Annotated in this window: 39 protein-coding genes, 1 tRNA gene, 2 rRNA genes, 1 pseudogene and 1 riboswitch (2 of these 44 running past the window's edge); of the genes and pseudogenes, 24 read left to right on the top strand and 19 right to left on the bottom strand. The window is 59.0% G+C overall.

Annotated elements, in window-relative coordinates:
- The 5 genes from I6L40_RS20870 to I6L40_RS20850 form a co-directional block, all read left to right on the top strand.
- Positions 1-809: ribosomal RNA gene (locus I6L40_RS20870) — 23S ribosomal RNA — on the top strand; it begins 2,081 nt to the left of the window's first position.
- Between the two features lie 81 nt (positions 810-890).
- A 5S ribosomal RNA gene (gene rrf, locus I6L40_RS20865) occupies positions 891-1,005 on the top strand.
- A 29-nt stretch (positions 1,006-1,034) separates the two neighbouring features.
- Positions 1,035-1,111, top strand: a tRNA-Asp gene (locus tag I6L40_RS20860).
- Positions 1,112-1,421: 310 nt separating this feature from the next.
- Complete coding sequence (tmaR, locus tag I6L40_RS20855; protein WP_033115541.1) at positions 1,422-1,739, top strand: PTS system regulator TmaR; 318 nt, start codon at positions 1,422-1,424, stop codon at positions 1,737-1,739.
- Between the two features lie 209 nt (positions 1,740-1,948).
- Positions 1,949-5,032: a transglycosylase domain-containing protein gene (locus tag I6L40_RS20850; RefSeq protein WP_071912448.1), complete on the top strand. Its 3,084-nt coding sequence runs from the start codon at positions 1,949-1,951 to the stop codon at positions 5,030-5,032.
- 81 nt (positions 5,033-5,113) lie between these two features.
- On the opposite strand, the gene yidA is transcribed toward I6L40_RS20850, so the two are convergent.
- The 4 genes from yidA to I6L40_RS20830 form a co-directional block, all read right to left on the bottom strand.
- The gene (yidA, locus tag I6L40_RS20845; RefSeq protein ID WP_071912449.1) at positions 5,114-5,923 is read right to left on the bottom strand and encodes a sugar-phosphatase; all 810 of its coding nucleotides are present in this window, start codon (positions 5,921-5,923) and stop codon (positions 5,114-5,116) included.
- 114 nt (positions 5,924-6,037) lie between these two features.
- Positions 6,038-7,705: a FapA family protein gene (locus tag I6L40_RS20840; RefSeq protein ID WP_083593462.1), complete on the bottom strand. Its 1,668-nt coding sequence runs from the start codon at positions 7,703-7,705 to the stop codon at positions 6,038-6,040.
- 257 nt (positions 7,706-7,962) lie between these two features.
- Positions 7,963-9,126, bottom strand: coding sequence for a molybdopterin-binding protein (locus I6L40_RS20835; RefSeq protein WP_071912453.1), 1,164 nt, complete (start codon positions 9,124-9,126; stop codon positions 7,963-7,965).
- 54 nt (positions 9,127-9,180) lie between these two features.
- Positions 9,181-10,425 carry an HD-GYP domain-containing protein gene (locus tag I6L40_RS20830; protein WP_071912456.1) on the bottom strand — a complete coding sequence of 415 codons (1,245 nt, stop codon included), beginning with the start codon at positions 10,423-10,425 and terminating at the stop codon, positions 9,181-9,183.
- A gap of 144 nt (positions 10,426-10,569) precedes the next feature.
- On the opposite strand from I6L40_RS20830, the gene metA reads away from it, so the two are divergent.
- Positions 10,570-11,517 carry a homoserine O-succinyltransferase gene (metA, locus tag I6L40_RS20825; protein WP_042032834.1) on the top strand — a complete coding sequence of 316 codons (948 nt, stop codon included), beginning with the start codon at positions 10,570-10,572 and terminating at the stop codon, positions 11,515-11,517.
- Here the strand turns inward: metA and I6L40_RS20820 are convergent.
- Positions 11,492-12,037 (bottom strand): tyrosine-protein phosphatase, encoded by a 546-nt coding sequence (locus I6L40_RS20820; RefSeq protein ID WP_071912458.1) that lies wholly within the window; start codon positions 12,035-12,037, stop codon positions 11,492-11,494. The two genes, metA and I6L40_RS20820, sit on opposite strands and share 26 nt — an antisense overlap.
- A gap of 143 nt (positions 12,038-12,180) precedes the next feature.
- Here I6L40_RS20820 and I6L40_RS20815 point away from each other — a divergent pair, with 143 nt between their 5' ends.
- Positions 12,181-12,651, top strand: a complete 471-nt coding sequence (locus tag I6L40_RS20815; RefSeq protein WP_033115549.1) for an Lrp/AsnC family transcriptional regulator — start codon at positions 12,181-12,183, stop codon at positions 12,649-12,651.
- A gap of 37 nt (positions 12,652-12,688) precedes the next feature.
- Here I6L40_RS20815 and I6L40_RS20810 read toward each other — a convergent pair whose 3' ends face one another.
- A complete protein-coding gene (locus I6L40_RS20810; RefSeq protein WP_216994807.1) occupies positions 12,689-14,683 on the bottom strand; it encodes an LTA synthase family protein in 1,995 nt (664 codons plus the stop codon).
- 259 nt (positions 14,684-14,942) lie between these two features.
- Here I6L40_RS20810 and I6L40_RS20805 point away from each other — a divergent pair, with 259 nt between their 5' ends.
- From I6L40_RS20805 to I6L40_RS20795, 3 genes are all read left to right on the top strand, one after another.
- Positions 14,943-15,200: a DUF2442 domain-containing protein gene (locus tag I6L40_RS20805; protein ID WP_071912462.1), complete on the top strand. Its 258-nt coding sequence runs from the start codon at positions 14,943-14,945 to the stop codon at positions 15,198-15,200.
- Positions 15,201-15,445: 245 nt separating this feature from the next.
- Positions 15,446-17,413, top strand: coding sequence for a TonB-dependent copper receptor (locus I6L40_RS20800; RefSeq protein WP_216994806.1), 1,968 nt, complete (start codon positions 15,446-15,448; stop codon positions 17,411-17,413).
- A 109-nt stretch (positions 17,414-17,522) separates the two neighbouring features.
- A complete protein-coding gene (locus I6L40_RS20795; protein WP_071912466.1) occupies positions 17,523-19,151 on the top strand; it encodes an alpha-amylase family protein in 1,629 nt (542 codons plus the stop codon).
- A 73-nt stretch (positions 19,152-19,224) separates the two neighbouring features.
- On the opposite strand, the gene I6L40_RS20790 is transcribed toward I6L40_RS20795, so the two are convergent.
- Together I6L40_RS20790 and I6L40_RS20785 are read right to left on the bottom strand one after the other, a co-directional pair.
- On the bottom strand, positions 19,225-19,764 hold the full coding sequence (locus tag I6L40_RS20790) for an MgtC/SapB family protein (RefSeq protein WP_042032827.1): 540 nt from the start codon (positions 19,762-19,764) through the stop codon (positions 19,225-19,227).
- A 27-nt stretch (positions 19,765-19,791) separates the two neighbouring features.
- The gene (locus I6L40_RS20785; protein WP_071912468.1) at positions 19,792-21,234 is read right to left on the bottom strand and encodes a RimK family protein; all 1,443 of its coding nucleotides are present in this window, start codon (positions 21,232-21,234) and stop codon (positions 19,792-19,794) included.
- A 186-nt stretch (positions 21,235-21,420) separates the two neighbouring features.
- Here I6L40_RS20785 and I6L40_RS20780 point away from each other — a divergent pair, with 186 nt between their 5' ends.
- The 3 genes from I6L40_RS20780 to I6L40_RS20770 are packed head-to-tail and all read left to right on the top strand — an operon-like array spanning position 21,421 to position 22,946.
- Entirely contained in the window at positions 21,421-21,900 is a 480-nt protein-coding gene (locus I6L40_RS20780; RefSeq protein ID WP_071912470.1) for a GNAT family N-acetyltransferase, read from the top strand.
- A complete protein-coding gene (locus tag I6L40_RS20775) occupies positions 21,897-22,142 on the top strand; it encodes a DUF3624 domain-containing protein (protein ID WP_071912472.1) in 246 nt (81 codons plus the stop codon). The genes I6L40_RS20780 and I6L40_RS20775 overlap by 4 nt, the downstream gene beginning before the upstream one ends.
- Before the next feature lie 57 nt (positions 22,143-22,199).
- On the top strand, positions 22,200-22,946 hold the full coding sequence (locus tag I6L40_RS20770) for an SDR family oxidoreductase (protein WP_071912474.1): 747 nt from the start codon (positions 22,200-22,202) through the stop codon (positions 22,944-22,946).
- A gap of 87 nt (positions 22,947-23,033) precedes the next feature.
- Here I6L40_RS20770 and I6L40_RS20765 read toward each other — a convergent pair whose 3' ends face one another.
- Positions 23,034-24,506: a C69 family dipeptidase gene (locus I6L40_RS20765; RefSeq protein ID WP_216994805.1), complete on the bottom strand. Its 1,473-nt coding sequence runs from the start codon at positions 24,504-24,506 to the stop codon at positions 23,034-23,036.
- Between the two features lie 472 nt (positions 24,507-24,978).
- Here I6L40_RS20765 and I6L40_RS20760 point away from each other — a divergent pair, with 472 nt between their 5' ends.
- Together I6L40_RS20760 and I6L40_RS20755 are read left to right on the top strand one after the other, a co-directional pair.
- Positions 24,979-25,434, top strand: coding sequence for a hypothetical protein (locus I6L40_RS20760; RefSeq protein WP_033115559.1), 456 nt, complete (start codon positions 24,979-24,981; stop codon positions 25,432-25,434).
- Positions 25,435-25,577: 143 nt separating this feature from the next.
- Positions 25,578-26,729 carry an iron-containing alcohol dehydrogenase gene (locus tag I6L40_RS20755; protein WP_043852191.1) on the top strand — a complete coding sequence of 384 codons (1,152 nt, stop codon included), beginning with the start codon at positions 25,578-25,580 and terminating at the stop codon, positions 26,727-26,729.
- A 260-nt stretch (positions 26,730-26,989) separates the two neighbouring features.
- On the opposite strand, the gene I6L40_RS20750 is transcribed toward I6L40_RS20755, so the two are convergent.
- The 3 genes from I6L40_RS20750 to I6L40_RS20740 form a co-directional block, all read right to left on the bottom strand.
- Complete coding sequence (locus I6L40_RS20750; RefSeq protein WP_033115561.1) at positions 26,990-27,448, bottom strand: methylglyoxal synthase; 459 nt, start codon at positions 27,446-27,448, stop codon at positions 26,990-26,992.
- 172 nt (positions 27,449-27,620) lie between these two features.
- Entirely contained in the window at positions 27,621-28,097 is a 477-nt protein-coding gene (bfr, locus tag I6L40_RS20745; RefSeq protein WP_033115562.1) for a bacterioferritin, read from the bottom strand.
- 83 nt (positions 28,098-28,180) lie between these two features.
- Positions 28,181-28,387 carry a bacterioferritin-associated ferredoxin gene (locus I6L40_RS20740; protein WP_071912481.1) on the bottom strand — a complete coding sequence of 69 codons (207 nt, stop codon included), beginning with the start codon at positions 28,385-28,387 and terminating at the stop codon, positions 28,181-28,183.
- 137 nt (positions 28,388-28,524) lie between these two features.
- Here I6L40_RS20740 and I6L40_RS20735 point away from each other — a divergent pair, with 137 nt between their 5' ends.
- Both I6L40_RS20735 and I6L40_RS20730 read left to right on the top strand, forming a co-directional pair.
- Entirely contained in the window at positions 28,525-28,836 is a 312-nt protein-coding gene (locus I6L40_RS20735) for an HlyU family transcriptional regulator (protein ID WP_033115564.1), read from the top strand.
- The gene (locus I6L40_RS20730; RefSeq protein WP_216994804.1) at positions 28,833-30,899 is read left to right on the top strand and encodes a tRNA(Met) cytidine acetyltransferase TmcA; all 2,067 of its coding nucleotides are present in this window, start codon (positions 28,833-28,835) and stop codon (positions 30,897-30,899) included. The genes I6L40_RS20735 and I6L40_RS20730 overlap by 4 nt, the downstream gene beginning before the upstream one ends.
- Here the strand turns inward: I6L40_RS20730 and I6L40_RS20725 are convergent.
- Entirely contained in the window at positions 30,886-31,605 is a 720-nt protein-coding gene (locus I6L40_RS20725; protein WP_216994803.1) for an SDR family NAD(P)-dependent oxidoreductase, read from the bottom strand. The genes I6L40_RS20730 and I6L40_RS20725 overlap by 14 nt on opposite strands.
- Before the next feature lie 183 nt (positions 31,606-31,788).
- On the opposite strand from I6L40_RS20725, the gene I6L40_RS20720 reads away from it, so the two are divergent.
- On the top strand, positions 31,789-32,805 hold the full coding sequence (locus I6L40_RS20720) for a chemotaxis protein (RefSeq protein ID WP_041209293.1): 1,017 nt from the start codon (positions 31,789-31,791) through the stop codon (positions 32,803-32,805).
- Between the two features lie 105 nt (positions 32,806-32,910).
- On the opposite strand, the pseudogene I6L40_RS20715 reads toward I6L40_RS20720, so the two are convergent.
- From I6L40_RS20715 to I6L40_RS20705, 3 genes and pseudogenes are all read right to left on the bottom strand, one after another.
- Positions 32,911-33,693, bottom strand: a pseudogene (locus I6L40_RS20715) (ElyC/SanA/YdcF family protein); the annotation flags it as partial.
- A gap of 176 nt (positions 33,694-33,869) precedes the next feature.
- The gene (locus tag I6L40_RS20710) at positions 33,870-36,617 is read right to left on the bottom strand and encodes a collagenase (RefSeq protein ID WP_216994802.1); all 2,748 of its coding nucleotides are present in this window, start codon (positions 36,615-36,617) and stop codon (positions 33,870-33,872) included.
- Between the two features lie 344 nt (positions 36,618-36,961).
- Positions 36,962-37,279 carry a type 1 fimbrial protein gene (locus I6L40_RS20705; RefSeq protein ID WP_071912489.1) on the bottom strand — a complete coding sequence of 106 codons (318 nt, stop codon included), beginning with the start codon at positions 37,277-37,279 and terminating at the stop codon, positions 36,962-36,964.
- A gap of 87 nt (positions 37,280-37,366) precedes the next feature.
- Positions 37,367-37,453, bottom strand: a riboswitch (cyclic di-GMP riboswitch).
- Between the two features lie 1,052 nt (positions 37,454-38,505).
- Between I6L40_RS20705 and I6L40_RS20700 the strand changes: the two genes are divergently transcribed.
- The 6 genes from I6L40_RS20700 (at position 38,506) to I6L40_RS20675 (ending at position 44,477) form a co-directional block, all read left to right on the top strand.
- Entirely contained in the window at positions 38,506-39,048 is a 543-nt protein-coding gene (locus I6L40_RS20700; RefSeq protein WP_043849572.1) for a fimbrial protein, read from the top strand.
- Positions 39,049-39,147: 99 nt separating this feature from the next.
- Positions 39,148-39,537 carry a hypothetical protein gene (locus I6L40_RS20695; RefSeq protein WP_071912491.1) on the top strand — a complete coding sequence of 130 codons (390 nt, stop codon included), beginning with the start codon at positions 39,148-39,150 and terminating at the stop codon, positions 39,535-39,537.
- Positions 39,538-39,604: 67 nt separating this feature from the next.
- Entirely contained in the window at positions 39,605-42,139 is a 2,535-nt protein-coding gene (locus tag I6L40_RS20690; protein WP_071912494.1) for a fimbria/pilus outer membrane usher protein, read from the top strand.
- A 10-nt stretch (positions 42,140-42,149) separates the two neighbouring features.
- Positions 42,150-42,881, top strand: coding sequence for a molecular chaperone (locus I6L40_RS20685; RefSeq protein ID WP_071912496.1), 732 nt, complete (start codon positions 42,150-42,152; stop codon positions 42,879-42,881).
- Positions 42,882-42,885: 4 nt separating this feature from the next.
- Complete coding sequence (locus tag I6L40_RS20680) at positions 42,886-43,914, top strand: fimbrial protein (protein WP_071912498.1); 1,029 nt, start codon at positions 42,886-42,888, stop codon at positions 43,912-43,914.
- An 11-nt stretch (positions 43,915-43,925) separates the two neighbouring features.
- Complete coding sequence (locus tag I6L40_RS20675) at positions 43,926-44,477, top strand: fimbrial protein (protein ID WP_071912500.1); 552 nt, start codon at positions 43,926-43,928, stop codon at positions 44,475-44,477.
- Between the two features lie 2 nt (positions 44,478-44,479).
- On the opposite strand, the gene I6L40_RS20670 is transcribed toward I6L40_RS20675, so the two are convergent.
- The 3 genes from I6L40_RS20670 to menC all read right to left on the bottom strand — a co-directional run.
- Positions 44,480-45,715, bottom strand: coding sequence for a winged helix-turn-helix domain-containing protein (locus I6L40_RS20670; protein ID WP_071912503.1), 1,236 nt, complete (start codon positions 45,713-45,715; stop codon positions 44,480-44,482).
- A gap of 301 nt (positions 45,716-46,016) precedes the next feature.
- A complete protein-coding gene (locus I6L40_RS20665) occupies positions 46,017-47,414 on the bottom strand; it encodes an AMP-binding protein (RefSeq protein ID WP_216994801.1) in 1,398 nt (465 codons plus the stop codon).
- Positions 47,407-47,780, bottom strand: partial view of an o-succinylbenzoate synthase gene (gene menC, locus I6L40_RS20660; RefSeq protein WP_041209283.1) — the 3' end only. 556 nt of this gene lie beyond the right edge of the window; only the last 374 of its 930 coding nucleotides appear in the window; the start codon falls outside the window, past its right edge — the gene reads right to left on this strand; the stop codon is at positions 47,407-47,409. Before menC ends, I6L40_RS20665 begins: the two co-directional genes overlap by 8 nt.

Below are 47,780 nucleotides of genomic sequence, written 5' to 3'. Positions count from 1 at the left end.
ATTGAACCTACATGTGTAGGATAGGTGGGAGGCTTTGAAGGCGTGACGCCAGTTGCGCTGGAGCCGTCCTTGAAATACCACCCTTGTATGTTTGATGTTCTAACGCAGGCCCATGAATCTGGGCCGCGGACAGTGCCTGGTGGGTAGTTTGACTGGGGCGGTCTCCTCCCAAAGAGTAACGGAGGAGCACGAAGGTTGGCTAATCCTGGTCGGACATCAGGAGGTTAGTGCAATGGCATAAGCCAGCTTAACTGCGAGACGGACAGGTCGAGCAGGTACGAAAGTAGGTCATAGTGATCCGGTGGTTCTGAATGGAAGGGCCATCGCTCAACGGATAAAAGGTACTCCGGGGATAACAGGCTGATACCGCCCAAGAGTTCATATCGACGGCGGTGTTTGGCACCTCGATGTCGGCTCATCACATCCTGGGGCTGAAGTCGGTCCCAAGGGTATGGCTGTTCGCCATTTAAAGTGGTACGCGAGCTGGGTTCAGAACGTCGTGAGACAGTTCGGTCCCTATCTGCCGTGGGCGTTGGATGATTGAAGGGAGTTGCTCCTAGTACGAGAGGACCGGAGTGAACGAACCTCTGGTGTTCGGGTTGTCACGCCAGTGGCACTGCCCGGTAGCTAAGTTCGGAATCGATAACCGCTGAAAGCATCTAAGCGGGAAGCGAGCCCTGAGATGAGTCATCCCTGACCCCTTGAGGGTCCTAAAGGGCCGTTGGAGACCACAACGTTGATAGGTGGGGTGTGTAAGCGCGGCGACGTGTTGAGCTAACCCATACTAATTACCCGTGAGGCTTAACCATACAACACCCAAGAAGTGTTCTAAGGCTTGTAGCAAATACGAACGAATTACTTACGTCAGCTTTCTCAGATTGAAGATTTTGCCTGGCGGCAATAGCGCCGTGGAACCACCTGATCCCATGCCGAACTCAGAAGTGAAACGCGGTAGCGCCGATGGTAGTGTGGCATTCGCCATGCGAGAGTAGGACACTGCCAGGCACCAAATTAGCAATAAGCTAGCCGAATGCGGAGCGGTAGTTCAGTCGGTTAGAATACCGGCCTGTCACGCCGGGGGTCGCGGGTTCGAGTCCCGTCCGCTCCGCCACTAAATAGAAGGCCTTCCCGATTGGGAAGGCCTTTTTGCTATGAGCGATTTGCCCGTGGGCCACAGCCGCGTCCACGCCAGAATAGACACCAAAGCCCGGTCTGATGACCGGGCTTTTTCGTATGGAAATCCACCCGGCTTGTTTATTTTTACTGGTCTGCTTTTGGCTTGTGGTGCGCGATTAGGGTTGTATCTCGCTTATAACTCGGTAGAGTAAGGGCATCTTGAGTTTGCCTGTCCCGCGCCGAGTTCGCCGGGTTCCAGGTGTAACTTGGCCAGTTTTTATCAACCTTAAGCTAGTGGTATCGATATGGAACAAGTAAACAAGTCCACCTTCAGCGATGTACTGGAATATGTGCGTATGTCCCGTCGCCAGAACAAACTCAAGCGTGAAATTGCGGATAACGAGAAGAAGATCCGTGACAACCAGAAGCGTGTACTGCTGCTCGATAACCTGAGCGACTATATCAAGCCGGGTATGAGCATCGATGAAGTGCAGGCCATCATCGCCAACATGCGTACCGACTATGAAGAGCGCGTGGATGACCACATCATCAAGAACGCCGAGCTCTCCAAAGAGCGCAAAGAGCTGAGCACCAAACTGAAGAGCATGAGCTCCCACAAGTAATGCTTCGCTTACCATGTTAAACAACACCGGCCATTGGCCGGTGTTTTGTTATCAGCTCTGATCTCTGCCACTCCTGCAACAATCGGCTCCCCTTTTCAGAGTTGCCCTGTTACCATCAATGCAAAGCGGTCAATAGTTTCAAGCCATTGACTTGAAACGACTAAGCTTGATTGAAACACAATAAATTGCGCAACCATGGTGGGGCTTTTATGGGCGCATCAGAACAGACGGATTTGACACAAGTGGCATCTCAAGATTCATCTGTCCAGACCACGGACGGGAACCCCAAGCGCAAGCGTCGTTCCTGGTGGCGCTGGCTGTTTTGTTTCCTCTTCCTCGCGTGTCTTGGGGCTGTGATCGCTCTGGTTGGCTACGAGATGAAAACCTCGAAGCTGCAATCTCAGGAGATCTCGCGCTATGCCGCCAAGCTTACCTATCAGGTTGAGCCCGGCCAGAGCAAGCAAATCGCTTTCCCTGAAGATGGGCCGTTCGACAAGCGACTTGGCTACGTACAACTGCCAATGATGCAGGAGCGGCTGCTGCAGCGCGGCTATCAGGTGAGCAAGCAGGTGCATTTCTCCGATGCGCTCTACGACTATGCCAAGCGTGGCTTCTTTGTCCCCTATACCGAGAAGGTACAGGCCGGGCTGTCGCTCTATGATTGCCGTGCCGAACCTTTTTACCAGTTCCGGTATCCGACCCATCACTATCCGGATTTTGCCTCGATCCCGCCGCTCATCATCCAGTCGCTGCTCTTTATCGAGAACCGCGACCTGCTGAGCAATGAGGAGCCGTTGGCCAACCCAGCTGTGGATTGGCCACGCTTTGCCAAAGCGGCTGTTTCTCAGGTAGGCAAAGCGCTGGATATGCAGGATCAATCTGCTGGCGGCAGTACGCTGGCGACCCAGGTGGAGAAGTATCGTCACTCTCCGGACGGCTTGACCATGTCCCCCACCGAGAAGATCCGCCAGATGGCATCTGCCAGTGTGCGAGCCTACCGACTTGGGCCAGAGACGCTGGAAGCGCGCAAACTGGTGGCTTGGGCCTATCTCAACTCGGTGCCCCTCTCGGCTGCTCCCGGCTACGGCGAGGTGCACGGGTTAGGTGATGGCCTCTGGGTCTGGTTTGGCGCCAATGTCGAGGATGTAAACCGTCTGCTGGATCCGGCTCGCAACCAGAATGCCTCACTGGCGGAGCAGGGGCTTGCGCTGCGTCAGGTGGTTTCTCTGATGATCGCCCACCGTCGTCCCTCCTACTATCTGGCTCAGGGGCGGAGTGCGCTGGCAACACTGACCGACAGCTATCTGCGTCTGTTTGTGCAGGAGGGGATGATCACGCCTCCGCTGATGGAAGCCGCCCTCAAGGCCAAGGTGACTTTCCGCGACTTTTTGCAATCTCCGGCGGTGACCAAGGTCAATAACAGCAAGGGGTTACAGGTAGCACGTACCCGTCTGAGCCGGCAGCTCGGGGTGCAGCTTTACGATCTCGACCGGATGGATCTGACAGCCGAGACCAGCCTCAATATGCCGTTGCAAAACGAGATTTCTCACTATCTGCAACAGCTGGCTGATCCCGCTTTTGCGGCACAGGTCGGCCTGTTTGGTGAGCGCCTGCTTTCGCCAGAGAAGACCGGTGATGTGCGTTACAGCTTCACCCTGTTCGAGAAGTCGCCGGAAGGGTTCAAGGTGCGGGTGCAGACCGACAACACCGATCAGCCGTTCGACATCAACGAAGGATCCAAGCTCGAGCTGGGCTCCACTGCCAAGCTGCGGGTGCTGACCACCTATCTGGAGATAGTGGCCGAGCTGCATGACAACTATGCCGACATGCCGGCAGCGAGCCTGCGCAAGCTGGCCGATGCCTCTCAGGATAACCTCAGCCGTTGGGCCATCTCCTATCTGATGACGGCGAAGGACAAGAGCCTGCCCCCGATGCTGGAAGCCGCGCTGGATCGCCAATACTCCGCAAGCCCCAGCGAAGGCTTCTTTACCGGTGGCGGTATGCACACCTTCAACAACTTCCGCAAAGAGGATAACGGCCGCATACCGGCGATTCGCGATGCGCTGCGCGAGTCCATCAACCTGCCGTTTGTCCGCCTGCTGCGTGACATTGTGCGTTACAGCCTCTACAAGGAGGGGAACCGCGCCCAGCTGCTCAAGGATGACAAGGATCCCCGTCGTCAGGAGTATCTGGCCAAGTTTGCCGACAAGGAGGGTCAGACCTATCTGCTGCGCTTCTGGCGCAAGTATCACGGCAAGAGTGCCGATGAGCAGCTCGATACCTTCCTGGATGGGTTGAAGCCGAGTGCGGTGCGTCTGGCGGCGGTTCACCGCTATCTGATGCCAGATGCTGACCTGGCGACCTTCTCAGCCTTCCTTGCCAAGCGTCTGCCGAATGAGAAGCTGAGTGCAAAACGGGTCGAGCAGCTCTATGTCAGTTACGGCCCCGGCAAGTATTCACTGCCGGATCAGGGCTATATCGCGCGGGTGCACCCGCTGGAGCTGTGGCTGCTCTCCTACCTCAAGGAGTTCGACAAGGCGACCTTTGCCGATGCTGTCGCGGCAAGCCGTGACGAGCGCCAGGAGGTTTACAGCTGGTTGTTCAAGACCCGTCACCGCAGTGCCCGTGACAGTCGTATCCGCACCATGCTGGAGGTTGAGGCCTTCCTCGATATCCATCAGCGCTGGGCGCGGCTGGGCTATCCATTCGACCATCTGGTGCCGTCGCTGGCGACTGCGTTGGGCAGCTCGGGCGATCGTCCGGCAGCCTTGGCCGAGTTGATGGGGATTATCCAGAATGGCGGTATCCGGGTACCGACGCTGCGCATCGAGCATCTCTCGTTTGCCAGAGGCACGCCTTTCGAGACCGAGTTCGATCCGACTCATACCGAAGGGACACGCGTCTTGCCGGCCGAGGTGGCAACAGCGCTGCGCAATGCACTCTCCAAGGTTGTCGAAGGGGGGACGGCGAAGCGAATTGCCGGCGCCTTTACCATGCCGGATGGCACTGTGCTGGCAATGGGCGGCAAGACGGGGACCGGTGACAACCGGATCGAGACGGTCGGGCGCTATGGCAATGTGACCAGCTCGCAGGCTCGCAACCGTACCGCTACTTTCGTCTTCTATCTGGGGGATGATCACTTCGGCACGCTGACGGCTTATGTGCCGGGCAGCCAATCGGACAAGTTCCGGTTCACCTCCGCGTTGCCGGTGCAGGTGCTCAAGGGGATGGCGCCGCTGCTGATCCCCTATCTGCTACCGGGTTCACATACCCAGTGTCTGGCCACTCAGTGAGTGGCAGACAGAGATAAAAACGGGGAGGCTGTGAAGCCTCCCCGTTTTTTTATTATTGAATACAGAGCTCTCGCTGACTCGTCAGGCGTTCAGAATGAACTGTTCAATCACCTGAGCCACGCCATCTTCATCGTTGCGAGCGGTTGTGTGCTGCGCCAGCGCCTTGATCTCATCGGTTGCGTTACCCATGGCGACACCCAGTCCTGCGTATTCGATCATATGGTGGTCATTGCCGGCATCGCCCACGCAGATCACCTGCTCTGCGGTTAGTCCGAGATGCTCGGCCAATGCGGCAACCCCGGTCCCCTTGTTGCTCTGCTTGTTCATGAATTCGAGGAAGAAGGGGGCACTCTGCACCACTGTGTAGCGCTCATAGAGCTCTGCAGGCAGACTCTCGATAGCGCGGGCGAGCTGGGGCGGTTCGTCGATCATCATCACCTTCATGATCTGCTCGTCGGCCGGCAGGGTGGCGAAGTCGATCAGATTGATGGGCATGCCGATAAGACGGGATTCATGCTCGGTGTAACGGCTGACGCGCGGGCTGATAAGCCCCTTGGTGACAGAAAAACCGTGTACGTTCACCTCAAGCTCGTCGGCCAGTTTGGCGACGGCGCTGGCATCGCTGCCGGTCAGCAGCTGGCTGCGGATGATGCGCTGATCGGCAACCTGCTGTACCAGAGCGCCGTTGTAGCAGATGACATAGTCATGCTCCCCGGTGAGGCCGAGCTCGACCAGATAACGGCTCATCCCCTCCAGCGGCCGGCCAGAGGCCAGTACCACGGTGACACCTTTGGCACGAGCAGCCGTGATGGCGGCGTGGGTGCGGGGAGTAATCTGGCCTTGCGGGTTGAGCAGGGTGCCATCCATATCCAATGCGATCAGCTTGTACATCATTCACTACCTGAGTCTGGGCGGCCCGCCCAATGGGGCCTGGGAAGTGGCGAGTGTAGCGAAAATCGGCGGCCGGATCACGGTCACTACTGATATGAATAGGGTCAGCCTGACCTATTTATGCGCCTCATAGGGGATCATCAGCAGCTGATCTTCCCGGATGCAGAAGTGGATGGGGCCGTGTTCAATATCGACCCGGTTGTGGTGATGGGCCATCTCTACCTCGATACCGGGGAAGAGATGCTGGGTGGCGATGATGTCCATCTCTGCCATCAGCTTTTGCAGCTCTTCGTGGTTGGCCGCAAGTTGCTCTTCCAGCTGGCGGAGCTCCTGCTGATGGCGCTCGCGGATTGGTTTGAGCTTGCGCAGGGTATCGGGATTGCGTTTTTCAGTGGGGAGTTGCACCAGCCGCATCACCAGCTCCTTGATCTTGTCGAGCTGCTCCTGACAGAGCTGTTGCTGTTGTTTGAGCTGATGCTCCTGCTCCTTGTGAGTAAAGTAGCCGCCAAGGATCTGCAGCTTGGTATGGTTGCCGGCCGATGCACCGAGTACAGGAGAGATGATGAGCCGGTTGGCGATGGCGAGCCCTCCCAGCAGGTTGCCTTTGCGCATCCCGCTGTCACCCACCTTGATATCCTGACCGCTGCGGCTATAGCAGTGGCTGAGCTGGGTCTGGATCTGGATATCACCGCCGGCCTCCAGCTGGGCATATTGGGCGTAGTTGGCGTGGATCTCCCCCTGCGCGTTGAGCTGGCAGAGGTACTCGCCCTGTTCATTGCGCCGACCTATGATGCCGTGACGCACCGTGATGGTGCCTCCCGCTTCAATCCAGCCTCCCTCGATAAAGCCGCCGACGACGATGTCACCGCTCACCGAGATCTTCATGCCCGGATTGACATCATCATTGACGATGAGTCCTCCCTCAAAGGTGATGTGACCGTGGCGGGCATCCACCCTCTTCACGCTCAGCACCTCATCCACTTTCATTCCCGCCTTCTCCTGACAGGGGAGACCGGCACGGCTTGCAATCAGCACGTCCGGGTCATCGGGCGAGAAGAAGGTGCCCTCTCCGGCGCTCATGGGACTGTCCTTGCCATGCTTGGCGGGGAGCTCCTGACCGGTCACGGTGAAGCCGGGGACGCCCTGAGTGGCCGGGTGACGGCGCATCAGCTGGGCACCTGCCTTGACGGTGACGATGGAGCCGAGATCCCTCAGATCGACCCGGCCATGATCCAGCTCCTGAGGTTTGAGAATACGTTCGGCAGGGGTCTCCACCAGCCGCTCGTAGCGGGTGTCCTGACCGTTGACTGCGGCTTGGCCGCGGGCGATGACCAGTTTCAGCATGCTGCCGGGGGCCGCTTCCTTGGCGGAGAGGATGGCGGTAGCAAGCAGAGCCTCGCTGACCCCCTGCTTCACCTCGCTGATGGAGATCGCCTCTTGCAACTGTTCGAGGGTCAGGTACTTGCCACCCCAGTCGGCGGTGATCTGGGCGCTGGCACTCATCCGGTCTTTCTCGACCACAATCATCACCTTGGCATCGTGCCGCTTGGCGATGGGGATGGGAGTCGTTGGAACAGAGGCGGCAGGGTTGCCTTGCAGCATGTTGAGCAGGGAGATCGACTGTTTGATCCCCTCCGTCAGGGGTTGGTAGCGGCGGCAGTTGGAAGCGAGCAGCAGGGTCTGCACATCCTGTTCGGTGACAGGTTTGGTGAGTCCCGGCGCGATGCGCAGGCAGACCTGATCCATGTCACTTGATAGCAGCAGCCACTCTTTGCTTAACACCGGCTCTCCTTGCTGGGTGGGAGAGGGAAGAGCCCCTCTACTGTCATTAAATCTCTCAATGATGGATAAAGCGAATCACTGAGCCGAAGAGTGTGCAGTATTTGGATATTTCTGCTGGAAGGTCAATGGATTGAGTGCAAATGGGTGACCGGATCGTAAGAAATGACAGTGCTGATTGGAGATGACCCGGCCCAATGCCGGATCATGAAAACGAGCCTGTGCGGCGCAGACGATTCAGGATTGGTTTTCAGCGTAGGTCAGTCGCCGAGCTGGGCCGTTCTGGTCAGGGTGAGGTAATCGGCCACTACCGGCAATCCCAGCAGATGGCGGCGCAGCATGTCGAGGGCGGCGAAGGCGAGGATCTTGCGGCGGCTCTCGGGATCCGGGTGGCTGACCTTGAGGGTCTGGCCGAACGAGATTTCATCGGCGCAGAGCAGCAGGGGCACGCCGTTCGGTCCCGCCCGGCCTATGGTCAGACTCATGCCATGGGGAGTGCCCGTCAGCTGGGCAAGTTCGCAGCTCAAGGCGCTGCTAAAGCTGGCCTCCAGCGCAGCGTGTTCATGGCACATGGCCAGCAAGGCCCCCCGGCTCTCACATTCATACAGAGTGAGTGGTTTCTCTCCCAGCAGAGTGAGGATCTGCTGCTCCGGTTCGAGATCCCCTCTGCCGACCAGCCAGGGCTCGATGGTGGCGAGCAGTCGCGCTTCGGCTGCATCCATGTCTGCCGTGCTGGCACCGTGGCCAATGAGCTTCAGCTCGATAAGCGGCATAGCGGATCGGTAACCGAGTTCGATCCCGCTGGGCCAGGGGGCCGCATCCAGCATATCGCTGAGGGCTGATTCCGAGACGCCAAACGTGTAGAAGCGGCGCAGCTCGGTGTCGGTCCGGGCACCGGCCAGCACCTTGAGGCGCGGCATGATCTGCTCGCGCACCATCTGTTTGAATTCGAAGGGGACGCCCGGGGTGAAGAAGAGCCGGCTCAGGCCGTGGCTGGCCGGGTGATTGACCATAAAGCCGCAAGCGGTACCGACCGGGTTGTCGAGGATCTCGCAATCCTGCGGCAGCCAGGCCTGCTTGGCATTGCTGGTGGGCATGGTTCGGCCGCGGCTGGCGTAACGCGCTTCAATGGTGGCGAGCCAGTCCGGAAACAGGGTGAGCGGCTGGCCGAAGGCCTCGGCCGCTGCCTGGGCGGTGAGATCGTCGGCAGTGGGGCCGAGCCCGCCACACACCAGCACCACCTCGGCGCGGCTGGCGCTCTCCTGCAGCACGTTTTTCAGGTCGGCGAGGTTGTCCCCCACCGTCAGGCGGCGGCGCACCTGCCACCCCTGTTCCAGCAGCAGGGCGCTGAGCCAGGCCGCATTGGTATCCACCACCAGTCCCGTCACTATCTCGTCTCCGGTGCTGATGATCTCGATACGCATGGCGGGCTCCTTGTGCTGAAACGGGGAAAAGATAGGGCTACTGGCCTGCGGGGATCAGGGCTTGTTGTGCTCGAAGTAGTAACTGATCCGGGTACGCGGGTTGAGGTACTCGAACACCGCAGGTGGCAACCGCTTGGGATGGATCACTTTGGCGATGGAGAGCTCGGCCTGCTGCAGGTCGATGATGGCCGCCTCCTGACGCGGGATACGCGGATCGTAGACCAGCACCGAGGGGTAGAGCAGGCGGGAGGCGTTGACCGACATCACCAGCCCGACCTGGCCGTTGGAGAGCTGCACCACGCTGCCGGGCGGGTAGATCCCCATCAGCCGGATCAGCATGCTGAGGTACTCCGGATTGAACTGGGCCTTGCGCTGCTTGTAGAGGCCGCTCAGGGCCGAGTAGGGCACCTTGGCCTGCATGTGGCAGAGGTTATCGTACTCGTTGATGAGGGAGACCATCTGGGTGAGCGGATCGAGCTGCCCCTTCTTGAGCCCTTCCGGCCCGCTGCCATCCAGATATTCGTGGTGGTGCAGCACAATGCCCTTCGCTTCGGCCGGGAAATCCTTGGCCAGATTGAGCAGATCCAGCCCGTAGCGCGGGTGCTGGGCCATCAGGTTCTGCTCCGGCTTGGTCAGCGGCTCGGTCTTGCGCAGGATCTGGCTCGGGATCTTCAATTTACCGATGTCGTGGAACAGGGCCCCCATGCCAACCTGGCGGATCTCGTCGGCCGTCATGCAGCACTCCTTGGCGAGCAGCATGCTGAGCACGCTCACATTGAGGGAGTGGAAGTAGAGGTTGTTGCCATCCTCGCCATCAGAGACCAGATGGAGCACCATCTCGTCTACCGAGAGCAACTGCTCGGTCATGGCGTTGACCAGCTCCTGCGCCTCGCCGATGGCATTGAGGGGGCGAGACTGGATCTTGCTCATCACGCTGCGCACCTGCGCCAGCGACTGCTGGAACTGCTTTTCGCACTGCTGCAGATTGCGGCGATAGAGTTGCAACTGCTCGATGCGGCGATCCTTCTCCTGCTGCATCTGGGCTTGCCGCAGGGCTGCATCGGCGTTTTCCGATGGCTGGGTGACGGCATGAGCCTGCTCGAGAGGCTTGGGCGGTACATCGCTCTTGTCGGGAATGATGGTCACCAGTTTGAGGCCCAGGCGACGGATCAGTTCGATCTCTTCTTCATTCTTGATTTTGAAGCTGGAAAACAGGAACGGGTGTTCGCGCCACCCCAGTGGCAGGGATACATAGTTGCCGACTTGCAGTCGATCTACGGAAATCTTGATACCGGTCATTATCTTGGATGCAGGGGAGATACTGAGCCGTATGCTAGTCAAAGGCGAGGGTGAATACAAAAGGTATCTGATGACAGGGTGAACGCTTTATTATAGGCTTCTGGATGTCCAGACATATTTACCGATGCAGTACAGGGAGTAAGCATGCCGATCAAGATCCCGGACCAGTTACCCGCCGCCGAAGTGCTGGGGCAGGAGAACATCTTCGTGATGACGGAATCACGGGCCGTCACCCAGAACATCCGCCCGCTGCGGGTGTTGATCCTCAATTTGATGCCCAAGAAGATTGAGACCGAGATCCAGTTGATGCGGATGCTCTCCAACTCGCCGCTACAGGTGGATGTGGATCTGCTGCGCATCGACGATCGGGAGTCGAAGAACACGCCGCAGGCGCATCTGGAGAACTTCTATCACGACTTCGAACAGGTGCGTGGCAACAACTACGACGGCATGATCATCACCGGGGCGCCGCTCGGGCTGGTGGAGTTCGAGGAGGTGGTTTACTGGCCGCGCATCGTCGAGATCATCGAGTGGTCACATCAGCATGTGACCTCTACCCTGTTCCTCTGCTGGGCAGTGCAGGCGGCGCTGAAAGCCCTTTATGGCATGGAGAAGCAGACCCGGGGCGAGAAGCTCTCCGGCGTCTATCACCACCACCGTCTCGACGAGCACGAGCCGCTGCTGCGCGGCTTTGATGACGAGTTTGTCGCGCCTCACTCCCGCTATGCGGCGTTCGACGGCGACCTGATCCGCGCTCACACCGATCTGCAGATTTTCGCGGAATCAGCAGAGGCGGGCGTCTATCTGGCAGCGACCAAAGATTGTCGTCAGGTCTTCGTGACCGGCCATCCCGAGTACGATGCGTTGACCCTGGATGGTGAATATCGCCGGGATCTGGCCGCGGGGCTCGACCCCATCATCCCGGTCAACTACTACCCGAACAACGACCCGAGCCAGACCCCGCGCGCCAGCTGGCGCAGCCACGGCCATCTGCTGTTCTCCAACTGGCTCAACTACTACGTCTATCAGCTCACCAGCTACCGGGTGGAGGATATCGGCAAGGTCTTTACCTACGACCAGAGCGGCAAGTAGTTAAGGCGTTGTTCTCCAGTCGATCGGCCTGCTGCTGCAGCCAGTGGCGGTGGGTATCCAGAGTGAATGCCTTGGGTCTGTGCGCCTTGACGGTGGCCATCGCCTCGTCAAGGGGCCGGCCAAGGGAGATCAGCAGAAGGGCGGCCAGCAGTCCGGTGCGACCGCTTCCCCCCTTGCAGTGGATGACCAGATGCTTGCCATCGCGCAGCAGCTCGGTCAGCCGGGGCAGAAGTTGCAGCCAGCTCTGCTCGAAACGGGAGTCGGGGGCTTGATCATCTTCGATGGGAAGGTGGAACCAGCGCATTCCCTCCCGTTCGACCTGCACGCCAAGATGGGCGAGGTCGAAGCGGGTCAGTTCGGCGTCAGTCATCAGGGTGATGACGGCGTGGGCACCGGCCAGTCGCAGCTGGTCGAGGGCGAGAGTCAGCGGCACCTGCTGGGTGCCCGGACAGGGGGTCAGCAGCAGCTGACCATCGACGCGGGGAAGCTCCAGGCTCCAGAAGGGATGAAACGGGTGCATGGCGGATCCTCGTGTGGCGGCCGGTTTACCGAGCCCGGCGAATGGCGCCAAGCATAGGCAGGGCGGGGGGGATGTCAATGGCCGTTGTGTTTGGCCCGGTTTACGGGCAGAGTCTAAAAAATTGAGCGGTTAGAGGAGTGAAGATGAGAAATCTGGATCAACTGGATTTGGATATCCTGGCCCATCTGTTTCGGGATGCAGGCATGACCAACAAGGATCTGGCCGCGCTGGTGGGGGTTGCTCCCTCCACCTGTCTGGAACGGGTACGCAAGCTGCAACAGGACGGGGTGCTCAAGGGGGCGCACTGCGAGGTCGATTATCAGGCCCTCGGTGGTCATATTCAGGCCATGGTCTCCCTGCAACTGGCCCGCCATAGCCGCCAGATCATCGATGATTTTCGCGATGCCATTCTGGTGCTGCCCGAGGTGATCAGCCTGTTCCACATGGGTGGCAAGGATGATTTCCTAGTGCACCTCTGCGTGGCCGATACCGAACACCTGCGCAACTTTGTCTTCGATCACTTCACCTCCCGCGAAGAGGTGGTGCATCTCGAGACCTCGCTGGTATTCGAGCACAGGTTCAGCCGCTCGCTGCCCTGTTTCCCCCAGCCATAACGCCAGTGTGAAAAAACCGCCTTTCGGCGGTTTTTTTCTATCGGGCGGCGCTGGTTGATGGCGCCTGTTCGGCAGCGGCGGTTCGCTCATCTTTAGCCGTCCGGTAGAGCCCCTTCTGATAAGCCAGGCTGCCCCAGAGCGCCAGCCCCAGCGTCGCCTCTTTCATGGCGGCTGGTTGTGCTACCGGCGTCAGCGTTTCGGTGGCATCGTCATAACGATACCCTTCAGCCGGACGCTCCGGTTGCAGGATCACCACATCCTGACCGCGCATCAGGGCAAAGTTCTTGTCGTACTGCATGATAGCGCGCCCCGGCCAGTCGGCTGGAATGCGGGTGAGATCCTTGCCAAGCATCGGATAGTCGGCACTGATCCCCATCAGGGAGAGCAGGGTCGGTGCCATGTCGATCTGGCTGACGATGCGCGGATCTTTCTTCGGCGCTATGCCGTCACCCACGATAACCCCCGGAATATGGAAGCGGGGAATGGGCACCAGACTGGCGCCGCTGACCCGGCTGTCGTGGTCGGCGATGACCAGAAACAGGGTGTCTTTCCAGTACTCCGAATTTCTCGCCTTTTTGAAGAACTCGCCAATGGCGTAATCCGCATACTTGGCCGCGTTGTTGCGGGTCTGCTTGGGCTGCTCATAGAGGGCGATGCGATTGTCGGGAAATTCGAACGGATCGTGGTTGCTGGAGCTGAACACCAGGCTGAAGAAGGGCTTGCCCTGTTTGTGCAGCTCTCTGAAGGTTTCGTCAGCCTTGGCCATCAGATCCTCATCGGAGGCGCCCCATGAGCCCTTGAAGACCGGGTTGGTGAAATCCTTCTGCTCGACGATGTTGGTGAAGCCGTTGCCGAGGAAGAAGCTGCGCATATTGTCGAAGTGACTCTCGCCGCCATAGATAAAGCTGGTGTCGTAACCTCGCTGCTTAAGCAAATCCGCGATGGTGAAGAAGTTGGTCTGGCTCTTGCCGAGCTTGACCACGGCCTGTGCCGGGGTCGGCGTGAAGCCGGTCAGCACGGCCTCGATGCCGCGCACCGAGCGGGTGCCGGTGGCGTAGAGCTGCTCGAACGCCCAGCCCTGTTGCGACAGGGCATCGATGTTGGGAGTGAGCGGCAGGCCGCCGAGGGAGCCGACGAACTGGGCGCCGAGGCTCTCCTGCAGCAGGATCACCAGATTCTTCGGTTTGCCGCCGTAGCTGGCTTCGTTGAAGGTCTGGCTCGGCAAGGTGTCGGAGCTGAACTCATGGGCGGCCCGGCCACTCTCCTGACGCACAATCTCGATGATCTGCTTGTCAGTCATCTTGCCGTAAAACTGGCTGGCATCCTCTTCGTCTCCCATCTGCTTGATGGCAAAGAAGAGGGAGTAGGCGGAGTTGACGGTCAGCGCATTGACCAGCGGGTCATCGGCAAAGGCGACCATGGCCGGGTTCAGGGCGCGATGGCCCAGGCTGGAGCGGGCACCGAGAAAACCTATGGCCAGAATGAGCAGGGCGAAGGCGGGCCGCCAGTACCAGCGCGGGAAGGTAAGATCGCGCAGCAGACGGCCACTCAGCCACCAGCCTCCGGTCAGCACGGCGCCACTGAAGACCACCGCCAGCAGCAGCTCGGCTTTGCGGCCCGCCCACAGCATGGAGAGCACCTCTTTCGGATAGATGAGGTATTCCACATAGAGGCGATTGGGGCGCACGCCATATTCGGTGACAAACGAGGGGGTGGAGATCTCGAGGAAGAGCATCAGCCAGAGCCCGACGGTCAGCCAGACGCGCATCAGCTGCATCCAGCCCCGACCGATGGTGTGAGGCCCCGCCAGCAGCAGGGTAAACATGGCCGGGACACCCCAGAGCCAGCAGATTGTGGCGAAATCGACCCGGATCCCTTGCTGCAGCATCTCCTGCCAGCCGGCGACGGCATCGACCCGTTCCAGTTGCCAAATCCCCAGCGCAATACGGCTGAGAGTCAGAGAGCCAAGGGCAAGCGCACAGAAGACGGCAAAAGGCCAGAACGGGCCTAGCCGCTGTTTCAGAGTTGTCATGGTTGTTCCTGATTGAGCCTGTAAGCATCTGTCCACAGATGCTTTTTTTGTTTTGTTGGGAGATATGACAAGGAGATGGGGAGAAGGTTGCGTGCTGATCGCGGTAAAAGAGATAAATTGCGTGCTGCTTATGCAAAAGTGTGACATCAGACAGCTGTAGCACACAGCATAACCTGCTGCCGGAAGTGTGAGCCGGCACGCTAATGGGGCCATGACAGCTATTTATAATTGCCGCGAATTATCTGGGTGGAGCCGAAGGATGCCGGTCTTTATCGATGTCGACTATTTGCAGGGATGGCGCCTGTTTCTGGTGTTGTCGGATGGCACAACAGGCGTGCTGGATCTGACCCCGTGGCGAGGTCAGCCGTTGTTTGCTGCGCTGGAGACGGAGCGTCATTGCGCCCGGGTCTTCATCAACCGCCACCACCAGCTGGAGTGGCCTGTTGGCTGCACGCTATCCGCCTATGAGGTCTATCACCTCATCATGCCGATGGACGAGCGGGAAGCCTTCCGCTAATCCCTGCTTTTTGTGAGCCAACGCCAGATTCCTGTTACTGGAATGTTTGGGCGTTTGCCTTCCTGAATCAAATTGGGTAAAAACAGCGCAACATTTTGCCAACCTGGCTTTGTTTCGTCTGATCAAGGCTTGCCGCACTCATGCAGCAGGCCTTTTTTGCGACCAGAGCCCAAACCTTTCCCTTGCTGAAAGGTTTGGCTGGCAAGATGAAAAAAACATAACAAACAAATACATAAGGAAAATGTATGGCTTGTCATATGCGCACACCCCTTGCCCTGCTGGTGGGAGGGTTGGCCTGTCACGGTGCTGCCGGGCAGGAGCAGATTCAGCAACCGGAAACCATGGTGGTCGTGGCGAGTCGCCCCGCCAGCACCCTGGAGGTGACGCTCGATCCCAAGAAACCCGGCTCTCCCATGCCGGCTGCCGATGGCGCCGGTTATCTCAAAAACGTCACCGGCATGAGCATGGTGCGCAAGGGCGGTCTGGGTGGCGATCCCGTGCTGCGGGGGATGGGGATGTCCCGTCTCAACGTGCAGATGGATGGCGGCATGCTGGCCGGTGGCTGTGGCGGCCGGATGGACCCGCCCACTGCCTATGTGTTCCCCCAATCTTTTGACCGGATCCGGGTGCTCAAGGGGCCGCAATCCCTCGAGCAGGGGGCGACCCTGGCGGGAACCGTGCTGTTCGAGCGGGACAGACCCGAGTTTATGGCGCCGGGCTTCAAGAGCGACGCCTCGGCCCTCTTTGGTAGCTTCGGCCGCGATGACCAGATGGTCGACATGACGGCGGGCTCGACCGATGGTTATCTGCGCGGTCAGTTCACCCACTCCGACAGCGACGATTACCGCGATGGTCACGGTAACAAGGTGCGATCCTTCTATCGCCGCGAGAACGGCACCGCCCAGTTGGGCTGGACGCTGGGGGAGCACACCTGGCTGGAACTCACCGCCGAGCGCAGCAATGCCCGAGCCGCCTATGCGGACCGCACCATGGATGGCCCCATGTTTGATCGCGAATCCTTCGGGCTGAAGCTCAAGCAGGAGGAGATCACCACTCACTGGCAGCGCAGCGAGCTGACCCTGTGGGACAACTACATCGACCACATCATGGACAACTTCAGTCTGCGGCCAAGCAGCGGCATGAAGATGCTCTCCAACCCGGATCGCCGCAACACCGGTGGGCGCTGGGCCAACGACATCGCTCTGCCAGCCGACTGGTTGCTGACAGCCGGGCTCGACAGCAACCGGGATCAGCACCGCAGCCGGAGTGGCGTCGACTATGCCACCAAGGATCGCCAGCGCACCCTGCGTTTCGAGCAGCAGGGCGGTTTTGCCGAGCTGGGGCGCCAGCAGGGGGCCCACAGCTACAAGGGGGGGTATCGTCAGGATCGGGTCGAGACAACCCGTTATGGTGCGGGTGATCAGACCCTCTACAGCGAGACCGAGCACCTCGACAGCGGTTTTGGTCGCTATGAGTACCAGTGGTCGCCCCGCTGGTCCAGCTATCTGGCGTGGGGACAGGCAGAGCGAGCGCCGGACTACTGGGAGCGCAGCAAGGACAGCACCCCGTTCACCCTCAACCCGGAGCGCAGCCGCCAGTGGGATGCGGGTCTGGCTTTGCGCAGCCGCGAGCTGGATCTGACCCTCTCCCTCTTTAGCGCCAACATCAAGGATTACCTGCTCTACAACAGCAAGTCGAACCAGGTGCGCAACATCGATGCCCAGACCCGGGGCGGCGAGCTGGAGGGGCGCTGGCAGTTTGCCGAGCAGTGGCGTCTCGATGGTGGTCTGGCGGTGGTCTACGGCGAAAACCAGAGCGACAACAAACCGCTGGCGCAGATGCCGCCCCTCGATGGCAAGCTGGCGCTGGGCTGGCAGCCGGACGAAGCGCTGAGCTTCACCCTGCTGGGGCGCGCCGTGGCGGCGCAGGATCGGGTAGATCTCTGGTCCGGTACCGTTGCGGGTCAGGATCAGGGGGAGACTCCGGGCTTCTTCACCATGAACCTGAGTGGCGCCTGGCAGTTTGCCAAGGGGTGGCAGCTCTCGGCCGGGGTAGACAACCTGTTCGACACCTTCTACTACGAGCACCTCTCCAAGTCGGTGCACAGCAGTCAGGCCGGGTTGGGCTATGAGCAGAGCGGCCGCATTCCCGAGCCGGGGCGTGCCTACTGGATCTCGGTCAACTACCGCTTTGCCTCCGACGGCGTACTCTGAGCAAGACGAGCGGGTAACGTTTTCAGTCACAGACCCCTCTGCGAGCGCTCGCTATCATGGCGAAAAGCAGGTGCATTCAGACACTTGTGCTCACAGCGGGAACATGACAATGAAACAGGGAACGTTGCGTTATGGCGGCCTCATCGGGGCCGCCCTGTTACTCGCCGCTTGCGGCGGCAGTGGAAGTTCTGGCGGGGGGAGTACGCCTCCCGCCGTCAATCCACCGGTTACTCACCCTCCGGTCGCCACGGCCAGTCGGGCCTGCTACGGCGATGAGCAACTCGCCTGCAATCTGCGCATCTATCAGGTGATGGTGGAGTCCTTCGTCGATGGCGACGGCAGCGCCAACTACGGCGTCGGCTACGGCCCCTCCCGCCACAACGGTGATCTGCAGGGGATCATCGACAGCCTCGACCACATCAAGAGCCTCAACGTCAATGCAATCTGGCTCACCCCCGTGTTCGACTCCTGCGCAGGGCAAGGGGGTGATGACAAGCTCGATGCCACCGGCTACTTTGCCTGCGACTTCTTCAACGTCGATCCCAGCTTCGGCAGCAATGCCCAGCTGAAAAAGCTGGTGGACGGGGCGCACCAGCGCGGCCTCTACGTCTTCCTCGACGGGGTGTTCGGCCACGTCAACAAGGTGGGGGTGAGCAAACCTTCACCGGCCGGCTTGCTGCCCGCCCTCAAGAGCGGCGGTGCCGGTTATCCCGGCCAGCTGGTGGATTACAGCCAGCCCCAGAGTCTCGCCTACTTCAAGGAGGTGGCCCGCTACTGGGTCGAGCAGTACGGCATCGACGGCTGGCGTCTCGATCAAGCCTATCAGCTGAGCCTCGATGAGTGGCGCGCCATTCGCCGCGAGGTGGAGCAGGCCAGCGCGGCACGCAAGGCGGCCGGTCAGCAGTGGGGCACCCTCGGCTACATGGTGGGCGAGGTGTGGAAGGGGGCCGACGAGATCCGCGCCCAGGCGTATGGGTCGAGCGACAACCCGGCGCTCTCGTCTGCGTTCGACTTCCCGCTGCGCTACGGCATCGTACAGGCGCTGGCGGTGGAGGAGTCCGGCAAGGGCGGGCAGGGGGCCAGCGTGCTCGACGCCAGCTGGAACAAGGTGGAGAACTACCCGAATCACGCCATGCCGAACCTGATGCTCGGCAACCACGATCTGGTGCGTTTCGGCGATCTGCTGGAGCGAGGTCATTTCAATCCGGCGGAGTACTGGCAGCGCCACAAGGCGGCCTTCAGCTTCCTCGCTGCCCGCTCCGGCCCCATCACTCTCTACTATGGCGAGGAGTTTGGCGACGAGGTGCCGGGCTTTGCCGCCAAGGTGGGCGGTGACTGCGCCGCGCTGGGATTGTGCGACGATCATGTTGCCCGCAGCGACGGCAAGGTGCTCGATGTCACCGGCTTTGTACCGGGCAGCGAGCAGGCAGAGCTCAAGCTGTGGCTCAGCCAGCTGCTGGCTCTGCGCGCCAAACACCCCGCCCTCTATCAGGGGGAGCGGGTCAAGCTGGTGGCCGAGGGGAGCCTCTATGGCGACATCAAGGAGACGGCAGCAGAGCAGATCGTCTACCTGCTCAACGTCTCGAGCACGCCCCAGAGCTATGCAGTGCCAGTCGGCAAACTGCGCAGCGGCAGTGCGCTGGTGGATCTGCAGAGCGGCGAGAGCCTGGCCATCGGCAGCAGCAGCGTAACGGTGGAGTTGCCCCCCCTCACCGGTCGCTTCCTGTTGCTGCAATAGCGCGACCACGACCCAACGCAAAGGGCTCCATATCGGAGCCCTTTTTCATGGCGATGCCCGTTGCGACGTCGTCCTACTTCTCTATGCCGCTGCCCAGCTCATCCGGGCGGGGAGCGGCTGGCGGGTGACCATTGCCGTTGCCATTGCGCCAGCTCTCCAGCCGGTTGTGCACCCCGCGGCGCAGGCTCTTGAAGCTGGTCTCCAGATAGTCGACACCGACCAGAATGGAGAGGGTGACGCCGGTGAGCAGCAGCGCCTGATGGAGCATCTGCATGCCGATGAGGGCGCCGAGGGCGGCCAGCATCCAGACAGTGGCGGCGGAGGTGACCCCCAGTACCTGGCCATCCCGGGTCATCATCACCCCGGCACCGAGAAAGCCGATGCCGGTGATGAGCTGGCCCAGCACCCGTGCCTGATCGGCGCTCTGGGGGCTGAGGGCGGCGCCGATGGCGAGAAAGCAGTAGGTGCCGAGGATGATGAGCGAGGAGGTGCGGATGCCGACCGGCTTGCCGCGTAGCTGGCGCTCCAGCCCTACCAGAGTGCCGCACACCAGACAGACCAGGATGTTCTCCCAGCCAAGGGGCGCAATGTCCCACCAATCAGTCGTCATCATATCCACCTCTGCAATCGATGCTTGTTGTTATCCGGCCGCGCTCTGCCCCCGGTTCTCCAGCCGCTGGCGGAAGGCGCGAGCGAGGCGCTCGTAGAGGTCCTTTGCCTCTCTGTCCTCAATATCGCCACGTATCCAGGGATTGTCGATGATTTCCAGCAGCACGCAGTCGCGCCCCTGCTGGCGCAGGTCGACCCCGAACAGGCCGTTGCCGAGCTGATGAACGGCGCGGCGGGCAGTTTGCAGCACCCGTTCTGGCACTTCGTTCAGTGGCAGCGCCTCGATCCGGCTCATGTCGAGAGGGTGCTTGCGGCGGCGGATGCGGTTGCCGGGCTCGGGGCGGAAACGGCGGCAGGCAAACAGCGGCGAGCCATCGAGAAAGCCGATGCGCCAGTCGAACTCGGCGGGGATCCGGCTCTGCACCAGCAGCAGGGCGGAGCGGGCCAGCCCCTCGTCCAGCAGGCGAGCCAGCTGCTGCTCGTCGCTGGCCATGGCCAGATCCCGCCCCTGTGCGCCGTCGGGCACCTTCACCATCAGCGGCAGGCCGAGCCGCTGCACCAGCTCGTCAACGTGGTGGCGGCCACGGCGGGTCACCACCATGGTGGGCGGCATGGGCACGCCGCTACGCACCATCAGCTCGTAGAGATAGAGCTTGTTGCTGCAGGCGAGGATGGCGCGGGAGCTGTCGATCACCGGCATCTTGAGCTGCTCGGCGCGGCGGGCAAATTCGAAGGTGTAGTGGCCGACCGCCGTCTCGGAGCGTAGCCAGAGGGTATCGAACTCCGGCAGCCGCTCGATGGCTGACGGCGCCAGGATCTCGGCCCGGATCCCCTGCGCTGCGGCCGCTTTGATAAAGCGCTCCAGCGCCACTGCATCGCTGCTGGCGCGGCCGTCGTTGGGGTCGACCAGAATGGCGAGCTGGTAGAGCGGCGCCGCCTGCTCCTCGTCGCCGGTGCCCACCAGTGCCTGGGCGTGGTGCAGCATCAACTCTTTCTCGCTCGTGCTCAGTTCCAGCGGTGACAGGCTCTGCTGCTGGCGCACCGACCAGCCGTGGCGGCCGCGCTTGAGGGTCAGCTCTTGCAGCGGCAGCTGGCTCAGGCCGTAGTAGTAGCGGGCCAGCCCCGCCAGCTCGCTCTGTTCGCACTGGCCGAAAATGGCGCGTACCCGGATTCGGTCCTCGCTCTGCTGGGCCAGCCAGCCCTGCAATTTTCGCCACAGCTTGGCCGGTGGCTGCTGGGGTTGCAGCTGGCTGATGGCCTGTAAACCCGGTAGACAGTGGTGGCCGCGGGCCTGGGCCAGCAGTGAGCAGTAGTAGCCGGCACTGAGGTGTTCCAGATTGCGGCAGAGGTTGATGATGCGGGGGCGGCCGCCGGTGGTGGGCACTCCGTGTTGCAGGTAGGTGCGGGCGGTCAGCAGATAATCGGCATGGCAGGGCCAGTCGCCCAGCTCTTCGACGATGACGTAGGTACTCATATTTTCGGCTCCACAGATGAAACTGCCTTAAGCGGCAGGATCCCCAGTGGGCTTCGATGCACCGACAAGCACGACAATGGCGCGAGGGGAAACAAGAGGTTACAGTGCCTAATATTCTGCCTTGGTAACTTGTGATACAAGTCGCATTTTTGGTGCTGAGGATAAATAACCGCACAAGGACTCCCCGTGTTGACCGTCCGCGCCGCCCGACCCAGCGATCTGGGCGCCATCGTTAAACTGGAACGCTACTGTTTTCCTCCCGAGGTCGCCTTTGGCCGCAGTCGCTGGCACTATCTGCTCGCCCAGGCCAGAGGCCGCACCCTGCTGGTGCTGGATGAGAAGGAGCAGCTGATGGGCTATCTCTGCCTGCTGGAGCACAAGGGGTGGGATCGCCTCATCGTGCAGACCCTCGCCATCCGCTGGACCATCCGTCGTCAGGGCTGGGCGCGGCGCCTGCTGGAGCAGGTGATCCGCGAAGGGCAGAAGGCTGGCTGGGGGGCGATCCGGCTGGAGGTCGGCGATGCCAACGCCGAGGCGCTGGCGCTCTACCTGGGGCTGGGGTTCAAAGCCACCCAGCGGCTGTCCGACTACTATGGCCCGGGTCAGCATGCCCATCGGCTGGTGCTGAAGCTGGCCGGGGAGAGGAGAGAAGAGGAGAGGGGATGAGCTGCGACAACTGTCTTGCCACCGCCATCAGGGCCAAGCTGGGGCGCTGCCCGGTCTGCGCCGGCCAGACCTTTGCCGTCGGCATGGTCGGCTGGCTGGTATGGTGGTGGTGTGGCGCCGACACCTCGGTCAACGCCCTCACCGGCTTGCTGTTTGCGCTGGGTGGCTCGGCCCTCTTGCTGCTCCATCTGGCGGTATTTGTCTGGCGCAAGGCGACCGGACGTGAATTGAGCGATGAATAAATCAGATTGGTTTCAACAACATAAATAACAATATCGGTTGAGATAATGGAGGTTCAGATGATAGCAATGGTAACGGGCGCCTCGTCCGGTTTTGGGGAGTCCATCAGCCGCCAGCTGGTGCAGGCGGGCTACAAGGTGATCGGTACCGGTCGCCGCGCCGAGCGGCTCGCTGCGCTGGCTGACGAGCTGGGCGAGCAGTTCCTGCCGCTGGCGTTCGACGTGCAGGACAAGGCGGCCACCCGCGCCGCCATCGCCGCTCTGCCAGCCGAGTGGAGCGAGGTGGATCTGCTGGTCAACAACGCAGGTCTGGCGCTGGGGCTGGAGCCGGCCCACAAGGCGGATCTGGAAGATTGGGAGCAGATGATCGCCACCAACATCAGCGGTCTGACCCTGCTCACCCGACTGCTGCTGCCGGGCATGGTGGCGCGCAATCGCGGTCACGTCATCAACATCGGCTCCATCGCCGGCACCTACCCCTATCCGGGCGGCAACGTCTACGGCGCCACCAAGGCGTTCGTGAAGCAGTTCAGCCTCAACCTGCGCGCCGATCTGGCGGGCACCGCCATCCGCGTCACCAACGTGGAGCCGGGCCTGTGTGGCGGCACCGAGTTCTCCAACGTGCGCTTCCACGGTGACGATGCCAAGGCGGCCTCCGTCTATCAGGGTGTGGAGGCGATCCTGCCGGACGATATCGCCAATACCGTGCTCTGGATCAGCCAGCAGCCCGCCCACGTCAACATCAATAGCATCGAGATCATGCCGGTGGCTCAGACCTTCGGCCCGCTCAATATCAGCCGCCGCTGATTGCAGATTTTGATGAAGCCAGCTTGATGAAATGAACAGAGGCACCCCGGGGTGCCTCTGTTCATGCTGTTCTATCAACCGAGCCGGTTACAGGCTCATGATCTTCTTGAACTCCTCCTCCGAGTATTTCTTCTCACTGCTTTTGGTCAGATCCGTCATCAGCTTGTAGCGCAGCGTTTTGGCCATCTGATAGGTCTGCTCCAACTGGCCATAGGAGTAGTCGGCGGCCAGCCCGATGGCGGTAGCCTTGTCGCTGGCGTAGGCCTGCTTCAGGCTCTGGTCGAGCAGTGCTACCTCCTTGTAAAGCTTGCTGCTCTCCTTGCTCCAGACGCCGCGCAGCAGCGGCAGGTACTTGTCCGGATCAGCGCTGGCCAGCGCGGTCAGGCTGCGGAACTGCCAGTAGGCGGAATCATCGGAGTAGCTGTCGCTGCCGGTGCGATAGGGCAGGGGGTAGTTTTCCAGCGTGTTGTAGAGCGGCACCATGACCGATTCGGCCAGCACGCCGTAGCTCTGCCAGATCAATCCCTGCAGCTCTTTGGGCATCTCCTTGCGCAGCTGGATGACGTGGGATTCCAGTTGGCGATCGATGCGGATCGGCCGCTCCGCCTTGCCCGCCAGCGGCGTGCCCTCATAGGTGGCGCTCAGCAGTTTGGCCACGTCCGGCACGGCGATGGGGGCATCCGGCTTCATAAAGAGCGGATATTGCGCCTGCCGGGTCGGCTGCGGGTGGCTGGCGGTCAGCATTTTCTGGCCGAGCCACTCCCGATCCACGTTATACGGGTCAGCGATGACCCCGAACGCCTTGGCGAAGTTGAACTCTTTCGGGTCGGCGTTATCCAGCAGTTTGTGCTCGCGTACAAACTCCAGCAGCTTGGGCGAGTGCAGCACATCGGCGCTGTCGAGATTGACGCCGTGGATGCGCAGGCCGTTGGCCACCATGGCGTAGCTGTCGTCCGGCACCCGCACCGCGATCCAGTGGTGGCCGGAGCCGATCTCCATCAGCCAGGCCTCGTTCACATCCGCCAGATAGAGGCTGTTGCCCTCACCGGCGCCATATTGCTCCACATAGCGGCCAAGCAGCTCGACCCCCTCTTTGGCCGTTTTGGCCTGTGGCAGGATCAGGGTGGGGATGATGGCTTCAATCACGCCCTTCTCGATCAGCGGATCGGCTTTCTGGGCCTTGTCGTTGACCTCGGCACTGGTGGTGGCCGAAATGGCGACGTTGAACTCGTTGATGCCGCGCTCCTCGTAATACTTGCCGTCCGGGTCGCTGGCTGTGGCATCCCAGTCACGAATGGCTGAGTAGGCGAAAAACGCCTTTGGCATCGGCACTTCCAGCCCGTTACCCAGCTTCCAGACCTTGCCCTCGTTCTGCTGCGCGGGCCGGAAGGCGAGGTACTTGTTCCAGTTGTTGACGCCAAAATCCTCGTTTCTGGCGATCATCACGCTGCCATCGGCACTGGCCCCCTTGCCGACGATAAGGCCGGTACAGGCGTCGGCACTGGTGCCAAGCAGGGTGAGCAGGGTGGCGGAGAGAAGACTCAAGGTGTGTTTTTTCATAGTTATGCCCGAAAGGTTGCGGTGAGTGAGAGCCAGACGAGGGGATGAGGTGTGGGGAGGCCGCAACTCCGAACTGGCAGCGGAGTGAGCTCGGCAGATTGGTCTGCCTGTTATTGGTTTGACGAACAGATCATCCATGACACGGCTGGCTGGTTGCGATGTGCACCAAAATTGTATGCCTCGCTGGTTGTTTGTTTTGTGATCGACGGAGCGTTCCTGCGGTTTATAGGGTGCAGTGTTTGTGGGGCAGCGGTATGTGTCGGAAATCGGGGTAAAAGCAGCGGATGAGTCATGATTCTGACGCTGCGTCGGGGCTGTAACCGCTGCCAGACTTGCCAGAGCGGGGATCTCGCCCAATCTGACAAGTTGGCCTGTAACTTGCTGGTTTTATTGTCAAAGGTGGGGCCAGACCCCATACCGCCGCATTCAGTCGGCCCGCTCCGGCGGGTCGGCACACAGAACGGGAGTCTTCATGGATATCAAACCCTACAGCCAGCAGCTTGCCCAGAGCGCCTCCAATAACCGCGCCCTCGCCACCCTCAACAGTGCCAGTAGCGGCGGGCAGGGTGGTGGCTGGGAGGAGATGGTCAGCCTCTCCACCCAGCGTATGACCGGTCAGGCCCAGCAGGTGCTCACCTATGAACATCTGGCCAAGAACAGCAAGCTGCCGCCGGCGCTCGACATGAGCTCCGACAAGGGGGGGGTGGTGCAGCAGCTGGTGGACAAGGCACTCGGGTTTGATCGCAAGAAATTCAATGAGATAGAAGACAAACTCAAGGCTATTGCCGACAACAAGAAGCTGACCCCGGAAGAGCGGGCCGAGCAGAGCAAGCCGCTCAACGAGCAGAAAGATGCGATGCTGAAAGAGGCAATGGATCGCCTGACCGGCAAGAAGAGCTCATCCAAAGATGAGGCCAAAACCGCCTGATCCAGTCACTTTTGTGAGAGATACCCGGTCGGCACCAATGGGCCAGTGTCGACCGCCGATGGGCAAGCTTCTGCCACCTCTTTTGACCTCACCTCCCCACAGGCGCACAATGTCCGCGCATTGAGCCAGTCGAGGAGTCCGCCGTGTACAACTTCCAATATGCCAATCCGACCCGCATCTGTTTCGGCGAGGGGCAGATCGCCAGCCTGCCCGAACTGATCCCGCCCGGCAGCCGGCTGCTGGTGCTCTACGGCGGTGGCAGCATCAAGCAGAACGGGGTGTATGAGCAGTTGACCCGGGCGCTGGAGGGGGTGACGTGGCAGGAGTTTTCCGGCATCGGCGCCAACCCCAGATTCGAGCTGTTGATGGAGGCGGTGGCGCAGGTGAAACGCGAGCGCATCGACTTCCTGCTGGCAGTCGGTGGCGGCTCGGTAGTCGATGGCACCAAGTTTGTCGCGGCCGCCGCCTGCTACGAGGGGGATGATCCCTGGGATATCTGCGGCAAGCAGGCGAGCGTGCACAAGGCGCTGCCGATGGGCTGCGTGCTGACCCTGCCGGCGACCGGCTCCGAGAGCAATCCCACCTCGGTGGTGAGCCGGGGGGATGTGAAGATCTCCTTCAGAAGTCCGCTGGTGCAGCCGCAGTTTGCGGTGCTCGACCCGACCACCACCTACAGCCTGCCACCGCGCCAGACCGGCAATGGGGTGGTGGACGCCTTTGTCCATATCGCCGAGCAGTACCTCACCTTTCCGGTGGGAGGCGAGGTACAGGACAGACTGGCGGAGGGGCTGCTGCAGGTGTTGGTGGAGAACGGCCCCAAGGCGCTGGCGGAGCCGACCAACTATCAGGTGCGGGCCAATCTGATGTGGGCGGCCAGTCTGGCGCTCAACGGCCTTATCGGTTGCGGGGTGCCGCAGGATTGGGCCTCCCACGCCATTGGCCATCAGCTGACGGCGCTTTACGGGCTCGACCACGGCCAGAGTCTGGCGGTGGTGCTACCCGCCTTGCTGCGGGAACGGGCTGCGCAGAAGCAGGAGAAGCTGGCCCAGTTTGCCGAGCGGGTGTGGCACTCCAGCCGCGAGGATTATGCCCTGCGCATTGAAGAGGCGATTATCCGCACCGAACAGTTCTTCCAGCAGATGGGGCTCGGTACCCGCCTCTCTGACTATGGTCTGAGCGAAAGCTGCATTCCGGCGGTCTGCTCCAACCTCAAGCGGGTCGGGCGTACCGCACTCGGGGAGCAGCAGGATATCGACCCGGATCAGGTTGCGCGGATCCTCGCCCAGGCGCTTTGAACGGCCAGAAGGGACGATCGGAGGTTTGCTCTCACCCCTCTGCCAGAGTGGCAGGCGTCAGCGCCAAACAAGATTGTTGCAAGAAAAGCTGACTATAAAATTTTTCTGTTGCGCTAGTGAGATAATCGCGCGACCACGCCAGCGGCTTGTTTCATCAGTGCTGGCAAATCCCGCTGGCCGATCTGCCGGTCAACCCGCGCTGACCAGGGGCTATCCCCGGCAATAACAAGGGCCGCATGTTGCGGCCCTTGTTGTATCTGTTACTCGGTGCGTGCCTTGAGGTAGCCGGCGTAGTCCGGGATCTGCACGCTGAACGCCTGCCGCATATGGGGGCTGTCCATGATGAAGTCGGCGGTCGCTTCGTTGGTGGCAACCGGGATGTTCCACACTGCGGCCAGTCGCAGCAGCGCCTTCACATCCGGATCGTGGGGCACCGCATTGAGGGGATCCCAGAAGAAGATCAGTACGTCGATTTTCCCTTCGGCAATCAGGGCGCCAAGCTGCTGGTCACCACCCATGGGGCCGGAGAAGAGGCAGGTGATGGGCAGCTCGGCCTTTTTGCCGAGCATGGTGCCGGTGGTGCCGGTGGCATAGAGGTGGTGCAGCTTGAGCTCCTCCTTGCGGCGCATGACCCAGTTCAGCAGAGGGGTTTTCATGTTGTCGTGAGCGACCAGTGCTACCCGCTTGTGGGGAGCCATCTCGCGTGCAATCTGTTCCATGAAGGTATCCGTAGCATTGTGATTGGAATTGAGCCGTATCCTAATCGAAAGCCATGACAGATGCTGTGTCGGGCGTATTAACTGTGATCCTGCCGGAAAGTTTTCGGGCAATGGTGGCCCAAATGAAGAGACCCGCCAGCAGCGGGTCTCTTCATTTGAGTTCTTTGGTGGGTCAGGAGCCGTGGTGCAACTGCGCCTGCTGGTAGTTCTCCAGCCCGATCCGATCGATGAGATCGAGCTGGGTCTCCAGCCAGTCCACATGCTCCTCCTCATCTTCCAGGATCTCCTGAAACAGGTCGCGGCTGATGTAATCCTGCACCGATTCGGCGTAGGCAATGGCCACTTTCAGGTCGGGAATGGCATCCATCTCCAGCGAAAGGTCGCAGCGCAGCATCTCTTCGACGGTCTCGCCGATACGCAGCTTGCCGAGATCCTGCAGGTTGGGCAGCCCTTCGAGAAACAGCACCCGCTTGACCAGCTCGTCGGCGTGCTTCATCTCGTCGATGGATTCGTGGTACTCCTTGTGCCCGAGCGCCTTGAGGCCCCAGTCATCGTAGATGCGGGCGTGCAGGAAGTATTGGTTGATGGCTATCAGCTCATTGGCCAGCACCTTGTTGAGGTGGGCAATGATCTTGGGGTCTCCTTTCATCGACAGTGCTCCTTGGTTCGTGCCTGAGGTGGCAATCATCAGAGCTTAGTCGAGAAACATGACGACTTCGGGATGGCGGCGGATCAGGCCACTTCGTAGTAGAGCGGGGTTTGCTCCTGCTCCAGCTTGTCGAGTTCGGCGGCGATGATCTCCATGGTCATGCGCACGCACTTGCCGCACTGGGCGCCCACCTCGAGCGACTGCTTGAGCTGGCGGAACTCGCTGCTACCTGACTGCACCGCCTTGCGGATCTGGGTATCTGTGATGCCGCGGCACAAACAGACGTACATGGTGGATTACCTCATATGAAATTGAGTGAAATCTAAATGAGAGTGGTTCGCAATGCAAATAACCATTGGTAATAAGATCCCCCGCTTGCCACTTGTCACCCCCTTGGGGAGAATGCCCTGATACAGAGGGAACCATCATGCTCAAGAAACTGTTCAGCGCCCTGTTCGGGGGCGAGCCAGCCAAGGCTGCGGAAGTCACTCCCACCGAATATGCCGGCTATCTCATCTATCCGGAACCCATGGCCGAAGGTGGCCAGTATCGGCTGGCAGGCCGCATCACCAAAGAGGTGGACGGCGTGCTGCAAACCCACCGCTTTATCCGCTCCGATCTGTTTGCCAATCCGGCCGATGCCGAGCGCTTCATGGTGCAGAAGGCCCACACCTTTATCGATCAGATGGGGGATCGCATGTTCGAGCCCCGCAAACCGGCTGACAGCCAGGCTTCATGACCCCGCCTGAGCTCAACAGCCTGCGCGAGGCGCTGGCCCGCGCCGGTGAGCGACGCCTGATCTGGCTGGAGGGGGAGGAGGCCGACTGCATTGCCCGCGCCCAATCCCTGCTCGGCGAGACCGTCTTCTGGCTGGGGGAGGGGCCCGAGTGTTATGCCCCGCAACCCGCAGCCAAGGCACTGCAGCGGCTCGGTCAGGAGTGCGACACGCTGGTGTTCAACGCCTTCAGCGGCTTTCATCCCGACGCCTTCGGGGCGCTGGCAGGCACTCTGCGCGCTGGCGGCTTGCTGTTGCTGCTAACGCCGCCCAGAGCACAGTGGCCTTCATGGCCGGATCCTGATCGGATTCGGCTGGTGGCCCAGCCGGAGGATGCCGGTCGGGCCGGTCACGGCTTTATCGCCCGCCTGGTGCGGTTGCTGGCGGGGGATCCTGCCCGCTCGCTGGAGCCGCCGGTTTGCTCGCAGCCTTGGCAACCACTTGGGCCCGAGCGCAGGCTGAGCTGCGATCAGACACGGGCACTGCCCGCCATCCACAAGGTGTTGCACGGTCATCGCCGCCGGCCGCTGGTGCTGAGTGCCGACCGGGGTCGTGGCAAGAGTGCGCTGCTGGGGCTGGCTGCCGCCGAGCTGCTGCGCCAGCAACCCGGGCTGAACATAGTGGTAACGGCCCCCTCACAGGCGACGGTGGCGACCCTGTTTGCCCACGCCGCTCGCGGGTTAGATACTACGTCGGAACAGCTGATCGGGCTGAGCTACTGCTCGCCGGATCGGCTGGTGCACGAGGCGATGAATCCCGATCTGCTGCTTGTGGATGAGGCTGCCGCCATTCCGACCCCGCTGCTCGAGGCCATGCTGGCCCGCCACAGCCGCATTGTGTTTGCCACCACCGAGCACGGTTACGAGGGGACGGGGCGCGGTTTCCACCTGCGCTTCAAGCGGGTGCTCGATAGCCAGACCCCGGAGTGGCAGGAGATCCACCTCTCTGAGCCCATTCGCTGGAGTGAGCGCGATCCGCTGGAGCCGCTGATTTTTCGCCTGCTCGGCCTCAATGCCGAAGTGGGCGCGCCTTTGCCGCCGACCAGCCCGAGCTGGCGTCTGGTCAGCCAGGAGGCGCTGGCCAGCGACGAGGCGTTGCTCAACCAGCTGTTCGGCCTGCTGGTGCTGGCTCACTACCAGACCACGCCGAGCGATCTCAGGTCCCTGTTGGAGAGCCCGGATCTCGACATCCATCTGCTGGAGCAGGATGCGAGCCTGCAGGGAGTGGCCTTGGTGGCGCGGGAAGGGGAGATAGACCCTGAACTTGCCAAGGCGATCTGGGCCGGGCGTCGCCGTCCGCGCGGCCATCTGCTGCCCCAGTCGCTGCTGGCTCACGCCGGTTTCAAAACGGCGGGGGGGCGCAGCTACGCCCGGGTGATGCGTATCGCCATCCATCCCGAGCTGCATCGCCACGGGTTGGGGTCGCTGCTGCTTGGCAAGCTTGAGGAGCACTATCGCAAGATTGGCATCGACTACCTCGGCTCGGCCTTTTCGGCCAGCGCTGACCTGCTCCCCTTCTGGCGCAAGGCCGGGCTGGCGGTGCTGCGCATCGGCCTGCAGCGGGATGCCGCCAGCGGCTGCCACGCTGCCCTGCAGCTCAAAGCGCTGAAACCCGAGCATGAGACCGAGTTGAATCAATGGCAGCAGCGTTTTGTACGCCAGCTGCCGACCTTGCTAGCGGGTGAGTTGAAAGGATTGGATCCCGAGTTGGTATGGCAATGCCTGCAAGGCAGTACCGTCACCGCGCCCAAGCTTGGCGAGTTCGAGCGCGACGAGATTGAGTGCTTTGCCCTGCATCACAAGCCGTTCGAACTGAGCCAGTCGAGCCTGCAGTTGTGGCTGGCGCGCAATCTGGATGTGTTGGCTTCACTGACTCCTGACGAACGTGCTCTGCTGATTGCCCCCATCTGGCAATACGCCGAGTGGGGGGCGCTGGCTGCTAGGTTGCAACTGGCGGGCAAGCCCGCCGTGATCAAGACGCTGCGGGCGCTGCTGGCGCGTCTCCTGACCTCCCCTACCACTCGATAGGTTTGCCCTGCCAGTCGAGAAAGCTCAGTTCGCCATCCGGTTGCAGCCGGTTCATCAGGTTAATCAGATGGTCGGCTACCAGCTCGGGACTCTGCACGTTTCCTGCCGGTATATTGGCGTGAAACGGGCGAGAGAGTGGGGTATCCACGGTGCCGGGATGGAAGGCCAGCAATTTGACGCCGGGGGCCCGCCGGGCCAGCTCGATGGCGGCACACTTGAGCAGCATGTTGAGGGCTGCCTTGGATGCGCGATAGCCATACCAGCCGCCAGCCCGGTTGTCGCCAATGCTGCCGACCCGGGCGCTGAGAACGGCCAGAGTGCAAGGCTCGCGGCCAAACAGCGGTAACAGCTCGCTGATCCAGCGCAGTGGCAGCAAGGCGTTGGTCTGGTAGAGACGGGTCATGGCATCGAGATTGAGTGCTTCCAGCCGCTTCTCTGGCTGGATCTCTCCCTGATGCAGGATGCCGTTGCATATCACCACCCGATGGGGTCGCGGTGCCAATTCCGCGATACGGGCTACCGCAGCTACCATCTGCTCATCGCTGTAATCGCAACATAGCCAGTGCAGACCCGGCGATGAGAGGTCAGCAGGTGCGGGCTGACGGCTGATGGCAATCACTGGCCCGACACCCGCCGCCAACCAGTGTGCGACCAGCGCCACCCCGATACCACCAGAAGCGCCAATCACGACTATGCCTTCACTCATCTCTGGCTCCTTATCAGCGCATGGATTTGTCCTGATTGGCAGATACGATCGTGCCAGCCTGCGGGATCAAGCGGTTAACGCTGCAATCTTGCCGAGATCCGAGCCGCTGGGCGAATTCCATTCCTATACTGAGGGAAAACCGCAGCGGAGTGCTGCCTGCGCAACCAGAGCATGAGAGTCACCATGATGGCCAAAGACGGGGAAGAGCGTAAATCCATTCTGACCGAGAGCGGCACCAACGAGCTCGAGATCATCGAATTTCACCTCAAGAAGCAGCTGCCGGACGGGCGCGAGAAGATCGCCTACTACGGGATCAACGTCGCCAAGGTGCGCGAGGTGATCCGGGTGCCGGAGACCACCGATTACCCCAATGCCCAGCGCCACATGGTGGGGGTATTCTCCCTACGGGATCGCCTCATCCCGCTGGTGGATCTGGCGGGCTGGCTCGGCATAAAGACCAACCCCGACCCCAGCCACAAGGTGGTGATCGTCACCGACTTCAACAAGATGGCCAACGGCTTTCTGATCGATAGCGTCAGCCGGATTCACCGGGTCTCCTGGGAGGATGTGGAGTCCCCCAGCCAGTTTCTGGAGGCCGGGGAGAACGACTGCGTGGTGGCCGTTGTCAGGCGCGATGGCAACCTCATCATGATCCTCGATTTCGAGAAGATCATCGCCGATATCAACCCCGAGCTCAGCATGGAGAAGTACGACGTCACTCAGGATCGCAAGGTGATCATCGACGATCGCATGATGGCACTGCGTCAGAGCAAAACCATTCTGGTGGTGGACGACTCGGCCTTTATCCGCAAGATGATCGAAACCACCCTGCGCACCGCCGGTTACAACGTGATCACGGCCAAGGATGGAGGAGAGGGGCTGGAGATGATGACGGATTTCGATCGTCTGGCCCAGGAGGAGAGGATGCCGGTGACCGGCTTCGTCAATGCGGTGATCACCGATGTGGAGATGCCGCGGATGGACGGTATGCACCTGCTCAAGCGGTTGCGGGAGACCCCCTCCTACAAGGAGATGCCCATCGTGATGTTCTCCTCGCTGATGAGCGATGACAACCGCCAGAAGGCGCTGCAACTGGGGGCGAACGATACCATCACCAAACCCGAGATTGGGCGGATGGTGGGGATGATGGATCACATGCTGCTGGGGATAGCACTCCCTTCGCCCGCCAACAATATCTGATAGCGGATTAGCCAAGAGAAAATGGCCACCTTATGGGGTGGCCGTTTTGCTTTGACTTGCTATCCGAAGGTCAGGCAGTTTTTTCCTGATCAAGCGTCACCCTCAGGAGGCAACGCTGGCACTGGCTGCTGAGGGGGCAACCGGCAGTTCGATAGCCGGTTTGGCCGGCTCTTCGGCAGGCTTGGGTGGCTTGATACAGGGCTGCTGGGTGCCGATGGTGCTTAGCGACAGGCAGGGGATCGGCAGACCGATATGGACTGGTTCGCCGAGAAACTTGGGCCCCTTGTCCAGCACGTAGAGATCGACCAGCCCCATCACCCGGGCAAACACCTCGCGGATCCGGGTACGGATGCCCTGATAGGCGCTGGGATCATCGGCGTTGAAGCCGACCGCATCGATGCCAAAGTGACGGGCAATAAAGATGGCCCGCTCGTTGTGAAAGCCCTGGGAGACCACGGTAAAGCGATCCTGACCGAATACCTCTTTGGCTCTGACCACAGAGTCGAGGGTGCGGAAGCCGGCGAAATCCATGTAGATGGCGGAGGCCGGGATCCCCGCCTTGATCAGGGCGCGCCGCATCTGGCGCGGTTCGTTGTACTGCAGGGTGGCGTTGTCGCCGGAGACTAGGATGTAGTCCACCTTGGCATTGTTGTAGAGCTCGGCCGCCGCCTTGATGCGGTATTTGAAGTAGTGGTTGGGGCCACCGCCCGAGAGGTATTTGGAGGTGCCCAGCACCACGGCAACCCGGTTGTATGGCACGTCGCTCACCTTGTCGAAGGTGTAGTGGCGTGCATCCGAGACGATCCACTCGCTATAGGCCAGCACCGAGGCAATCAGGGCCAGCAGTGACAGCAGGCAGGCGAGGAGGATCTTGGCAAACTTCTTCATGCGCGATGCGGTTTGGGTCTGAAATTGGGAATGGCTTCCGGCATTCTATTACAACTCGGCTGTTGGCGTCAGGCTTGATAGCAGTAGCTGGACGCATTGGGGCAGGGCTTGTCGCAGGAAATCACGGATATAAAGAGGGGCTGCGCTGGCAGCCCCTCGACGTTTTCAGGCCCGGGTCAGTGAGCCGAGTCATTGGCCTTGCAGGCTTCCGACTCCTTGTTGGCTTGCCACCAAGGCAGCAGATCCCGGCTCAGCCACTCCTGATAGGCTGCGCTGTCATTTGCGATCAGTTTGTCGAGCTCCGCCTCGAAGTCGCTCAGCGCCAGCTGCCGATCCGGATTGCGCAGTGCCTGCGCCATCGCCAGCCAGCTGGCATTGCGACCGGTATCGTTGAGGAAGCGGTGCACCGTGTAGGACCAGGAGTAGACCATCTCGCCCCCCTGGTCGTAATCAAGGTGCAGGATGGATGCCAGAGTCGGCCGCTGGTTGGCGGGGCGGTTGCTCACATTGTCCAGACCTCTGGCAAAGCACTTGCCATGGGCGATGTACTCCGCTACCCCCTCGGCCCACCAGGTGGTGCGATTGAGGGGATAGTGGCCAAAGCTGCCGTACTGGTTGAAGCGGCCGTCGAGATAGTGAACGTACTCGTGGCGCAGGTTCCACACCTGGAAGGCGGGGCGTTTCCACTCGGCCTCATAGGCAAAGAAGCGTGCCTGATTGCCGGGGCGAGCCGGATCCCCCTCGATGTAGATGCCGCCATTGTCGGTGGAGACGCCAAAGAGGGCGCCGCCGTACCGGCTCCAGTCGGCGGATGAGTTGAAGATCACCAGCTCCAGCGCCTCGTTGTGATCATCCGCCACCGGTTGTTCGCCGGTTTCCATCAGCTGGTGGAAATGCTGCTCTTCCTCACCCAGCTCGCGGCAGATCCCTTCAGCCTGAGCCTGGGTAAGATCTTGGGCGCGCAGGCGCAGGGTCGGTGAACAGGTGTGCTCGAATGGCAGGATATCCTCCATGCGGATTGGGGTGCAGAGCCCGGCAAACTCGCCGCTGACACAGGCTTCGCTGGTGCGATCCGTGTAGGTGAGGTAGTAGCTGGAGAGGGTAAGAGAGACCTCTTCCAGCAGGGCCGCGGGCTGGTTGCCTCCCGGAACCAGCCCGTGCTGGCGCATGATGGCGATGACATCGCGGTCGAGCTGCTGGCGATAGCTGTTTGCCTCGTCCGGTCTGGTGTAGCGCATCATCTGATAGAGGCGGCTGTGGGCATCGAGGATGTTGTTGAAGATAAACAGATCCCGCGAACCGTCACGCTGTTTCCAGAGTGCCAGCTCGCTCATGCCGAGCAGACGCAGGTTCTGGCGGATGGCTGTCTCCTGCGCCAGCATGGTGGCGGTGAAGTCCGCCTGCTGGCCATAGGATGCGCTCTGATCGACCAGATTGAGCAGTTCGAACAGCCCGTCAGCCCAGGGCTTGTGGCCATTGATCTGTGCCGCATGTTGCACGGCATAGCCGAGCGCCTGATTGAGCTGGGCCAGCATGGGGGCAGCGCTTTGCCGGAAGGCTTCCTGTCCCAGCTGTCCCTGGGCGGCCACGCTCCACGCTTCCAGCACGGTTCCGGCCTGATCCTGCGGTTCTGCGCCCAGCAGCAAGGGGTGGTTGAGCAGGTCAATCATGACGCCAGCCAGTGCGCGGGCGACCTGATCGCTCTCCTGCTTGATGCCGCCGTGATAGTTGTGGGCGCGCACATAGTAGAGCAGCTTGTCCATCGCCGGATGGGTCGGCTGATTGGCCGCCAGCAGGGCACGCATGCCACGCACCACCGCCATCAGCTTGGCATCGTCGTGACCATAGTCCGGCTGCCACGCGGGGCTGTTCTGCCCGCTCACATCGGCCACCAGCTTGGCGGCGTCGGCATCGAGCAGATCCGTATCGGGTTGCTCGGGCTCCGAGCAGGGGCGGCCGTTGGCGCGGCGACACTCCAGCTGCTCCTCCTTGCTATCAAGGATGATGGGGCGATTGAGTACCCTGCTCTCCTGCCACTCGTCGGTTTCCGGCAGCGGCTGCCACTCGCCCCCGGCGATCGAGTATTGGTAACCACTGTCCTTGAGGGTTACGGCGACGTTGCTGCCAGCCGGGATGACCTGACGGCAGATGCGATAGCGGATGGTGTTGGTTCCCTCCTTGCGCTCCTGCGGTTCGTCGCACTCCTGCTGTGGCGTGATCTGATCGAGCTGCCACTGATAACGGCGCCAGACGTGGATCTCGCTCACCTGAGCGGCCGCCTGAGAGCCGCTGTTCGGTTGCAGGCGGAAGAAGATCTGCTCCAGCCGGCCATCCCGTTCGCTGGGGCTCTCTTCCAGCACATGCAGTTGTAGCCAATCCTGTGGCTGGTAGTGCCACTCCGGCTCGGCGCAGCGCCCCTGTGCGTTGAGTTCACAGCGGTCCAGTTCGCGCTCGCTTTGCCCCAGGATCACCGCAGAGGGGAGTGGCAGGCGATCCTGGCGGGTGGCGGTCGGCGTGCCGGCCAGCTGCTCCCAGCGGCCCTGTTTCATGCCATAGCCGAAGTCATAGCTGCTGGCGGGGATCAGCTTGCCGGCCGGAACCCGATCTTCGCAGCGGACGAAGCGGATCTGCCAGCCGGATTCCACCCTGAGCTGGGGCTCGCCACACTGCTGCTCAGCGAGGGCCGCGAGGTCGCTCCCCTGCCAGTCAAAGCGGCGATAGACCCTGAGCTGCTGATAGGGAGCGCTGGTGCTGCGAGCCTTGAGCTCGTAGGTGATCTCGGTGATGCGTGCGGCGAGTTGCCGGCTCGACTCTCCGGTCAGCTGATACTGTTGCCAGTCGCTGGGGGTGTAGTTGGCCTGTGTTGAGGAGGCAAAAAGCAGAGGTGCTGCCAATAGCAGCCACCCGGAACCTGAACGATTCATTTTTATCCCTTGTTATTGTCTGCGTTGTAACCGACAGGCAATTTATAGGGATTCAAAAGAATATCAATTGCGATTTAAAAAAGATAAAAATCAATAAGATGTGCTTTATTTTTCGGGCGGGTGGTATGAGGGCGCTTCAGCAGTAGTAAAGGCTCACATGAGACATTCTCATGTATGGAGTGAAATCACGAAAATGGGAGAAACATCACATTCGGTTGCTGAGGCCAGGTCTGTTGACTGAATTAACCACCGCTCTCTCATCCCGGCGTTGGCCGGTTTTAGAGAGCGGCAGACCCGTTGTTAGCCGCAATCCAGCGACACACCTCTAATGCCGCGAAGGGCCCTCAGAGATAGCTGACAGTCACAATGGTCATGCTGCCACTATCAGCAACTTTATAGCTGATGGTGTTGCTGAGGAGATGGGTTTGACCACTTTGCCACAGTTTATTCAAAGCCATGCTTTGCTGGCTGGCGCCTGAATAGCAGGTCACGCTGCTGTCAGAAAAATTGCAGGGGGTCTCATAGATGGTTCCACTGAAAGTGACAGTGCCATCGTATGCAGATGCAGCCATTGGCATCAGCGATGTGCCAACAAGCAACGCAGAACAAATTGACAATGCGGATTTACGAGCTAAGCGGGAGAGGATGTGTTGAGCTTTCATTTCAATGTCCTTTTCGTCACTGGGTGGTACGAAAAGGGCAACGCAATATGAAGAAGATGCACACAAACAACGACATCAATCTTCTCAGATGGCGGCTCCGCTGTCTTAGGCATGGTAACCCTTAGACCGGTGGCTTTGCGTCCCGACCTTTCGATCGGTTTGCCCTTTACTCTATGTGTAGATGATAACACCCCACTTTGTGAAATCAATCATCCTAAAAAAGTCTGGGATATCAGTCACACATCGTTTGTATTGAGTGCTATGACCATAGTAAATGACTCCCATTCATCCAGACCAAATAGGTTATTCGGTTCATTTTTCGTAACAGGTATTAATGTTTTTTATTTTATAAAAATAACTTGCCATACCCTGAATATATAAAATGATAGATTACCTGATTACCTGATTACCTGATTACCTGATTACCTGATTACCTGATTACCTGATTACCTGATTACCTGATTACCTGATTACCTGATTACCTGATTACCTGATTACCTGATTACCTGATTACCTGATTACCTGATTACCTGATTACCTGATTACCTGATTACCTGATTACCTGATTACCTGATTACCTGATTACCTGATTACCTGATTACCTGATTACCTGATTACCTGATTACCTGATTACCTGATTACCTGATTACCTGATTACCTGATTACCTGATTACCTCTTTGGTGGTGGTTCGCAAGGTTGGTGATAACTATTACCAAATAACTTGAAGTTATTTTTGTTTTGCTTTTGTTGTGTGCTTGTTAACCGCTTTAAATTCATGGCCTGACAATATTGAAATAGATGTCTCTTATATGAACTTTATTTATTTCATGAGATTTCCTTATGTTGTGTGGTCGCCATAACCATTTGTTTTAATTGTGTTTATAAAAAAATTTATACAAATCAAAATGTATTTGATGTGCATCAAACGAGTCGTTAATTTGCTCGTCAAGCAAAAGCGGAATGCGGCTTTCTACACAGGAAAAAAGGATGTATGTAGCTGTGCGGTTCAGGGGTAGCGGGAACTACCCCTGATGCGGCGTGCTGCTTTTGCTTATTTAAATAAACCTGAAAAGGCACAGTTTATTATTGGCATGACCTCTCATCGGCTTAATGAGGGGCGAGCACCAACAGTTGCTGTGCAGTATATCGCCGCATCACTAAATATCGTGACTCCAGCATGATGTGAGTGATGCAGTACAACACACGTTAATGTAGGTATAAACGAATGAAAGCTAATAAGATTCTGGTTGCTATGGGTGTTGGTTCCATGCTGCTGTGCGGCTCCGCTTTTGCTGCTGGCGGCGCTGGTTCAGGTAAAGTCACCTTTAACGGTGAAATCATCAACGCCCCTTGCTCTGTAGCCCCTGAGTCTGTTGACCAGGTAGTTGAAATGGGTCAGATCAGCACTAAAGAGCTGGCCAATGGTGGTGAGTCCAGCTCCAAGCCGTTCAGCATCAAGCTGCTGAACTGTGAAATCTCCGACAAGGATGATGCCGTCAAGGTGACCTTCAGCGGTGCCAAAGACCCGGTAGATTCCACCCTGCTGGTTATCGGTGGTGGTGACGCCGCTGGTGCCGGTATCAAGATGACCGCTCCGGGCGGTGCTCCGATTGTTCTGGGTGCCCCGACAGCCGCCTTCGGTCTGGTAAACGGTAACAACGAGCTGCCCTTCAGCGCCGTGCTGAAAGGTTATGCAAGCCAAGACACCAATCCGCTGAAAGCTGGCGCTTTCACTGCAGTGACCAACTTTACTCTCTCTTACGAGTAATAGAGTGCCTTAACGTGTGACAAGGGTTGTGGTGGTGTGAGCCACCACAACTTCACACATTCTGTTTCCTCACATCGAACCTTGATCATGAAAACTTCAATGATGGCAGCCATAGCGCTGCAGCTGGTGATGATGGCGGGATCAGTCCACGCCAATCAACTCACGGATGGACTGGCCGAATCGGGCTGTACGCTTGAGGTGCTGCGCAGCATTCCGCTGCAGGCTCAGCAACCAGGCACGCTGAAAATCAGCGGCTGTCAGGTTGAAGGGGCGACAGAGGCATTACTGCCTTTTATTTCCATGTCCGTGCGCGGTGCCATGAGCGATGAGCTGGGCATTCTCAACAACGGCCAATATCACAAGGTATCCGGCGAGCGTTTTATTGTTTCGGATATCGTCAACAGTGATCTGGAATTCAATTTGGGGCTAACCAGCAGTCAACTGTTTTTTCCGGACAGTACGACGCTGTTGGAACTCAATTATATGTAAGCAAGCCAATTGCTTAGTGTAGATACCTCATTACGTGAGACCGTTATGCAATTCCTAGAGTGAAAATATGAGCGTTTCAACATCAGACTCTGTGAGAAAAAAACATTATTCAAAAATGGCTTTTATGCTATGCGTGCCCGGCCTGATGGCGGTGGCAAATCACGCATGGGCAGAAACGGAGTTTAATATTGATGCGCTCGATCTGGATGAGCGAACCAAGATCGACCTCTCCCAGTTTGCCGACGAAGGCTATATCCTGCCCGGCGACTATTACCTCGAAATCGAGGTCAACAAGAATAAGCTGCCCCTGCAGAAGATCCCTTTCTACGAGACCGACACAGGTAAGGGAAAGGGCGGGGTTGCCTGCTTGCCGCAAGAAGTGATCCCCAAGCTGGCACTGACCGACGAGGCTATCGCCAAGATCGATACCTGGCACGATGGCCAGTGTGCCAACCTGCTGGCACTGGACGGTGTGGTGATCTCCAACGACATCGGTAACGGTTTGCTGCGCATCGCCGTGCCCCAGGCGTGGATGAAATACAGCGATCCGAACTGGATTCCGCCCGAGCAATGGGATGAAGGGATCACGGGGATGATGCTGGATTACAACATCAACGCCCAGGTCAACGAAGGGGATGGTTACTCCAATCGCAATATCAGCAGCTACGGTACTCTGGGGTTCAATTATGGCGCCTGGCGTCTGCGGGGTGACTATCAGGCCAGCTCTTACTGGGGCGACAATGAGCGGACGTCGACCGAGCTAAACCGCATCTATGCCTATCGTCCGCTGCCGAACATGGCCGCCAAGCTGACGGTAGGTGAGCAGCAGCTCAACTCTCAGCTGATCGATGGCTTCCGCTATACCGGCGTCAACCTGGCCAATGATGAGCGCATGCTGCCGCCTAGCCTGCAGGGTTATGCGCCGGAAGTGAGCGGTATTGCCAAGACCAACGCCAAGGTGACCATCTCCCAGTCCGGCCGGGTCATCTATGAGACCAACGTACCGGCTGGTCCGTTTCGCATCCAGGGGCTGGATAGCTCGGTGCGCGGCCGCCTCGACGTGCGGGTAGAGGAGCAGGATGGCAGCGTCAACTCGTTCCAGGTAGACACCGCGACCGTTCCCTACCTGACTCGCCCCGGCTACGTCCGATACAACCTGGCGGTCGGCGCCCCTTCAGAACAGAGTGATTCGGTTCATGATGTGCACGGTCCGGCCTTTGTGACCGGTGATTTCTCCTGGGGGGTGGCAAACTCCTGGTCGCTGTACGGTGGCAGCCTAATCGCCGGTGAATACAATTCCATGGGATTGGGTATCGGTCGCGACCTCTATGCGTTTGGTGCCATCTCGGCTGACCTGACCCAATCCATCTCCAAGCTGCCTGGCCTGTCGACCAAGATTGGCCAGTCGGTGCGGGTGAACTACGCCAAGCAGTTCGATGAATACAACAGCTCGATCACCTTTGCAGGTTATCGCTTCTCCCAACATGACTTCATGACAATGTCGCAGTTCCTCAATAACAAGGAGCGGTTGGAGAAAAACGAGACCACCTCGAGTGATGACTACAACAACTGGGGTGACAAGGAGCTCTATACCATCACCGCCAACAAGACCTTCTGGGCAGATGATGCGTCCAAGGCGCTGACCGTCTACCTGGACTACACCCACAGAACCTACTGGGATCATGATGCCGAGGATCGCTACGGCCTCTCCATCAACAAGAACGTGAACATCGGCAGCTTCAAGGATGTTTCCGTCTACGTATCGGCCTACAAGACCAAGACCGAAAACTACGAGGATGACAAGAGCATCATGCTGACCCTGAGCATGCCGATCGGGGACAGAAAGAGCGCGGGATATAGCGTGCAGTCCTCCAATGGCAAGGTGACCCATCTTGCCACTTATCAGGATTACAGCCGGCCGGATGATACCTATCAGCTGGGGGCGGGTGTGCAGAGCAATGGCCACGCCGTGGCGCGGGGCTACTACAACCACAATAGCGACATCGGGGCGGTCAGTCTCAATGCCTATAGCGTGCAGAGCGAATACACCTCGGTCGGGGCCAGCCTGCGTGGTGGCCTGACGGCGACCGAGCACGGCGCGGCCCTGCACCAGGCGACCCGCCGTGGTGGTACCCGCATGATGGTGGATACCGACAAGACTTCTGGCGTCTCCTTCAACAACGGCCGCGCCGTGACCAACCGTTTTGGTGTCGCGGTGATCAGCGACATGACCGATTATCGCAAGAGCGATACCCGGGTCGATGTGGATCAGCTGAGCGACAACATTGATGCGATGAACGCCATCAAGCAGGGGACCCTGACCGAGGGGGCAATTGGGTATAATGCCTTCGAAATTGCGGAAGGGTTCAAGCTGCTGGCCAATGTCAGGCTGCCCGATGGCTCAGTGCCGCCGTTTGGTGCTACCGTCGTCAAGGATTCCGGCCGGGTGCTCTCGGTGGTGGATGAAGATGGCCTGGTCTATCTGACCGGGGTGAAACCGAATGAAACGTTTGAACTTTCATGGGGCGGGGCCCGCCAGTGCAAGATAGTGGCGCCGCAACAAGTAACCGATCTGTCGATGAAGACTCTCACTTGCAAGTAATGGGATACCGATGAAAAAGCTGCTCTCTTATACCTGTCTGGCTGTGCTGGGCATGACCTCGCTCAACGTCAGCGCCGCCATCGTACTGGACCGTACTCGCGCCGTTTATCCGGGCGGTGCCAAGTCCATCAGCCTAAACATCAAGAACGAGAACCAGAAGCTGCCCTACCTGGCGCAGGCCTGGATTGAAGATGCCCATGGCCAGAAGATCTCTTCTCCTTTCGTGGTGCTGCCGCCGGTACAGCGGGTGGATGCCAACCAGAAGTCCATCGTGCGCATCGCCAGTGTGCCGGCCATAGACAGCCTGCCCAAGGATCGCGAGTCCATCTACTACTTCAACCTGCGCGAGATCCCGCCCAAGAGCGAGAAGAGCAACGTGATGCAGATTGCCGTGCAGTCCAAGATAAAGCTGTTCTACCGCCCCGAGGCCATCCTGCCCGAGCGTGGGGCAGTCTGGCAGGATCAGGTGCTGATCACCAAGCAGGGCAAAGCTCTGAAGGTCAACAACCCGACCCCTTACTACATCACCTACGTGGGCCTCGGCCATCCGCAGGGCAAGGAGCGGACCACCATCAAGGGTTTCTCTGCCTTTATGGTTGCCCCCAAGTCAGAGCAGACGGTCACCATCCCGGAAACACTGGGCAATGAATTTGTGATCAGCTACGTCAATGACTACGGCGGATATATGGACATCAAATACCAGTGCACAGGCAATGCCTGTAAAGCCGTGAAGAGCGAGTAACGTTATGTATCGTTTCATTATCTGTGCAGGGATGATTGCTTTAGCGTCCCCGGCATTGGCAGTCAATGGCGCAGTGGTACCAGATGCAACTCAAACATATAATATAAATCTTGATAAGGCTGACATTGTAAATAAGCCAGGATCGAAGACTAAGCCTTTTAAATGGGAGCTGGGCACAACCTATGGTGGAACAGTCTATTGTCCAACCCAGACAATTCAGACATCTCCTATTTATTACAAAGCGGTGATCAGTGATGGTTTGACACAGGTTGGTGAGGGTTTTGTAAAGCTTAATGAATTTCTGGATATGAAGGTTGAAATATTTATAGCGGGCAATAGAAGAGAACTTGTCACCGCACCATTCAATAATGAAACAAATAAAGGTAGATATGGGCCTTGTTATCAGGGTGGGAAGGTTAGGTTCAACTTTGAGAGTGGCAGCCATGGTCAAGTTACCTTCCGTGTAAGAAAACCCATCATAAATGGGGTGCATATATCTGACCACCAAATAGTGGAAATGTTTGGGCGATTGGGAATGACCGACTCAGACTTCAGTGGCGACGTAATGTCACGAATTGTAATTCAGTCATCTATTCTCTATGTGCCGGAAGAGTGTGTGATAAATGGCGGCCAGACCATCGAGGTTGAATTTGGTGATCTTCCTGCTAATGGATTGGACGGAAATAACTTTGAAAAAATACTTCCATTGACTTTCCAATGTAAAGGGGGGGCATTTGAGGGAAATGCGCTAAAAATCAACCTAGGTATTTCTGGAAGACCAGCATCCTTCAATCAAGACTATTTGAGAACAACCAAAGATGGCTATCAGGGGGGAACAGTTATCCCTGACTTGGGTATCAAGTTTAAGCAGCTGGATGGTTCACCGCTTAATTTGAATACATTCTATCCAGTTTCCATGCAGGGCAATATCGGTGATTGGGGTTTTATCGCTGCGCCAGTAACACCCGCAGGGGCGGATATCCCAGCTGGTGACTTTTACGCCACAGCCACTATCGTTGCAGAGTTCCAATGAGGAGTCATTTTATGCTACGGACATTGTGGATAGGCTTGGCAGTGTGCCCACTGTTGGCGGTAACGGCAGCCCCCCGTGCTAGCAATGACTTGGAATTGTTGGGTAACACAGTTCATCTTCACGGCCGGATCATCGATCAGCCATGTGTTGTTGCCCCGGAATCCGTTGACCAAGAGGTCGACATGGGGGTGGTCGACGTGAAGGAGCTTTATGCCAACGGGGTCGGTGCCCACGTGCCTTTCGTGATCCGGTTGACCAACTGCAAGCCCGGGATCTTCCGTATGGCCAAGGTGACCTTTACCGGCTCGCAGGATACCCAACTCAGCGGCGGGTTGGCATTCACGGCTGGGATTGCCAAGGGGGCTGGTATCCGCCTATATGATGTGACTCAATCACCCCTGAATTTGGGTACTGCCTCTCGCGGCTATCTGCTGGGAGGTACGGCAGATAATCAGCTGCAATTCTTTGCTCGGGTTGAAGGGCATCCGGCGGCTCTGGCGGCCAAGAACATCCAGCCTGGCGACTATTCTGCCGTCGCCAATTTCATCATTGCTTATGAATAAACTCAGAAGTCGTTGCGCTGGATGACTTTTGAGTTACCAAGGCTGGGCCAGGTGATGACGCCCCCCAGATAACTGGAGAGGTAAATTCCGCCAGGCAATTGAATGAACTGGGACTTTTGTTTAGGTGGCGTCAGCGCAGCCACCAAAGTGGCTACCATACCGTTATTGGTCAGTGCCTGCTGATCAATGAAATTGACAATGGTATTTTTTACCTCGACCGAAATATCGCCATTATCCCGCTCCAGATCCCCGACGGAATCCATATTGAACAGTATCTTTCCCTGATTGTCGGTTGCTATCATGGTTGCCACAACTATTTCCCTGTTCATGGTTACAATGAATTTACTCTTTCTGGTTATCTCTACCCAGTTGTCCGGTGCCTGACAATTTCTGTGATATCTGACAGTGGTGTCTGGATTGTTGTAATAGTTGTGGGAAACATTCTCTACCTGTTGGGTCATGGTTGTGATGACGCATTGCACTTCTTCAGCCACCGGATGACCACTGCGCAGTAAAAAAACATTCTCTGATAATTTTCTGCGATTATTATCGATGGAAAAATAGCTGATGGCTTCTTTGCCGACTAAAATGGAAATCTGCTCATCGGCCTTGCGCGAAATACGCGTTATCAAGGGGGCTATTGAATCTATTTTGACATTCAGCGCTTTTTCTGTATCGCTGGTCATATAGAGAGAAATCTGACTGAGATTGATAGCGCGCAGCGTATTCGCCGTCACATAGTTATAAATAAAGATGGCCAGTGAAGTCAGTGAAACTAGCAGCAACACAAACAGCAGAATACGTTTTGGGTTGAAATAGCGGTCATATTTTCGGCGAGTATATTGCCGTCTGGCTTGAGGGGGATGGGAAGTCATCGCCGTTTGAGTTTCTTCATTTGACGTTGCTTCTTCCGTTTCACCTGCTGCTTCAATAGGGGCACAAAAGATATATCCCACTCGCGGAATAGTGTCGATAGCATCCATCAAACTGAATGATTCCAGCTTTCTTCTCAATGAGAGGATCTGCCGGTTCAAATTGGTGTCGGTATTGTCCTGATTGGGCCACAAGGTATCCTGCAGCTTGCTTCTGGGAATGACAGTACCTGCCTCATCACACAGCATTTCGAGCAGCTCGGCTTCCTTGTTGCTGAGCTTGATGTCCTTGTCTCCTTTTGAGAGTCGGAATATTGCAGCGGAGAAAAAGATATCCTCTGCAATTTTATAAATTTTGTTACTCATGTGTGACTCGTCTTACTGCCAAGGAGTGCATTTTACCACCATGCAGTCTTTGTTCAAATAATGATAAATTACTGATTTCCTTTACTATCAACCAGTTACCTCATTGCTTAAACGCATGGCGGGGGATATGGTACTACAGCTCATTAATTTGGTTCAAAAAATGTGCAAAAAAATGGCCGTTTATGTAATCGTTCTCACTTACTCCTGCATGTGCGGGAAATTTTGACGCTGTCAGCATTTTCTTTCGAATAATGTGCGTATTTGGATGACTCTTGCATGCCGGTTTTTGTCGCATGGCCGATTATTGCGCCTTAAAAAAATTCTGATATTGCTTGCGCTGGGGTTTGAGATTACCGCCGAGATTGGGCCAGGGGAGCCAGCGGTCGGGCACCATAAAGCCGGGCAGGGTGGCACGGATCCAGGCTGCCAGTTCGGGGTAGGGGACCGGTTCGCCGTGCCAGTCGATAAAGGCGGCGGGGCGCTGCCCCCACTCGTCGCTTGGTACCGGCACCACCAGTGCCTGGGCGACGGCCGGGTGATCCACCAGCCGCTGCTCTATGGTCTCGGGCTGGATATTTTCGCCCCCCGAGATAAAGAGGTTGTCGAGTCGCCCCTCTACCACCAGTTCGCCGTTCTCGCTGAAGTGGCCCTTGTCGCGGGTATGAAACCAACCGTCAGCATCAAGGGGCAGATCGAGAGTTCCATCGCGGTAGTAACCGGCAAACAGGGTGGCACCGCGCACGCAGATCTCCTGCTCCCTGATGCACACCTCCCGTCCCGGTAGCGGGCGGCCGACCACACCGGCATTGCCGGGGATGGTGGTGCAGACCTGACTGCCCATCTCGGAGAGGCCATAACTCACCTTGGGTTCGAGCCCCATGGCGCAGAGACGGCTCACCAGTGGCTGCGGGATGGCGGCACCGCCGAGCAGCAGCTCGCGCAGTCGGGTGCGTGCGGGGTCAAAGCCCTCTGCCAGCAGGCGCCAGAGCTGGGTCGGCACCAGCGAGAGGTGGGTGATGGGTTGCTGTTCAAGCCGCGCCTTGAGCGGCTGACTGCGATCATCCAGCACCAGAGTGGCGCCCGCCAGAAAAACCCGAAACAGGATGGCGTAACCGCCAACGTGAAACAGCGGCAGCGAGAGCAGCCAGCCGCACCCCTGATCGAGGGGGATCAGAGCGGCTGAACCGCGAGCCGAAGCCAGATGGTTGGCCAGCCGGTGTACCACGGCCTTCGGCGTACCGCTGGAGCCTGAGGTGAGGATCATGTTGTTGAGCTGGGCTGGCACCAGCATGCAGCTGCTTTCATCCGTTGCCAGCTCATGGGTGAAATCGAGGCGCAAGGCTTGCCAGCTGCCCGTCGGGATCTCGCCAGCCGACCAGAAGGCAGTGGCATCGAGCAGGGTTGCCAGCTCGGCCTGCCGCGCAGGCGGAAAGGCGGGATTGAGCGGACAGAAGATGATGCCGCTGCGCACGCATGCCCACGCCAGCAGCACATCCTGCTGCGCACCGCGCACTACCGCTGCAAGGTGATCGCCGTGCTGGAGCCCAGCCTGTGCCAGCTGTTGGCAGAGGCTGTTGATGTGGCGATCGAGCTGGCGATAGCTGAGCGGGGTCGGACCATGGATGGCGATATGGTCGGGTGTGAGCCCCGCCCAGTGGCGTACCGGGCAGGGTTCCTTGCTGTGGGCGGGATCAATCACGGAGAAACAGCTGGGTCAGTTGGCTCACGTCGGGCTTGCCATCGCTATCGAGCAGATCCCCCGCCATCCAGCGACGGGTATCGAGACCGGGAGCCTGCTCTGGCGCCCACTCCCCCGCCAGACGGGCGAGCTGATTCAGCCCGAGACCCGACTCGAAGCAAGAGGAGATGATTACCTTGAGTCGCAGCTCGCGAGCGCGGTTGACCAGCGCTTCGATATTGGCGAGCGAGCCAAGTAGGGTGGGTTTGAGCACCAGCGCCTTCAACTGCGGGATAGGCTCCCACGGTTTGCCCTGCGCCAGGAGTTCGTCCAGCGCTACCGGCATGCCGGTGCGGTTGGCAACGAAGGCGATATCGGCGAAATCGG

Origin of the sequence: Aeromonas sp. FDAARGOS 1410, from assembly GCF_019048745.1 — a bacterium.
In the GTDB taxonomy this organism is placed as follows: Bacteria; Pseudomonadota; Gammaproteobacteria; order Enterobacterales; family Aeromonadaceae; genus Aeromonas; species Aeromonas jandaei.
Note: the sequence above shows the minus strand (reverse complement) of the source record. Positions and strands in the feature narration are given on the sequence as shown.

Bases quoted from the DNA above. Each gene is read 5' to 3' on its own strand.
- tmaR (WP_033115541.1), top strand. From the start codon at position 1,422: ATGGAACAAGTAAACAAGTCCACCTTCAGCGATGTACTGGAATATGTG.
- I6L40_RS20850 (WP_071912448.1), top strand. From the start codon at position 1,949: ATGGGCGCATCAGAACAGACGGATTTGACACAAGTGGCATCTCAAGAT.
- yidA (WP_071912449.1), bottom strand. From the start codon at position 5,923: ATGTACAAGCTGATCGCATTGGATATGGATGGCACCCTGCTCAACCCG.
- I6L40_RS20835 (WP_071912453.1), bottom strand. From the start codon at position 9,126: ATGCGTATCGAGATCATCAGCACCGGAGACGAGATAGTGACGGGACTG.
- I6L40_RS20830 (WP_071912456.1), bottom strand. From the start codon at position 10,425: ATGACCGGTATCAAGATTTCCGTAGATCGACTGCAAGTCGGCAACTAT.
- metA (WP_042032834.1), top strand. From the start codon at position 10,570: ATGCCGATCAAGATCCCGGACCAGTTACCCGCCGCCGAAGTGCTGGGG.
- I6L40_RS20820 (WP_071912458.1), bottom strand. From the start codon at position 12,037: ATGCACCCGTTTCATCCCTTCTGGAGCCTGGAGCTTCCCCGCGTCGAT.
- I6L40_RS20815 (WP_033115549.1), top strand. From the start codon at position 12,181: ATGAGAAATCTGGATCAACTGGATTTGGATATCCTGGCCCATCTGTTT.
- I6L40_RS20810 (WP_216994807.1), bottom strand. From the start codon at position 14,683: ATGACAACTCTGAAACAGCGGCTAGGCCCGTTCTGGCCTTTTGCCGTC.
- I6L40_RS20805 (WP_071912462.1), top strand. From the start codon at position 14,943: ATGCCGGTCTTTATCGATGTCGACTATTTGCAGGGATGGCGCCTGTTT.
- I6L40_RS20800 (WP_216994806.1), top strand. From the start codon at position 15,446: ATGGCTTGTCATATGCGCACACCCCTTGCCCTGCTGGTGGGAGGGTTG.
- I6L40_RS20795 (WP_071912466.1), top strand. From the start codon at position 17,523: ATGAAACAGGGAACGTTGCGTTATGGCGGCCTCATCGGGGCCGCCCTG.
- I6L40_RS20790 (WP_042032827.1), bottom strand. From the start codon at position 19,764: ATGATGACGACTGATTGGTGGGACATTGCGCCCCTTGGCTGGGAGAAC.
- I6L40_RS20785 (WP_071912468.1), bottom strand. From the start codon at position 21,234: ATGAGTACCTACGTCATCGTCGAAGAGCTGGGCGACTGGCCCTGCCAT.
- I6L40_RS20775 (WP_071912472.1), top strand. From the start codon at position 21,897: ATGAGCTGCGACAACTGTCTTGCCACCGCCATCAGGGCCAAGCTGGGG.
- I6L40_RS20770 (WP_071912474.1), top strand. From the start codon at position 22,200: ATGATAGCAATGGTAACGGGCGCCTCGTCCGGTTTTGGGGAGTCCATC.
- I6L40_RS20765 (WP_216994805.1), bottom strand. From the start codon at position 24,506: ATGAAAAAACACACCTTGAGTCTTCTCTCCGCCACCCTGCTCACCCTG.
- I6L40_RS20760 (WP_033115559.1), top strand. From the start codon at position 24,979: ATGGATATCAAACCCTACAGCCAGCAGCTTGCCCAGAGCGCCTCCAAT.
- I6L40_RS20750 (WP_033115561.1), bottom strand. From the start codon at position 27,448: ATGGAACAGATTGCACGCGAGATGGCTCCCCACAAGCGGGTAGCACTG.
- bfr (WP_033115562.1), bottom strand. From the start codon at position 28,097: ATGAAAGGAGACCCCAAGATCATTGCCCACCTCAACAAGGTGCTGGCC.
- I6L40_RS20740 (WP_071912481.1), bottom strand. From the start codon at position 28,387: ATGTACGTCTGTTTGTGCCGCGGCATCACAGATACCCAGATCCGCAAG.
- I6L40_RS20735 (WP_033115564.1), top strand. From the start codon at position 28,525: ATGCTCAAGAAACTGTTCAGCGCCCTGTTCGGGGGCGAGCCAGCCAAG.
- I6L40_RS20730 (WP_216994804.1), top strand. From the start codon at position 28,833: ATGACCCCGCCTGAGCTCAACAGCCTGCGCGAGGCGCTGGCCCGCGCC.
- I6L40_RS20725 (WP_216994803.1), bottom strand. From the start codon at position 31,605: ATGAGTGAAGGCATAGTCGTGATTGGCGCTTCTGGTGGTATCGGGGTG.
- I6L40_RS20720 (WP_041209293.1), top strand. From the start codon at position 31,789: ATGATGGCCAAAGACGGGGAAGAGCGTAAATCCATTCTGACCGAGAGC.
- I6L40_RS20710 (WP_216994802.1), bottom strand. From the start codon at position 36,617: ATGAATCGTTCAGGTTCCGGGTGGCTGCTATTGGCAGCACCTCTGCTT.
- I6L40_RS20705 (WP_071912489.1), bottom strand. From the start codon at position 37,279: ATGAAAGCTCAACACATCCTCTCCCGCTTAGCTCGTAAATCCGCATTG.
- I6L40_RS20700 (WP_043849572.1), top strand. From the start codon at position 38,506: ATGAAAGCTAATAAGATTCTGGTTGCTATGGGTGTTGGTTCCATGCTG.
- I6L40_RS20695 (WP_071912491.1), top strand. From the start codon at position 39,148: ATGATGGCAGCCATAGCGCTGCAGCTGGTGATGATGGCGGGATCAGTC.
- I6L40_RS20690 (WP_071912494.1), top strand. From the start codon at position 39,605: ATGAGCGTTTCAACATCAGACTCTGTGAGAAAAAAACATTATTCAAAA.
- I6L40_RS20685 (WP_071912496.1), top strand. From the start codon at position 42,150: ATGAAAAAGCTGCTCTCTTATACCTGTCTGGCTGTGCTGGGCATGACC.
- I6L40_RS20680 (WP_071912498.1), top strand. From the start codon at position 42,886: ATGTATCGTTTCATTATCTGTGCAGGGATGATTGCTTTAGCGTCCCCG.
- I6L40_RS20675 (WP_071912500.1), top strand. From the start codon at position 43,926: ATGCTACGGACATTGTGGATAGGCTTGGCAGTGTGCCCACTGTTGGCG.
- I6L40_RS20670 (WP_071912503.1), bottom strand. From the start codon at position 45,715: ATGAGTAACAAAATTTATAAAATTGCAGAGGATATCTTTTTCTCCGCT.